The sequence below is a fragment of the Azospirillum sp. genome (assembly GCF_050789165.1).
On the sequence record NZ_JBOZRT010000033.1, the window covers coordinates 54,668 to 111,803 of the forward strand.

At 70.7% G+C, this 57,136-nt stretch carries 48 protein-coding genes and 1 other RNA gene (2 of these 49 cut by a window edge); 38 read left to right on the plus strand and 11 right to left on the minus strand.

What is annotated here, in order from left to right:
• The 28 genes from ACRWK7_RS06920 to ACRWK7_RS07055 all read left to right on the plus strand — a co-directional run.
• A protein-coding gene (locus tag ACRWK7_RS06920; protein WP_431855467.1) for a TerB family tellurite resistance protein crosses the window boundary here: on the plus strand, positions 1–144 show its final stretch. Its footprint begins 603 nt before the window's first position; only the last 144 of its 747 coding nucleotides appear in the window; its start codon lies off the left edge, out of view; it ends in the stop codon at positions 142–144.
• A 102-nt stretch (positions 145–246) separates the two neighbouring features.
• On the plus strand, positions 247–1,494 hold the full coding sequence (locus ACRWK7_RS06925; RefSeq protein WP_431855468.1) for a hypothetical protein: 1,248 nt from the start codon (positions 247–249) through the stop codon (positions 1,492–1,494).
• Positions 1,495–1,609: 115 nt separating this feature from the next.
• A complete protein-coding gene (locus tag ACRWK7_RS06930) occupies positions 1,610–3,439 on the plus strand; it encodes an ATP-binding cassette domain-containing protein (RefSeq protein WP_431855469.1) in 1,830 nt (609 codons plus the stop codon).
• A gap of 169 nt (positions 3,440–3,608) precedes the next feature.
• Positions 3,609–4,490, plus strand: coding sequence for a DMT family transporter (locus ACRWK7_RS06935; RefSeq protein ID WP_431855470.1), 882 nt, complete (start codon positions 3,609–3,611; stop codon positions 4,488–4,490).
• Positions 4,491–4,501: 11 nt separating this feature from the next.
• Positions 4,502–5,185: an N-acetylmuramoyl-L-alanine amidase gene (locus tag ACRWK7_RS06940; RefSeq protein ID WP_431855471.1), complete on the plus strand. Its 684-nt coding sequence runs from the start codon at positions 4,502–4,504 to the stop codon at positions 5,183–5,185.
• A gap of 64 nt (positions 5,186–5,249) precedes the next feature.
• Complete coding sequence (locus ACRWK7_RS06945; protein ID WP_431855472.1) at positions 5,250–5,855, plus strand: Uma2 family endonuclease; 606 nt, start codon at positions 5,250–5,252, stop codon at positions 5,853–5,855.
• 11 nt (positions 5,856–5,866) lie between these two features.
• Positions 5,867–6,281, plus strand: an RNA gene (gene rnpB, locus ACRWK7_RS06950) — RNase P RNA component class A.
• A 470-nt stretch (positions 6,282–6,751) separates the two neighbouring features.
• On the plus strand, positions 6,752–7,249 hold the full coding sequence (locus ACRWK7_RS06955) for a division/cell wall cluster transcriptional repressor MraZ (protein WP_431855473.1): 498 nt from the start codon (positions 6,752–6,754) through the stop codon (positions 7,247–7,249).
• A complete protein-coding gene (gene rsmH, locus ACRWK7_RS06960) occupies positions 7,246–8,223 on the plus strand; it encodes a 16S rRNA (cytosine(1402)-N(4))-methyltransferase RsmH (protein ID WP_431855474.1) in 978 nt (325 codons plus the stop codon). The genes ACRWK7_RS06955 and rsmH overlap by 4 nt, the downstream gene beginning before the upstream one ends.
• A complete protein-coding gene (ftsL, locus tag ACRWK7_RS06965) occupies positions 8,220–8,864 on the plus strand; it encodes a cell division protein FtsL (RefSeq protein WP_431855475.1) in 645 nt (214 codons plus the stop codon). The genes rsmH and ftsL overlap by 4 nt, the downstream gene beginning before the upstream one ends.
• Positions 8,861–10,627: a peptidoglycan D,D-transpeptidase FtsI family protein gene (locus tag ACRWK7_RS06970; protein ID WP_431855476.1), complete on the plus strand. Its 1,767-nt coding sequence runs from the start codon at positions 8,861–8,863 to the stop codon at positions 10,625–10,627. Before ftsL ends, ACRWK7_RS06970 begins: the two co-directional genes overlap by 4 nt.
• A complete protein-coding gene (locus ACRWK7_RS06975; RefSeq protein WP_431855477.1) occupies positions 10,599–12,050 on the plus strand; it encodes a UDP-N-acetylmuramoyl-L-alanyl-D-glutamate--2,6-diaminopimelate ligase in 1,452 nt (483 codons plus the stop codon). The genes ACRWK7_RS06970 and ACRWK7_RS06975 overlap by 29 nt, the downstream gene beginning before the upstream one ends.
• Positions 12,047–13,507, plus strand: a complete 1,461-nt coding sequence (locus ACRWK7_RS06980; protein WP_431855478.1) for a UDP-N-acetylmuramoylalanyl-D-glutamyl-2,6-diaminopimelate--D-alanyl-D-alanine ligase — start codon at positions 12,047–12,049, stop codon at positions 13,505–13,507. Before ACRWK7_RS06975 ends, ACRWK7_RS06980 begins: the two co-directional genes overlap by 4 nt.
• 7 nt (positions 13,508–13,514) lie before the next feature.
• Positions 13,515–14,600: a phospho-N-acetylmuramoyl-pentapeptide-transferase gene (gene mraY, locus ACRWK7_RS06985; protein WP_431855479.1), complete on the plus strand. Its 1,086-nt coding sequence runs from the start codon at positions 13,515–13,517 to the stop codon at positions 14,598–14,600.
• Positions 14,601–14,607: 7 nt separating this feature from the next.
• Positions 14,608–15,996, plus strand: a complete 1,389-nt coding sequence (gene murD / locus ACRWK7_RS06990) for a UDP-N-acetylmuramoyl-L-alanine--D-glutamate ligase (RefSeq protein WP_431855480.1) — start codon at positions 14,608–14,610, stop codon at positions 15,994–15,996.
• Positions 15,993–17,114 carry an FtsW/RodA/SpoVE family cell cycle protein gene (locus ACRWK7_RS06995; protein ID WP_431855481.1) on the plus strand — a complete coding sequence of 374 codons (1,122 nt, stop codon included), beginning with the start codon at positions 15,993–15,995 and terminating at the stop codon, positions 17,112–17,114. The genes murD and ACRWK7_RS06995 overlap by 4 nt, the downstream gene beginning before the upstream one ends.
• Positions 17,115–17,117: 3 nt before the next feature.
• On the plus strand, positions 17,118–18,260 hold the full coding sequence (gene murG, locus ACRWK7_RS07000; RefSeq protein WP_431855482.1) for an undecaprenyldiphospho-muramoylpentapeptide beta-N-acetylglucosaminyltransferase: 1,143 nt from the start codon (positions 17,118–17,120) through the stop codon (positions 18,258–18,260).
• Positions 18,257–18,508, plus strand: a complete 252-nt coding sequence (locus ACRWK7_RS07005; RefSeq protein WP_431855483.1) for a hypothetical protein — start codon at positions 18,257–18,259, stop codon at positions 18,506–18,508. Before murG ends, ACRWK7_RS07005 begins: the two co-directional genes overlap by 4 nt.
• A gap of 21 nt (positions 18,509–18,529) precedes the next feature.
• The gene (gene murC / locus ACRWK7_RS07010; protein ID WP_431855484.1) at positions 18,530–19,954 is read left to right on the plus strand and encodes a UDP-N-acetylmuramate--L-alanine ligase; all 1,425 of its coding nucleotides are present in this window, start codon (positions 18,530–18,532) and stop codon (positions 19,952–19,954) included.
• Positions 19,951–20,877 carry a UDP-N-acetylmuramate dehydrogenase gene (murB, locus tag ACRWK7_RS07015; protein WP_431855485.1) on the plus strand — a complete coding sequence of 309 codons (927 nt, stop codon included), beginning with the start codon at positions 19,951–19,953 and terminating at the stop codon, positions 20,875–20,877. The genes murC and murB overlap by 4 nt, the downstream gene beginning before the upstream one ends.
• Before the next feature lie 2 nt (positions 20,878–20,879).
• Positions 20,880–21,821: a D-alanine--D-alanine ligase gene (locus tag ACRWK7_RS07020; protein ID WP_431855563.1), complete on the plus strand. Its 942-nt coding sequence runs from the start codon at positions 20,880–20,882 to the stop codon at positions 21,819–21,821.
• Entirely contained in the window at positions 21,806–22,729 is a 924-nt protein-coding gene (locus tag ACRWK7_RS07025) for a cell division protein FtsQ/DivIB (protein WP_431855486.1), read from the plus strand. The genes ACRWK7_RS07020 and ACRWK7_RS07025 overlap by 16 nt, the downstream gene beginning before the upstream one ends.
• 28 nt (positions 22,730–22,757) lie before the next feature.
• Positions 22,758–24,026 (plus strand): cell division protein FtsA, encoded by a 1,269-nt coding sequence (ftsA, locus tag ACRWK7_RS07030; protein WP_431855564.1) that lies wholly within the window; start codon positions 22,758–22,760, stop codon positions 24,024–24,026.
• An 86-nt stretch (positions 24,027–24,112) separates the two neighbouring features.
• Positions 24,113–25,879 (plus strand): cell division protein FtsZ, encoded by a 1,767-nt coding sequence (gene ftsZ / locus ACRWK7_RS07035; RefSeq protein ID WP_431855487.1) that lies wholly within the window; start codon positions 24,113–24,115, stop codon positions 25,877–25,879.
• 343 nt (positions 25,880–26,222) lie between these two features.
• Positions 26,223–27,137: a UDP-3-O-acyl-N-acetylglucosamine deacetylase gene (gene lpxC, locus ACRWK7_RS07040; protein WP_431855488.1), complete on the plus strand. Its 915-nt coding sequence runs from the start codon at positions 26,223–26,225 to the stop codon at positions 27,135–27,137.
• A 407-nt stretch (positions 27,138–27,544) separates the two neighbouring features.
• Positions 27,545–28,360, plus strand: coding sequence for an outer membrane protein assembly factor BamD (locus ACRWK7_RS07045; RefSeq protein WP_431855489.1), 816 nt, complete (start codon positions 27,545–27,547; stop codon positions 28,358–28,360).
• On the plus strand, positions 28,327–30,036 hold the full coding sequence (gene recN / locus ACRWK7_RS07050; protein ID WP_431855490.1) for a DNA repair protein RecN: 1,710 nt from the start codon (positions 28,327–28,329) through the stop codon (positions 30,034–30,036). Before ACRWK7_RS07045 ends, recN begins: the two co-directional genes overlap by 34 nt.
• A 142-nt stretch (positions 30,037–30,178) precedes the next feature.
• Complete coding sequence (locus ACRWK7_RS07055; RefSeq protein WP_431855491.1) at positions 30,179–30,811, plus strand: LysE family translocator; 633 nt, start codon at positions 30,179–30,181, stop codon at positions 30,809–30,811.
• Positions 30,812–30,818: 7 nt separating this feature from the next.
• Here the strand turns inward: ACRWK7_RS07055 and ACRWK7_RS07060 are convergent, their stop codons facing one another.
• Both ACRWK7_RS07060 and ACRWK7_RS07065 read right to left on the minus strand, forming a co-directional pair.
• Positions 30,819–31,373, minus strand: a complete 555-nt coding sequence (locus ACRWK7_RS07060) for a YitT family protein (RefSeq protein WP_431855492.1) — start codon at positions 31,371–31,373, stop codon at positions 30,819–30,821.
• Between the two features lie 165 nt (positions 31,374–31,538).
• On the minus strand, positions 31,539–32,045 hold the full coding sequence (locus tag ACRWK7_RS07065; protein WP_431855493.1) for a hypothetical protein: 507 nt from the start codon (positions 32,043–32,045) through the stop codon (positions 31,539–31,541).
• Positions 32,046–32,151: 106 nt separating this feature from the next.
• Between ACRWK7_RS07065 and ligA the strand changes: the two genes are divergently transcribed.
• On the plus strand, positions 32,152–34,536 hold the full coding sequence (ligA, locus tag ACRWK7_RS07070) for an NAD-dependent DNA ligase LigA (protein ID WP_431855494.1): 2,385 nt from the start codon (positions 32,152–32,154) through the stop codon (positions 34,534–34,536).
• Here the strand turns inward: ligA and ACRWK7_RS07075 are convergent.
• Positions 34,499–35,005 carry an SRPBCC family protein gene (locus ACRWK7_RS07075; RefSeq protein WP_431855495.1) on the minus strand — a complete coding sequence of 169 codons (507 nt, stop codon included), beginning with the start codon at positions 35,003–35,005 and terminating at the stop codon, positions 34,499–34,501. The genes ligA and ACRWK7_RS07075 overlap by 38 nt on opposite strands.
• Positions 35,006–35,197: 192 nt before the next feature.
• On the opposite strand from ACRWK7_RS07075, the gene ACRWK7_RS07080 reads away from it, so the two are divergent.
• Together ACRWK7_RS07080 and ACRWK7_RS07085 are read left to right on the plus strand one after the other, a co-directional pair.
• Entirely contained in the window at positions 35,198–36,649 is a 1,452-nt protein-coding gene (locus tag ACRWK7_RS07080) for a 4Fe-4S binding protein (RefSeq protein ID WP_431855496.1), read from the plus strand.
• 43 nt (positions 36,650–36,692) lie between these two features.
• A complete protein-coding gene (locus ACRWK7_RS07085) occupies positions 36,693–37,250 on the plus strand; it encodes an iron transporter (protein ID WP_431855497.1) in 558 nt (185 codons plus the stop codon).
• Between the two features lie 198 nt (positions 37,251–37,448).
• Here the strand turns inward: ACRWK7_RS07085 and ACRWK7_RS07090 are convergent, their stop codons facing one another.
• Together ACRWK7_RS07090 and ACRWK7_RS07095 are read right to left on the minus strand one after the other, a co-directional pair.
• A complete protein-coding gene (locus ACRWK7_RS07090) occupies positions 37,449–38,660 on the minus strand; it encodes a hypothetical protein (protein WP_431855498.1) in 1,212 nt (403 codons plus the stop codon).
• Positions 38,661–38,732: 72 nt separating this feature from the next.
• A complete protein-coding gene (locus ACRWK7_RS07095; RefSeq protein WP_431855499.1) occupies positions 38,733–41,042 on the minus strand; it encodes an ATP-dependent helicase in 2,310 nt (769 codons plus the stop codon).
• Positions 41,043–41,518: 476 nt separating this feature from the next.
• Between ACRWK7_RS07095 and ACRWK7_RS07100 the strand changes: the two genes are divergently transcribed.
• The 3 genes from ACRWK7_RS07100 (at position 41,519) to ACRWK7_RS07110 (ending at position 43,609) form a co-directional block, all read left to right on the plus strand.
• Positions 41,519–42,205, plus strand: a complete 687-nt coding sequence (locus ACRWK7_RS07100) for a LuxR C-terminal-related transcriptional regulator (protein ID WP_431855565.1) — start codon at positions 41,519–41,521, stop codon at positions 42,203–42,205.
• A 254-nt stretch (positions 42,206–42,459) separates the two neighbouring features.
• On the plus strand, positions 42,460–43,104 hold the full coding sequence (locus ACRWK7_RS07105) for a LuxR C-terminal-related transcriptional regulator (RefSeq protein ID WP_431855500.1): 645 nt from the start codon (positions 42,460–42,462) through the stop codon (positions 43,102–43,104).
• A 64-nt stretch (positions 43,105–43,168) separates the two neighbouring features.
• Entirely contained in the window at positions 43,169–43,609 is a 441-nt protein-coding gene (locus ACRWK7_RS07110) for a YccF domain-containing protein (RefSeq protein WP_431855501.1), read from the plus strand.
• Positions 43,610–43,832: 223 nt separating this feature from the next.
• Here ACRWK7_RS07110 and ACRWK7_RS07115 read toward each other — a convergent pair whose 3' ends face one another.
• The gene (locus tag ACRWK7_RS07115) at positions 43,833–44,270 is read right to left on the minus strand and encodes a CBS domain-containing protein (protein ID WP_431855502.1); all 438 of its coding nucleotides are present in this window, start codon (positions 44,268–44,270) and stop codon (positions 43,833–43,835) included.
• A gap of 420 nt (positions 44,271–44,690) precedes the next feature.
• Here ACRWK7_RS07115 and ACRWK7_RS07120 point away from each other — a divergent pair, with 420 nt between their 5' ends.
• Positions 44,691–45,047 (plus strand): hypothetical protein, encoded by a 357-nt coding sequence (locus ACRWK7_RS07120; RefSeq protein ID WP_431855503.1) that lies wholly within the window; start codon positions 44,691–44,693, stop codon positions 45,045–45,047.
• 64 nt (positions 45,048–45,111) lie between these two features.
• Here the strand turns inward: ACRWK7_RS07120 and ACRWK7_RS07125 are convergent, their stop codons facing one another.
• The 4 genes from ACRWK7_RS07125 to ACRWK7_RS07140 all read right to left on the minus strand — a co-directional run bounded on the left by ACRWK7_RS07125 (position 45,112) and on the right by ACRWK7_RS07140 (position 52,058).
• Complete coding sequence (locus tag ACRWK7_RS07125; protein WP_431855504.1) at positions 45,112–46,305, minus strand: acetate/propionate family kinase; 1,194 nt, start codon at positions 46,303–46,305, stop codon at positions 45,112–45,114.
• Positions 46,306–46,319: 14 nt separating this feature from the next.
• Positions 46,320–47,717, minus strand: a complete 1,398-nt coding sequence (locus tag ACRWK7_RS07130; protein WP_431855566.1) for a bifunctional enoyl-CoA hydratase/phosphate acetyltransferase — start codon at positions 47,715–47,717, stop codon at positions 46,320–46,322.
• Positions 47,718–48,287: 570 nt separating this feature from the next.
• Positions 48,288–50,468 (minus strand): sensor histidine kinase, encoded by a 2,181-nt coding sequence (locus tag ACRWK7_RS07135; RefSeq protein ID WP_431855505.1) that lies wholly within the window; start codon positions 50,466–50,468, stop codon positions 48,288–48,290.
• Between the two features lie 243 nt (positions 50,469–50,711).
• A complete protein-coding gene (locus tag ACRWK7_RS07140; RefSeq protein WP_431855506.1) occupies positions 50,712–52,058 on the minus strand; it encodes an ATP-binding response regulator in 1,347 nt (448 codons plus the stop codon).
• A 230-nt stretch (positions 52,059–52,288) separates the two neighbouring features.
• Between ACRWK7_RS07140 and ACRWK7_RS07145 the strand changes: the two genes are divergently transcribed.
• The 3 genes from ACRWK7_RS07145 to ACRWK7_RS07155 all read left to right on the plus strand — a co-directional run bounded on the left by ACRWK7_RS07145 (position 52,289) and on the right by ACRWK7_RS07155 (position 56,303).
• Positions 52,289–53,854 carry a sensor histidine kinase gene (locus ACRWK7_RS07145; protein ID WP_431855507.1) on the plus strand — a complete coding sequence of 522 codons (1,566 nt, stop codon included), beginning with the start codon at positions 52,289–52,291 and terminating at the stop codon, positions 53,852–53,854.
• Positions 53,855–53,976: 122 nt separating this feature from the next.
• Positions 53,977–54,441: an MmcB family DNA repair protein gene (locus ACRWK7_RS07150; protein WP_431855508.1), complete on the plus strand. Its 465-nt coding sequence runs from the start codon at positions 53,977–53,979 to the stop codon at positions 54,439–54,441.
• Positions 54,442–54,512: 71 nt separating this feature from the next.
• A complete protein-coding gene (locus ACRWK7_RS07155; RefSeq protein ID WP_431855509.1) occupies positions 54,513–56,303 on the plus strand; it encodes a response regulator in 1,791 nt (596 codons plus the stop codon).
• Here ACRWK7_RS07155 and ACRWK7_RS07160 read toward each other — a convergent pair.
• On the minus strand, positions 56,300–57,136 hold the 3' portion of the coding sequence (locus tag ACRWK7_RS07160) for a serine hydrolase (RefSeq protein ID WP_431855510.1). It continues 516 nt past the right edge of the window; 837 of the gene's 1,353 nt are visible here — the last part of the coding sequence; its start codon lies beyond the right edge, outside the window — the gene reads right to left on this strand; it ends in the stop codon at positions 56,300–56,302. The two genes, ACRWK7_RS07155 and ACRWK7_RS07160, sit on opposite strands and share 4 nt — an antisense overlap.

A 57,136-nucleotide genomic window follows, 5' to 3' on the forward strand; every position in this document is an offset into this window, starting at 1 on the left:
TACCGCCGCCTCGTGCAGGAACATCACCCCGACCGCCTGATCGCCCAGGGCCTGCCCGGGGAGTTCGTCGATCGCGCCACCGAGAAGATGGCGGCAATCAACGCCGCATATTCGCGTATTCAGAAGGAACGGCAGCCGGCGTAACATCGCACCGTTGCATGGGCGGGACTGCATAGACGGCTTGTCTGCGCAAAATTGATCTGTTCTCCTCATCGGGGTATTTCCCTACGCTGAGGACGACCGCCGATGTTCCGCAGGCTGCTGCCCGCACTTCTCTGCCTGATCACGATCGCAGCGCCGGCCGGGCTGGCGACGGCGCAGACCACCGCCCCGCCGCTGGCCGTCCTCAACTTGGCCGACGGCGTGATCGCGGCGCGGGACATGGTGACCTTCCGCCTCGGCCCGGCGCCCGGCACAGCGGCGGCGGGCACCTGCACCGACTGGCTGACGGCGCTGCGGAACCAGTCCTGGCAACTGTACGTGGAGGACAAGCCGGCCGCCGGCAGCGTCGGCGAGGTGCGGCTGGACTGCGAAAGCCCGACGGTCGTCCGGGCCTCCGTCCGGCTGCTCTACGAGGGCCTGCCCGCCGAGGTGCTGAAGCGGGTCGACAGGCCGGTGAGCAACATCGGCGAGGCGTTCGGCGGACAAAGCATGTCGGTGAACGTCGGCCCGCCGGAGGCCGCGATCGGCCCGGCGCAGCCCCTCTGGGTGCGCAACACGGCGACGTGGCAGCGCGCGGCGGCGGTGGCGACGCTGCTGCTCGGCCCCCTCGCCTTCTTCCTGCTGGTCTTCCGCACCAACATCGCGCGCGATCCGATGCCGCCGCAGTACGTCGGCGGCAACGTCCCCTGCCCGGGCGACTGCCGGCCGTCCTACAGCCTGTCGCGCACGCAGTTCCTGTGGTGGCTGTTCATCGTCACCATGTGCTTCCTGGTGATCGTCATCTTCACCGGCCGGACCGACACCATCAGCAGCGACACCCTGGTCCTGCTGGGCATCGTCAGCGGCACCTCGCTGCTCGCCGTGACCCAGGACCAGCGCAAGGCGAAGGACGAGAACGCGAAGCGCGCCGAACTCGCCGCCGACTACCAGAAGATGGCCGATGCCCCGGCCGCCGCCGTCGCGGCGACGCCGACCCCGGCGGAGACGCCGGGCGCGCCGGCGGGGGACGCCGCGCCGGCCAACCCCGAGCCCGTCAAGGCGATGAAGCTCGACGAGCTGGCGCACGACGTCCACAACGCGTCGCGCGACTTCTTCACCGACGTGCTGACCGACGCCAACGGGCTGAGCGTACACCGCCTGCAGATGCTGGTCTGGACGGCGGTGCTGGGCGCGGTGTTCCTGGTGAAGACCCTGCGCACCATGGGCATGCCCGAGCTGGACGACAACCTGCTGATCCTGATGGGCATCAGCAGCGGCACCTATTTCGGCTTCAAGATCAACGAGACGCAGGTGCCCCCGGCGCAGACCGGGACGAAGCCGGCGACCGGCTGACGATCGCCCCGTAATATTGGGGGTGCGTTTCTGGGGGGTCGCCGGACGCGGGCGGGAGGGGTATACACATCCCTCCCCGCCCGTTCCGCCTCCTATATTATGTGACCCGCTCATCATGGCCCCTCCCGCTCCCATCGTCGCGCTCCAGGGCGTGTCCGTCACCTTCGGCGGGCGCCCGCTGTTCGAAGGCATCGACCTCGCCGTCGGGCGCGGCGACAAGGCGTGCCTCGTCGGCCGCAACGGTTCCGGCAAATCGACGCTGATGAAGGTGCTGGCCGGCATGGTCCACGCCGACGCCGGCACCGTGTTCGTGCAGCCGGGCTCCCGCGTCGCCTACCTGCCGCAGGAGCCGGACTTCGCCGGCTTCGCCACCGTGCACGACTACGTGGCCGCCGGCCTGCCGGCGCCGGAGCAGGACGAGGCGCACCGCGTCGACGCCGTCCTCGACCACGTGCAGCTGGCCGGACACCTCGACCCCACCACGCTGTCGGGCGGCGAGGCGCGCCGGGCGGCGCTGGGCCGTACGCTGGTCGGCGAGCCGGACGTGATGCTGCTGGACGAGCCGACCAACCACCTCGACCTGCCCACCATCGAGTGGCTGGAGGAGGAGTTGCAGGCGTTCCGCGGCGGGCTGCTGCTGATCAGCCACGACCGCGCCTTCCTCTCCCACCTGTCGAAGCGCACGCTGTGGCTCGACCGCGGCGGCATCCGCATCTCGGAAAAGGGCTTCGCGCAGTTCGAGGAGTGGCAGGCCGAGGTGTTCGAGGCCGACGAGGCCGCCGCCCACAAGCTCGACCGCAAGATCGTGAGCGAGATGAAGTGGCTGCGCGAGGGCATCTCGGCCCGCCGCACCCGCAACATGGGCCGCGTGCGCGCGCTGATGCAGCTGCGCACCGACCGCGCCGAGCGCATCAAGGGCGGCCAGCAGGCCAAGCTCGCCATCGCCGAGGCCGAGCGCGGCGGCCGCATGGTCATCGAGGCGGAGCACGTCGCCAAGGCCTTCGACAGCTCCGAGGGGCGCAAGGTGGTGGTGAAGGACTTCTCCACCCGCATCCTGCGCGGCGACCGGGTCGGCGTGATCGGCCCGAACGGCGCCGGCAAGTCGACGCTGCTGAAGATCCTGACCGGGCAGCTGGAGCCGGACAGCGGCACGGTGAAGCTGGGCACCAACCTGGAGACCGCCTATTTCGACCAGCGCCGCGAAGGGCTGGACCCGGAGGAGACGATCCGCCACGTGCTCTGCCCGTTCGGCGGCGACAAGGTGATGGTGAACGGCCAGCCGCGGCACGTCGCCGGCTACATGAAGGACTTCCTGTTCGACACGCGCCAGCTCGACAGCCCGGTCAAGAGCCTGTCCGGCGGCGAGCGCAACCGGCTGCTGCTGGCCCGGCTGTTCGCCCGGCCGTCCAACATGATGATCCTCGACGAGCCGACCAACGACCTCGACATGGACACGCTGGACCTGCTGGAGGACGTGCTGGGCGACTACCAGGGCACCCTGCTGCTGGTCAGCCACGACCGCGACTTCCTCGACCGGCTGGTCACCAGCACCATCGCGCTGGAGGGCGACGGCTCGGTGGTGGAATACGCCGGCGGCTACTCCGACTATCTGGTGCAGCGCCAGCCGGCCGCGAAGGCGGCCCCCGCGGCGGCCAAGCCCAAGCCCGCCGAGACGGCGCCGGCCGCGCCGAAGCCGCGCGGCAAGCTGAGCTACAAGGACCAGCGCGAGCTGGACGAGCTGCCCGGCCGCATGGACAAGCTGGGGACGGAGATCGCGAAGCTGGAAGCGGCGATGGCCGACCCCGACCTGTTCACCCGCGACCCGGCGAAGTTCCAGAAGACCTCGGACGCGCTGCACGCCAGGCAGACCGAGCTGGCGGCGGCCGAGGAGCGCTGGCTGGAGCTGGAGGCGCTGCGCGAGGAATTGGAAGGCGGCCGGGGATGACGGGCCTCACCGCGCCGCGCACGTTCCTCCCATCGACCATTTCTCCAGGCCGTCATCCCCGCGAAGGCCGGGATCCATACGTTCCACGACCGCACGCTTTGGGAATTATGGATCCCCGCCTTCGCGGGGATGACGGTCATAAAGGTATTGGAAGCGGGAGAGTCGCCTGATGAGCCCGCTCGACCTCGGCGTGGCGATGCTGGTGGTGGCGCTGTGGGGCATCAACTTCGGCGTCGCCAAGGTCGCGCTGCTGGAGTTCCCGCCGCTGTTCCTGATGGCCTTGCGCTTCTTCATCGTGGCGGCGCTGCTGCTGCCCTTCGTGCGGATGCCCCGCGGCAAGCTGCTGGGCGTGCTGGCGCTGTCGACCATCCTCGGCACCATCCACTTTCCGATGATGTTCAACGGCATCAAGGGCATCGACGCGGCCACCGCCTCGGTGGTGGCGCAGTTGCAGGTGCCGTTCGCCTCGCTGCTGGCGGCGGTGGTCTTCAAGGACCGGCTGGGCTGGAAGCGGGCGGTCGGCATGCTGGTGGCGTTCGCCGGCGTGCTGCTGATCGCTGGCGAGCCGCGGCTGGGCGACAGCCTGGGAGCGCTCGGCCTCGTGGTCGGCGGCAGCTTCGCCTTCGCCGCCGCCAACGTGCAGATCAAGCGGCTGGGCGACATCGACGGCTTCGCGCTGAACGCCTGGATGGGGCTGTTCGCGGCGCCGCAGCTGCTGGTGCTCTCGGCGCTGTTCGAGCACGGCCAGTGGGAGGCGGTGCGGAACGCCAGCTGGGCCGGCTGGGGCTCGCTTCTTTATATAGCGGTGCTGGCGACCATCGTGGCGTACGGGCTGTGGTACCGGCTGATGCGGCGCTACGACGTCAACCAGGCGGTGCCGTTCATGCTGCTGATCCCGCTGTTCGGCGTGCTGTCCGGCGTCGTGCTGCTGGGCGAGCCGGTGACCTGGACCCTGGCGGTCGGCGGCCTGATGACGGTGGCGGGGGTGGGCATCATCGTGCTGCGCCGGCCGCGCGTGGTGGTGAACGACAAGGTGACGAACCTGACCTAGGAGGGGTTGCCGTGCGCCTGATCGACCTCCCCTCCCCCAACCACGGGCCGCGGCCGGACGGGGCGCGCGCCGAGCTGCTCATCCTCCATTACACCGGCATGCCGACGGCGGCCCACGCGCTGTCCCGCCTGTGCGACCCGGCCGCCCAGGTCAGCGCCCACTACACCGTGGACGAGGACGGCACCGTCTACGCCCACGTCCCCGAGGACCGCCGCGCCTGGCACGCCGGGGTGAGTTCGTGGCGGGGGCTGGGCGACGTCAACGGCCGCTCCATCGGCATCGAGATCGTCAACCCCGGCCACGAGTTCGGCTACCGCCCCTTTCCGCCCGTGCAGATGGACGCGGTGGAGGAGTTGTGCGTGGCCGTGATGGGACGCCATGGGATCCGCGCCGAGGACGCGCTCGGCCACAGCGACATCGCCCCGGCGCGCAAGGAGGATCCCGGCGAGCTGTTCGACTGGCCCCGGCTGGCGCGGGCCGGCGTCGGGCTCTGGCCCATGCCGTCCCAGGCGGACGAGGGGCCGTTCACCGGCGACGAGGTGGCGGAACTGCTGGGACGCTATGGGTACGACGCCGCCGCGCCGCGCGCGCTGCTGTCGTTCCAGCGCCACTTCCTGCCGGAGCGGATGACCGGCGTGGCGGATGACGAGACGGTGCGGCGGTTGCGGGCGCTGGTGCGGGTGACGGGGCGGTAGGCGGTATCGCCGCGCGCCGGCTTCTCCATTATATTAAAGGCATCGGCTGGCGTCGGAGGCCCCCATGTCCGAGTTCGCCTACAAGCGCATGACCGTGGACGAGTTCCTCGTCTGGGACGACGGGACCGACACGCGTTACGAGCTGATCGACGGCGTGCCCGTCGCCATGGCGCCGACCTACGGCGGCCACCAGATCATCGCAGCCAATTTCGGCCGCCACCTCGCGAACACGCTCGACGCGCGCCCGCCCTGCCACGTCCGGTCCGAGGCCGGCATCCTCAAGCCGAACAGCATCCGCACCTACTTCCAGGGCGACCTCGCGGTGACCTGCTCGCCACACGAGGCGGGGCAGTACGCCATCCCCAATCCGGTCGTCATCGTCGAGATCCTCTCCCCCTCCACCGAGGCGGACGACCGCAAGGTCAAGCTGCCGGTCTACCGCTCCATCCCCTCGGTGCAGGAGATCGTGCTGGTCCATTCCGAACGGCTGTACGCCGAGGTCCACCGGCGCCTGGACGACACGCGCTGGCAGGTCGACCTGCTGACCGAGCCGGAGGACGTGCTGCGCCTCGACAGCGTCGGTTATGCACAGCCCCTCGCCCTGCTCTACGCCAACGTCGATCTGGGAAAATCCCCCACCACCGTTGCATCCGGCGAGTCGTCCCTATAAATAGGCCCCTGCCAGACGGCTGGATGGTCGCCTTCGGCTTCGCGCCGGGGGAGGAAAGTCCGGGCTCCACGGAAACACGGTGCCGGTTAACGGCCGGCGGGGGCAACCCCAGGGAAAGTGCCACAGAAAGCAAACCGCCCACAGCAACCTTGGTTTTCCAGGGGGGCCTTGGGTAAGGGTGAAAGGGTGCGGTAAGAGCGCACCGCGCCCCCGGCAACGGGGGTGGCAGGGTAAACCCCACCGGGAGCAAGACCGAATAGGGACGGCCGGGCCCGGCATCCTTGGGATGCTGTGGGCCAAGCGTGTTTCCGCGCTGCCGTCCGGGTTGGTCGCGCGAGGCGTCCGGTAACGGGCGTCCCAGATGAATGACCATCCACCGGGGTTCATCCCCGGGGACAAAACCCGGCTTACAGGCCGTCTGGCATTTTATCCCCACATCTTTCCACAGGCGGTGGATATCTTGGGGCGCATTCCCATGCTATCCCATGCCCGCCCCGTGCCGCCTACCCACTGCAGGTAGGCCATTCGGGGGATACGATTCGTACGTGCGCAATGTTATTTCATGATCCAACAACGCTTCGTTCCAGGAACATTCGTGGAACCTTCTGTGGATAAGTTATCCACAGCCCGATAAACTGCTGGAATGTTGCGAGAATTCTCAAATGCCGATTACCTATTTGCTGAGAAGCAACACATCCGGCGAAATGTCTTGACACCCCAGACCGATTACTAGAGGGCCCGTTGACGCCCATACCGTCCCATGCTATCCCATAGACACCCAGAGAAGAGGGTATCCCTACCCAGTGTAGGTACATCTTTGGGTCCAACGGGGGCTTTCGGGTCGTAGGGCGCGGCGGTGTTGCCGCGGCGGGTTTTCGGGGGAGACCAAGGGGCCTATGGCCGTATTCCTGTCCACATACGTCAACAAGGTCGACAGGAAGGGGCGCGTCTCGATTCCGGCGCAGTTCCGCCAGTCCCTTGCCAAGACGTCTGCGCCGGGAACGGTCTATCTCTGGCCGTCGCTGAACCATCAGTGCCTGGAAGGCGCCGACCAGGACTATCTCGACATCCTCTCCGACAGCCTCGAGTCCCCCGACCTCGACTCCGACGAGCGCGAGATGATCGAGACGTTCATCTTCGGCAAGCTGATCCCCGTCTCCATGGACAACGAGGGCCGCATCTCCCTGCCGCCCTCGCTGGCCGAGTTCGCCGGCATCACCGAGGAAGCCTCCTTCATCGGCCGCCGCAAGACCTTCCAGGTGTGGGAGCCGAAGGCCCTGCAGGCACACGAGAACGCGCTGCGCGACCAGGTCGTGCGCAAGGACATCTCGCTCAGCCAGATCGTCGCCAAGGCATCCCGCGGCGCCGCCGCGCGAGGAGGGGAGGGCGCATGACCCCGGCCTACCCCCTGCACACCCCGGTCCTGCTGGCCGAGGTGGTCGAAGCCCTGATGCCTGTCGACGGCGGCGTCTACGTGGACGGCACCTTCGGCGCCGGCGGTTACAGCCGCGCCATCCTGGCTGCGGCCGATTGCCGCGTCTGGGGCATCGATCGCGATCCCGACGCCGTGGAGCGGGGCAGGGCGCTCGCCCTCGCCCACCCCGGCCGGATCGAGGTGGTCGAAGGCCGCTTCGGCGCCATGGACTCCCTGCTGGGCGAGCGCGGAGTCGAGTCGGTGGACGGCGTGGCGCTCGATCTCGGCGTCTCCTCCCCGCAGCTCGACCAAGCGGAGCGCGGCTTCTCCTTCCGCTTCGACGGCCCGCTCGACATGCGCATGGGACGGGATGGGCCGAGCGCCGCCGACGTGGTGAATGCCGCGTCGGAGGAGGAGCTGGCCGACATCGTCTTCCACTACGGCGAGGAGCGCATGGCGCGCCGCGTCGCCCGCGCCATCGTCGCCGCCCGCAAGGAGGCGCCGATCACCCGCACGGCGCAGCTGGCCGACATCGTGCGCCGCGTGGTGCCGAAGTCGGGCCGCGACGGCATCGACCCGGCGACCCGCACCTTCCAGGGCCTGCGCATCCACGTGAACGACGAGCTGGGCGAGATCCGCCGCGGCCTCGCCGCCGCCGAGCGCATCCTGAAGCCGGGCGGGCGGCTCGCCGTCGTCTCCTTCCATTCGCTGGAGGATCGCGAGGTCAAGGCGTTCCTGAAGGAGCGCTCCTCCCCTCCCCCGGCCCCGTCGCGCCACGCCCCCGCAGTGGCCGGCGACCAGCGCCAACCCTCGTTCCGCCTGATCCACCGGAAGCCCGTGGCGCCCGGCGAGGCGGAGCTGAAGAACAACCCCCGCGCGCGCTCCTCCCGGCTGCGCGCGGCTGAACGCACCGCGGCGCCGGCCTTCCCGGCGCCCGCCAAGGAGGCGGCATGAAGGGCAAATCCGCTCTGGTCTGGCTCGGGCTGGCCGGCGTCGCCGGCGCCGTCCTCTTCCAGACCAGCTACACGGTGCAGAACCGCGAGGAGCAGCTCGCGACCCTGAACCGCAAGATCGTCGCCGAACAGGAGGCCATCCAGATCCTGAAGGCGGAGTGGAGCTACATGAACGACCCGTCGCGGCTGGAGACGCTGGCGCGCACGCACCTGTCGCTGCGCCCGACCGACGCCCGGCAGTTCGTGGCGTCCGCCGAGATCATACCGATGCGCCCGGCCCCTGCCCCGCTGCCGGAGATCCCGCCGATGGCCGGCCTGTCGCCGCTGCAGACGCAGAGCGGCATCGTCCGGGCGTCGGCGCCCGCCGCCGCGCCGGCCCCGGCGGCGATCCAGGCGGTGGTAAAGTCCGCCCCGGCGCCGGCCAAGGTCCCTGCCCCGCCCGCCCATCAGCCTCCCGCCCCCGCGGAGCCGGCCGCCGCCAAGGTGGCGCCGAAGGTGCAGCCGGCCGTCGCCAAGCCGCAGCAGCCGGCGCCGCAGACCCTGACGCCGCCGAAGAACCTTGTCCCGGCCAAGCAGCCGCCGGCGCCGCCGAAGACCGATTCGCTGGGCGTGATGATCGCCCGCCTCGGAGGCAACCGATGACCGACACGCGGCTCGGCTACGATCCCATCGGGGCGGTCTACGCCTCCGCGCCGACGGTGAGCAAGCCGCGCAGCTCGCTCTCCGTCGCGCTGGAGCAGACGCGCAACCGCCTGATGGTGACCGCGGCCGTGGTCACGCTCGCCTTCACCGCCATCGGCGCCAAGCTGGTGGACGCCACGCTGCTGCGCGGCGGCGCCGAACCGCGGCAGATCCAGGCCGCCGAGGCGCACGCCCCGCCGGTCGGCCGCGCCGACATCGTCGACCGCAACGGCAACCTGCTGGCGACCTCGCTGGCCACCGCGTCGCTGCACGCCGATCCCAAGGTGGTCATCGACGCCAAGGAGGCCGCGCGCAAGCTGGTCTCCGTGCTGCCGGAGCTCGACTACAAGGAAGTCTACGAGAAGCTCTCCAGCGAGAAGCGCTTCGTCTGGATCAAGCGCAACCTGACGCCGCGCCAGCAGGCGCAGGTGCACCGCCTGGGCCTGCCCGGCCTGTATTTCGAGCGCGAGGAGCGCCGCTTCTACCCGGCGACGCAGCTGGCGTCGCACGTCGTCGGCTACACCGGCATCGACAACAACGGCCTGGCCGGGCTGGAGCGCGGCTTCGACAGCCGGCTGCGCAACGACCCGAGGCCGTTGCAGCTCTCGCTCGACCTGCGCCTGCAGCACATCCTGAAGAAGGAAGTGTCGGCCGCGGTGGAGGAGTTCCGCGCGGTGGGCGCGGCCGGCATGGTCTACGACGTCAAGACCGGCGAAGTGCTGGCGATGGTGTCGCTGCCCGACTTCGACCCGCACGACCCCACGGGCCTCGACCAGGACACGCTGTTCAACCGGGCGACGCTCGGCGTGTTCGAGATGGGCTCCACCTTCAAGATCTTTAACACCGCCATGTCGCTGGAATCGGGCAAGGTGCGCCCGACCGACCTGTTCGACGCCGCCAAGCCGATCTCCATCGGCCGCTTCACCATCAGCGACTACCACAACATGCACCGCGCGCTGACGGTGGCGGAGATCTTCCAGCACTCGTCCAACATCGGCTCGGTCCGCATGGCGCTGACCGCGGGCATCCCGACGCAGCGCGCCTTCATGCAGAGGATGGGCTTCATGCGCCCGACCTCGCTGGAGCTGCCGGAGAACGGCTGGCCCCTCGTGCCGAACCCCTGGCGCGAGATCAACGCCATGACCATCTCGTTCGGTCACGGCATCTCGGTCAGCCCGATGCACACCGTGGCGGCGGCCGCGTCGGTGATCAACGGCGGCATCATGCACCCGCCGACCCTGCTGAAGCGCGACCCCAACGCCGAGGTGCCGGGCGAGCGCGTGGTCTCGCCGCAGACCTCCGACGTCATGCGCCGGCTGTTCCGCCTGGTGGTGACGGAGGGTACGGCCAAGGGCGCGGCCGCGCCCGGCTACGTCGTGGGCGGCAAGACCGGCACCGCCGACAAGCAGAAGGGGCGCCACTACGTCAAGAACGCGCGCATGTCGTCGTTCCTCGGCGCCTTCCCGATGCACGACCCGCGCTACATCGTCTACGTGCTGATCGACGAGCCGAAGGCGACCGCCAAGACCTACGGTTTCGCCACGGGCGGCTGGGTGGCGGCGCCGACGGCGGGGCGCATCGTCCGGCAGATCGGCCCGCTGCTCGGCGTCCAGCCGGTGGACGAGAACTCGCCGGACATCCGTGCGGCGGTGGACATCAACATCAACGGCACCATTCCAGCCCGGGGGAGCACCGTTGCTTCTGTCCCGACTCCTACCCGCTGACCATCATCAGGTCCGCGACATCGACGTGACCGGGCTGACCGCCGACTCCCGTGCGGTCCAGCCCGGTTTTGTGTTTGCGGCCCTGCCTGGAACCAAGGCGGACGGCCGCGCCTTCATCGAGGGCGCGCTGGCCAAGGGGGCCGTCGCCGTGCTGGCGCCACCCGGCACCACCCTGCCCGCCGGCTCGGCCGCCGTGCTGATCGAGGACGAGCAGCCGCGCCTGGCCTTCGCCCGCATGGCCGCCGCGTTCCACGGCCGCCAGCCGGAGACGGTGGTGGCGGTGACCGGCACCAACGGCAAGACCTCCACCGTGCAGTTCGCCCGCCAGCTGTGGACCGCGCTCGGCCACAGGGCGGCGGCGCTGGGCACGCTGGGCATCACCGGCCCCGGCGTGGACAAGTACGGCGCCATGACCACCCCCGATCCGGTGCTGCTGCACAAGACGCTCGCCGAGGTGGCGGAGGCCGGCGTCGACCACCTCGCCATGGAGGCGTCGAGCCACGGGCTGGACCAGTTCCGCCTCGACGGCGTGCGGGTCAGCGCTGCGGGATTCACGAACCTCACCCGCGACCACCTGGACTATCACGGGTCCATGGAGGCCTACGCGGAGGCCAAGGCGCAGCTGTTCGGACGCGTTTTGTCACCGGGCGGCGGCGCCGTGCTGAACGCGGACTCCCCGGAATTTTCCGCCCTCGCCGAGATTTGTACCCAACGCGGTCACCGCCTGTTCGGGTATGGGTTTGCCGGCCGCGAACTGACGGTCCGCAGCGTGGAGCCGATGCCGCACGGGCAGCGCCTGCACCTGACGGTCCTCGGGCGCGAGCACACGGTGGAACTGCCGCTGGTCGGCCGGTTCCAGGCGTGGAACGCGCTGTGCGCGCTGGGTCTCGTGCTCGCCACGGGCTCGGACGCGGACAAGGCGATCGAGGCCCTGGCGGCGCTGGACGGCGTCAAGGGGCGCATGCAGCACGTGGCGACGCACCCGAACGGGGCGCCGGTGTTCGTGGACTTCGCCCACACGCCGGACGCGCTGGAGACGGTGCTGACGGCGCTCCGCCCGCACGCGGCCGGGAAACTGGTCGTGGTGTTCGGCTGCGGCGGCGACCGCGACCGCGGCAAGCGTCCGGTGATGGCCGAGCTGGCCGGCCGTCTGGCCGACCGGGTCATCGTCACCGACGACAACCCGCGCACCGAGGATCCGGCGTCCGTCCGGGCCGAGGTGCTCGCAGGCTACAGGGAAGCCGAGGAGATCGGCGACCGTCACGCGGCGATCCGCGCGGCCGTCCGGGGGCTGGCCCCCGACGACGTGCTGGTCATCGCCGGCAAGGGACACGAGCAGGGACAGATTGTCGGCACCGAGGTGCGGCCGTTCGACGATGCGGCCGAGGCCCGGGCCGCCGTAGCGGAGATCACCGGAGCATGAGCGAAGACGCCCTGAAGCCGGTCCTGTGGACCGCCGAGGACGCCGCCGCCGCCACTGGCGGCCAGGCGAGCACCCCCTGGCGCGCCACCGGCGTGTCGATCGACAGCCGCAAGGTGGAGCCCGGCGACCTCTTCGTCGCCATCCAGGGGCCGAACTTCGACGGGCACGACTTCGTGGCGCAGGCGCTGGCCAACGGCGCCGCCGCGGCCATGGTCAGCCGCGTGCCGGCGGGCGTCGCCGCCGACGCCCCGCTGCTCGCCGTCGAGGACACGCTGGCCGGCCTGACCGACCTGGGCCGCGTCGCCCGCATGCGCACCAAGGCCCGCGTGATCGGCGTCACCGGCTCGGTCGGCAAGACCGGCACCAAGGAGGCGCTGCGCCACTGCCTGTCGGCGCAGGGCCGCACCTTCGCCACCGAGGGCTCGCTGAACAACCACTGGGGCGTGCCGCTGTCGCTGGCGCGCATGCCCGAGGACAGCCAGTTCGCCGTCTTCGAGCTGGGCATGAACCACGCCGGCGAGCTGGGGCCGCTGTCGCGCCTCGTGCAGCCGGAGGTCGCCGTCATCACCACGGTCGAGGCGGTGCACCTGGAGTTCTTCGCGACGGTCGAATCCATCGCCGACGCCAAGGCCGAGATCTTCGAGGGCATGACGCCGCAGGGCGTCGCCGTTCTGAACCGCGACAACCCGCACTTCGGCCGGCTGCTGGCCGCCGCCCGCACCCAGGGGCTGAGCCGCATCTGGGGCTTCGGCGGCCACGAGGACGCCGAAGCCCGGCTGCTCGAGTGCTCGCTGCACGCCACCTGCTCGACCGTCACCGCGTCGTTCAAGGGGGAGCGCATCCAGTACTGCCTGTCGCTGCCCGGCAAGCACTGGGTGATGAACAGCCTCGCCGTGCTGCTGGCGGTGCGCGCGGCCGGCGGCGACCTCGCCACGGCGGCGCGTTCGCTGTCCACCCTGCAGCCGGTCAAGGGCCGCGGCACGCGCAAGCGCGTCCAGCTGGCGCACGGCGCCTTCACGCTGATCGACGAGAGCTACAACGCCAGCCCGGTGTCGGTCGCCGCCAGCATCGAGGTGCTGGGCAAGGTCGATCCGGGGGCCGGCGGGCGCCGCATCGCCGTGCTGGGCGACATGCGCGAGTTGGGCACCCGCGCCGACCAGCTGCACGCCACCCTGTCGACGCCGCTCAAGGCTGCGCACATCGACACCGTCTACTGCTGCGGCCCGCACATGAAGGCGCTGTGGGACCGCCTGCCCGCCGCCATGCGCGGCAGGTACGCCGAGGACAGCAAGGCGCTGGCGCCGCTGCTGGCGGCCGACGTGCGCGGCGGCGACGTGGTTCTGGTCAAGGGCTCCGCCGGGAGCCGCATGGCGCTGGTGGTCGAGGCGCTCTCCGCGCTCGACCAGAACACTCCTTCTTCTCGGCCGCAGGCCGCCATCAACGGTCAGCGGGGCTGAGTTCCGGATGCTGTATAATCTCCTCTTCCCGCTGTCGGACGTCTTCACGCCGTTCAACCTGTTCCGGTACCTGACCTTCCGCACCGGCGGCGCGGTGATCACCGCGCTCATCATCAGCTTCGTCTTCTTCCCGCGCCTGATCGCCTGGCTGAAGCACAAGCAGGGCGAGGGCCAGCCGATCCGCACCGACGGGCCGGAGACGCACTTCAAGAAGAAGGGCACGCCCACCATGGGCGGCCTGATGATCATGATCGCCACGACGGTCAGCACGATCCTGTGGATGGACGTCGCCAACGCCTACACCTGGATCGTGCTGTTCGTGACGGTCGGCTACGGCCTGATCGGCTTCGGCGACGACTACCAGAAGCTGACCAAGCGCAACACCAAGGGCCTGTCCAGCCGCTTCCGCCTGGGCTGGGAGATCGGCATCGGCCTGGTGGCGACGACCCTGGTCATGCTGCTGGAGCCGCCGGCGCTGGCGGGCGGCGTCGCGGTGCCGTTCTTCAAGGACGTGCTGATCCAGCTCAGCTGGTTCTTCATCCCGTTCGGCGCCTTCATCATGGTCGGCGCCTCCAACGCGGTGAACCTGACCGACGGCCTGGACGGGCTGGCCATCGTGCCGTCCATCATCGCGGCGGGCTGCTTCGGCCTGATCGCCTACCTCACCGGCAACGCGATCTTCTCCAACTACCTGCAGATCCACCACGTGCCGGGCGCCGGCGAGCTGGCGGTGTTCTGCGGCGCGCTGATCGGCGCCGGCATCGGCTTCCTGTGGTTCAACGCGCCGCCGGCCATGGTGTTCATGGGCGACACCGGCTCGCTCTCCCTGGGCGGCGCGCTGGGCGCCATCGCGGTGGTGACCAAGCACGAGATCGTGCTGGCCATCATCGGTGGCCTGTTCGTGCTGGAGACGGTGTCGGTGATCGTCCAGGTCGCCTCCTTCAAGCTGACGGGCAAGCGCGTCTTCCGCATGGCGCCGCTGCACCATCACTTCGAGAAGAAGGGCTGGGCCGAGCCGACGGTCGTCATCCGCTTCTGGATCATCGCCGGCGTGCTGGCGCTGGTCGGCCTGTCCACCCTGAAGCTGCGGTGAGGCCGGCATGATCAACCTCTTCTACATGGACGGTCTGCCCGTGGCGGTCATGGGCCTCGGCAAGTCCGGCATGGCCACCGCCGACGCGCTCGCCAGGGCCGGCGCCGAGGTCTGGGTGTGGGACGACAGCCAGGCCAAGCGCGACGAGGCGGAGGCCGCCGGTTACCGCGTGGTCGACCTCACCACCGCCGACCTGTCGGAGCTGACGACCATCGTCTGGTCACCGGGCATCCCGCACACCTTCCCCAAGCCGCACCCGGTGGCCGAGCGCGCGCGCGCTGCCAACCTGGAAATCGTCTGCGATATCGAGCTGCTGGCCCGCTCCGAGCGCGATGCGGCCTACGTCGGCATCACCGGCACCAACGGCAAGTCGACCACCACCTCGCTGATCAGCCACGTGATGCAGGAAGCCCGACGCCGCGTCGCGGTGGGCGGCAACCTGGGCACGCCGGTGCTGACGCTCGACCCGCTGGGCGTGGGCGGCACCTACGTGCTGGAGATGTCGAGCTACCAGCTCGAGCTGACCTTCTCGATCACCTTCGACGTCGCGGTTCTGCTGAACGTCACGCCGGACCACCTGGACCGCCACGGCGGCATGGACGGCTACGTCGCCGCCAAGAAACTGATCTTCCACCGCCAGACCAAGCCGCGCACCGCCGTCATCGGCGTGGACGACGCGATCTGCCGCAAGATCTGTGAGGACCTGAAAGCCGTCGGCGACCAGCGCGTCTGGCCGATCTCCGCCGAAGGCCGCGTGCCGGGCGGCGTCTACGCCGACGCCGGCTGGCTGATCGACGACACCGAAGGCACGGCCGAGCGCGTCGCCGACCTGACCAGCTTCCCGACGCTGCTGGGCAAGCACAACTGGCAGAACGCCGCCGCCGCCTTCGCCGCCTGCAAGGCCGCGGGCGTGCCGGCGCCGGCCATCGTCGCCGCCATGACGACCTTCCCCGGCCTGGCGCACCGCCAGCAGCTGGTGCGCACCATCGACAACGTGCGCTTCGTCAACGACAGCAAGGCGACCAACGCCGACGCGGCCGAGAAGGCGCTGGCGACCTTCGACCCGATCTACTGGATCCTCGGCGGGCAGGCCAAGAGCACCGGGCTCGCCGGCCTCGACGGCTACATGGGCCGCGTCCGCCACGCCTTCCTGATCGGCGAGGCAACCGAGCCGTTCGCCGCGTGGCTGGCCGAGCGCAACGTTCCGCACACCCGCTGCGGCACGCTGGACGTGGCGGTCGGCAAGGCCGCCGAGCTGGCGCTGGCCGAGAAGAAGGCGAACGCCTGCGTGCTGCTGTCGCCGGCCTGCGCGTCGTGGGACCAGTTCACCAGCTTCGAGGCGCGCGGCGACGCGTTCGTCAGGCACGTCAACGAGCTTTCCGGGGGTGCGGCATGATCACGTTCGACCGTACCGACCAGTCCGTCTTCGGCCGCTGGTGGTGGACCATCGACCGGGTGCAGCTCGGCGCGCTGGCCGTGCTGATGGCGCTGGGCACCGTGCTGATCACCGCCGCCAGCCCCCCGGTGGCCGAGCGCATCGGCATCCAGGACACCTTCTACTTCGTCGAGCGCCACCTGATGATGCTGGCGCCGGCCGTGGCGATCATGGTCGCCATCTCGCTGCTGTCGCCCAAGGGCGTGAAGCGCGCGGCCCTGTTCATGTACATCGCGGCGCTGGCGCTGGTGTTCGCGACGCTGGTGGTCGGCGTGGAGATCAAGGGCGCCCGGCGCTGGATCCACGTGCCCGGTCTGTCGATCCAGCCCTCGGAGTTCGTCAAGCCGGCCTTCGCGGTGGTCGCCGCGTGGCTGTTCTCGCTGTCGCGCACCAACCCGGGCTTTCCCGGCGCCCTGGTGTCGATCGCGCTGTACGGCGTGACGGTGGCGGGCCTGATCCTGCAACCGGACATGGGGATGACCTTCGTGGTCTCCGCCGTGTGGTTCACCCAGTTCTTCCTGGCCGGCCTGAACATCCTGCTGGTGATGATCCTGGCCGGCGTCGGCGTCGCCGGCCTGATCGGCGCGTACTTCACGCTGCCGCACTTCGCCAGCCGCATCGACCGCTTCCTCGACCCGGCGGCGGGCGACAACTACCAGGTCAGCCGCTCCATGGAGGCGTTCGCCAACGGCGGCCTGCTCGGCACCGGGCCGGGCCAGGGGACGGTGAAGTTCTCGCTGCCGGACAGCCACGCCGACTTCATCTTCGCCGTCGCCGGCGAGGAGATGGGGCTGATCTTCTGCCTGTTCATCGTCTTCCTGTTCGCCTTCATCGTGCTGCGCGGCTTCGCCCGGGTGTTCAACGAGACCAATTACTTCGCGCTGCTCGCCGCGGCCGGCCTGCTGATCCAGTTCGGCCTGCAGGCGGCGATCAACATGGGCTCGTCGCTGCACCTGATGCCGACCAAGGGCATGACGCTGCCCTTCATCAGCTACGGCGGCTCGTCGCTGATCGCGCTGGGCTTCGGCATGGGCATGGTGCTGGCGCTGACCCGCAAGCGCTTCGGGCCGGGGGACTGACCGATGGCGAAAGCGAACAAGCCCATTCTCCTGGCGGCCGGCGGCACCGGCGGGCACATCTTCCCGGCGGAAGCGCTGGCCCGCGAGCTGCTGACGCGCGGCCACACCGTGACACTGGTCACCGACAAGCGCGGCCACGCCTTCGGCGACAGCCTGCCCGAGGTGCCGGTGCACCGCATCCGCGCCGGCTCGCCGTCCGGCGGCCTGCTGGGCAAGCTGAAGGGCGGCGTCCAGCTGCTGCTGGGCGTGTTCGACGCGCGCGCCCTGCTGAAGCGGCTGGACCCCGTCGCCGTGGTCGGCTTCGGCGGCTACCCCTCGGTCCCCACGGTCTACGCCGCCGGCCGCGCCGGCGTGCCGGTGCTGCTGCACGAGCAGAACGCCGTGCTCGGCCGCGCCAACCGCCTGCTGTTCTCCGCCGCCCGCCGCGTCGCCGTCGCCTACCCCGCGGTGTCCGGCGTCGCCGACCCGGCCAAGCTGGTGCAGACCGGAAACCCGGTGCGCCCCGCCGTCGCCGCCAAGCGCCACGCCCTCTACGACGTGCCCAGCGCCGACGGCCCGGTGCGCATCCTGGTCATGGGCGGCAGCCAGGGCGCCCGCGTCTTCAGCGAGGTGATCCCCGCCGCGCTGGCCCTGCTGCCCGCCGAACTCCGCGCCCGCGTCCACCTGTCGCAGCAGTGCCGTCCGGAGGACCTGGAGGGTGCGCGCGCCGCCCTGACGCCGCTGGCCCTCGGCTCGGTCGAGCTGGAGAGCTTCTTCCGCGACGTGCCGGAGCGACTGGCCTCGGCCCACCTCGCCATCACCCGCGCCGGCGCCTCCACCGTCGCCGAGCTGACCTGCATCGGCCGGCCGGCGGTGCTGGTCCCCTACCCCTTCGCCACCGACGACCACCAGACCGCCAACGCCCTGGCCGTCGCCGCGGCCGGCGCCGCTTGGCACGTGCCGCAGCCGCAGTTCACCGCCGAGACGCTGGCCCAGCGCCTGACCGCGCTGCTGTCCACCCCGGCCGAACTGGCGCGCGCCGCGCAGGCCAGCGCCGCCTGGGGCACGGACGAGGCCGCGTCGAAGCTCGCCGACGCCGTGCTGGCCCTGGCCGGCCGTTCGGGCAACAACGGAAACCACGCCAACGCCACGGAGGCAGCGGAATGATCAAAGCGCGCACCCCCACGCGACGGAACCCCCGCCCGCTGCAGGAGTGGCCGGCCGAGCTGACCCGCTCCGAACGGAGCTGGGGCCTGCGGCCGGACTGCCCGCTGCTGCCGCGCGAGGTCGCCGCGCACGGCTTCCTGCGCGACCGGCTGCACGTTGTCACAGGCGCGGTGCCGCTGCCGGCCGCCCTGTCCGACGACGCTGTGGACGCGACGCTGCGGCTGATGCTACGTCGCGGCCACGTTTGACCGAACACGGGTAACCGGACCATGCGCGCTCTCCCCCTCTCCATCGGCACGATCCACTTCGTCGGCATCGGCGGCATCGGCATGAGCGGCATCGCCGAGGTGCTGAAGAACCTGGGCTATGCCGTGCAGGGCTCGGACATCGCGGAAAGCGCCAACGTCAAGCGCCTGCGCGACCTCGGCATCCCCGTCGCCATCGGCCACCGCGGGGAGAACCTGGGCGCCGCGGCGGTCGTCGTCGTCTCCTCGGCCGTCAAGAAGGACAACCCGGAGGTCGTCGCCGCCCGCAACGCGCTGATCCCGGTGGTGCGCCGCGCCGAAATGCTGGGCGAGCTGATGCGCCTGAAGTGGGCGATCGCCATCGGCGGCACGCACGGCAAGACCACGACCACCTCCATGGTCGGCCACATGCTGGAGCACGCCGGGCTGGACCCCACCGTCATCAACGGCGGCATCATCAACGCCTACGGGACCAACACCCGCCTCGGCTCCGGCGACTGGATGGTGGTGGAGGCCGACGAGTCCGACGGCACCTTCACCAAGCTGCCGGCCTGCATCGCCGTCGTCACCAACATGGACCCGGAGCACCTGGACCACTACGGCACGTTCGAGCACGAGCGCGCCGCCTTCGACACCTTCGTCCAGAACATCCCATTCTACGGCTTCGCCGCGCTGTGCATCGACCACCCCGAGGTGCAGGCGATGATCCCGCGCGTGTCCGACCGCCGCATCATCACCTACGGCTTCTCGCCGCAGGCCGACGTGCGCGCCGACAACGTGCGGCTCGGTGCCGAGGGCGCGGTGTTCGACGTCATCATCACCGACCGCACCACCGGCCAGTCGGCAACGCTGTCCGGCGTGCGGCTGCCGATGTACGGGCCGCACAACGTGCAGAACGCGCTGGCCGCCTTCGCCGTCGGGCACGAGATGGGCATCCCCAACGAGGCGATGCGCGGCAGCTTCGCGTCCTTCCAGGGGGTCAAGCGCCGCTTCACCCGCACCGGCGTCGCCAACGGCGTGACGGTCATCGACGACTACGGCCACCACCCGGTGGAGATCGCCGCCGTGCTGCGCGCCGCGCGCACCGCCGGCAAGGGCCGCACCATCGCCGTCGTGCAGCCGCACCGCTACTCGCGCCTCGCCAGCCTGTTCGAGGAGTTCTGCACCTGCTTCAACGACGCCGACGCGGTGATCGTCGCCGACGTCTACGCCGCGGGTGAGCAGCCGGTGCCGAACGTCAACCGCGACTCCCTGGTGGAGGGCCTGCGCATGCACGGCCACCGCCACGTCATCCCGCTGCACGGCCCCGAGGAACTGCCGCAGATGGTGCGCGACATGGCGCGCCCCGGCGACTTCGTGGTGTGCCTGGGCGCCGGCAACATCACGCAGTGGGCGAACGCCCTGCCGGGCGAACTCGACAAGCTCTTTGGCTCCGGGAGGACTGGATGACGGCCGCGCTCGCCATGACCAACTTCCACCTCATCGACCTGATGCCGAAGTGCCGCGGCCGGCTGTCCGCCGACGCGCCGCTGGCCGGCGTCACGTGGTTCCGCGTCGGCGGCAACGCCGAGGTGATGTTCCGCCCGGCCGACACCGAGGACCTCGCCGAGTTCCTGGCGGCGTTGCCGGACGAGGTGCCGGTGACGGTGGTCGGCGTGGCGTCGAACCTGCTGATCCGCGACGGCGGCGTGCCGGGCGTGGTGATCCGCCTGGGCCGCGGCTTCGCCGGCATCGAGACGGCGGGCACCCGCGTCACGGCCGGCGGCGCGGCGCTCGACCTGCACGTGGCGACCGTGGCGCGCGACGCCGGCATCGCGGGGCTGGAGTTCCTGTCGGGCATCCCCGGCACCATCGGTGGTGCGCTCCGCATGAACGGCGGCGCCTACGGCCGCGAGACCCGGGACGTGCTGGTCGCCGCGCAGGCGGTGGACCGTCAGGGCAACCTGCACACCATTTCCAACGAGGCCATGGGCTTCACCTACCGCCACTGCGCGGTGCCCGAGGACTTCATCTTCACCGGCGCGGTGCTGGAGGGCGGCGAGGACGACCCGCTCGCCATCGCGCGCCGCATGGCCGAGATCAACGACAAGCGCGGCGACACCCAGCCGGTCCGGTCGCGCACCGGCGGCTCGACCTTCAAGAACCCGGCGGGCGAGAAGAAGGCGTGGCAGCTGATCGATGAGGCCGGCTGCCGCGGCCTGCGCGTCGGCGACGCCCAGGTGTCGGAGAAGCACTGCAACTTCCTGCTCAACCTCGGCTCGGCCACCGCCGCCGAGCTGGAAAACCTCGGCGAGGAGGTGCGCCGCCGCGTGCGCGAGACCTCCGGCGTCGAGCTGGAGTGGGAAATCAAGCGGATCGGTGTGGCGAAATGAGCATGCGCAAGAAGCACGTCGCGGTCCTGATGGGCGGCTGGTCGGCCGAGCGCGAGGTGTCGCTCGTCTCCGGCGCCGGCGTCGCCAAGGCGCTGGAGGAGGAAGGCTACTCCGTCACCGCGGTGGACGTGCAGCGCGACCTGACGGGGCTGGTCGCGGCGCTCGGCGACCCGCGGCCGGACGTGGTGTTCAACGCGCTGCACGGGCGCGGCGGCGAGGACGGCACCATCCAGGGCGTGCTGGAGTTCCTCGGGCTGCCCTACACGCATTCGGGCGTGCGCGCCTCGGCCATCGCCATGGACAAGGTGATGACCAAGCGCGTGCTGGACTCGGTCGGCGTGCGCTCGCCCCGGGGGCTCGTGCTGACCAGGGGCGAGCTGACCGGCGGCTCCCACCCGATGCCCGCCCCCTACATCGTCAAGCCGGTGGACGAAGGCTCGACCGTCGGCGTCACGCTGGTGCGCGAGGGGCAGAACAGCCCGGTCGGCGACGCCTGGACCTTCGGCGAGCGCGCGATGGTCGAGGAGTTCATCCCCGGCCGCGAGCTGACCGTCGCCGTCATGGGCGCAGGTGGTAAAGACACCAGGGCCCTGACCGTCACGGAGATCGTCTTCGAGGCGCAGCTCTACGACTACACGGCCAAGTACAGCGCCGGCCACGCCGTGCACACGCTGCCGGCCGCGATCCCGGACGCCGTCGCCGCGGAGGCCAAGCGCGTCGCCGTGCTGGCGCACGAGACGCTGGGCTGCCGCGGCGTGACGCGCAGCGACTTCCGCTGGGACGATTCGAAGCCCGGCACCGAGGGCCTGTACTTCCTGGAGATCAACAACCAGCCCGGCATGACGCCGCTGTCGCTGGTTCCCGAACAGGCGGCGCACGTGGGCATTTCCTACGGCGCGCTGGTCAGCTGGCTGGTGGAGAACGCAGCATGTCAGCACGGCTGAGCGCCCCGCCCCGCAACCCGAAGAACGAGACGCCGGCACCGCCGCGCGCCATGGCGCACGCCGCCCAGCGCGGCAACCGCCGCCGCGCCTTCCCGCGCTGGGCCAAGCCGGCGCTGAAGGCAACGCTGCTGCTGGTACCGGTGCTGGCCCTGGCCGGGTTCGCGGCGTGGCACCTGCGCGCCGGCACGCTGGGCATGGCCATCGCCGAGGCGCGCAGCGCCTTCATCACCGCCAGCGCCGACGCCGGGCTGTCGGTCAACGACGTGGCGGTGCACGGCCGAACCGCGACCGACCCGGACATCATCCTGCGGACGCTGGGCGTCGAGCGCGGCGCGCCGATCCTCGACCTCGACCTCACCGAGGCCAAGGCGCGGCTGGAGCAGCTGCCCTGGGTGGCGTCGGCGGCCATCGAGCGGCACCTGCCCGACACGCTGTACGTCCGCCTGTCCGAGCGCGAACCCATGGCGATCTGGCAGAACGACCGCCGGTTCACCGTCATCGACCGCGAGGGCCGCCCGCTGGCCGACGCCGCCGAACTGGCCCGCCGCGGCAACCGCGACGTCGAGCGGCTGCCGCAGGTCGTCGGCGCCAACGCGCCCGGCCAGGTGCAGAAGCTGCTGGCGGCGCTGGACCGCGTGCCCGCCGTCGCCAAGCGCCTGAAGGCCGCGACCTGGGTGGGCGATCGGCGCTGGAACCTCACGCTCGACAACGGCGTCGTGGTCAAGCTTCCCGAGGGCGGGATGCTGACGGCGCTGCGCCAGCTCGCCGACATGGACGCCACGGGCAAGGTGCTGGACCGCGACATCGTCGTCGTCGATCTGCGCCAGCCCGACCGCATGGTGCTGCAGACCAGCGTCATCCTGCCGGGCATGGAAGACGAGAAGAAGAAGCCGGGAAAGAAGACCTGATGACCGAAGAGGCCAAGGGGTGCTGAAGATGGGCTTCAATGGCGGGAAGAAGCCGAAGCGGCCGACGCGCGGTGGCGTCGTCGCCGCGCTCGACGTCGGCTCGACCAAGGTGTGCTGCTTCATCGCGCGGCACGAGGAGCAGGGCTCGGTCAAGGTGGTCGGCGTCGGCCACCAGCTCGCCGCCGGCGTGCGCGCCGGCGCCATCATCGACATGGAAGCGGCCGAGACCTCCATCGGCGCCGCCGTCCACGCCGCCGAGCAGATGGCCGGCGAGACGATCCGCGACGTGGTGGTCAACGTCTCGGGCGGCTACCCGGTCTCGCACACCTTCAACGCCGAGGTCTCGGTGCCCGGCCAGGAGGTGACGGACAGCGACGTCCGCCGCGCCCTGGCGCACGCCCGCGCGCTGCAGGTCGGCGCGGAGTCCACGCTGATCCACGCGCTGCCGGTGGGCTTCTCGCTGGACGGCAACCGCGGCATCCGCGATCCCCGGGGGATGTACGGCGACCGTCTGGCCGTGCACGTCCACGTCATCACCGCCGCCGCCGGCGCGGTGCGCAACCTGCAGACCTGCGTGGCGCGCTGCCACCTGGACATCGAGAGCATGGTGGTCAGCCCGTACGCCTCGGCGCTGGCCACCCTGGTCGAGGACGAGATGGAGCTGGGCGTCGCCTGCATCGACATGGGCGGCGGCACCACGACGATCTCGGTCTTCTTCGAGGGCCAGATGGTGTGGACCGACTGCATCCCGGTGGGCGGCAGCCACGTCACCAACGACATCGCCCGCGGCCTGACCACGCCCGTCGTCCACGCCGAGCGCATGAAGACGCTGTACGGCAGCGCCATGGCCAGCGCCGCCGACGAGCGCGAGATGATCGACGTCCCCCAGGTCGGCGAGGAGGAGCGCGCGTCGGGCAACCACGTGCCCAAGTCGCTGCTGGTCCGCATCATCCAGCCGCGGTTGGAGGAGATTTTCGAGCTGGTCCGCTCCCGCCTGGAGCAGTCAGGCTTCGCCAAGCTGGCCGGGCGCCGCGTGGTGCTCACCGGCGGCGCCAGCCAGCTGCCGGGCACGCGCGAGCTGGCCCAGCTCATCCTCGACAAGCAGGTCCGGCTCGGCCGGCCGACGCGCATCGGCGGTTTGGCCGACGCCAACGGCGGCCCGGCCTTCTCGACCGCCGCCGGCCTGCTGATCCATGCCGTCCGCCACCCCACCGAACTGCCGGTCACCGTCCACGAGGCGGTGTCCGGCGGCGGCATCTGGGGCCGGGTCGGGATGTGGCTGCGGGAAAACCTGTAGCCATCAAGAGTGCCTAAAACCGCCGGAACCAACCGGCATTCGCGAGCTAACCGAACGAAACCAAGGAAGGCTGAGGAGAGGCTTACATGATCAACGTCAGCATCCCCCCCATCGAGACCGAGCTGAAGCCGCGCATCACCGTGTTCGGCGTCGGCGGCGCCGGCGGCAACGCCGTCAACAACATGATCAAGTCGAACCTCGAAGGCGTCGACTTCGTGGTCGGCAACACCGACGCGCAGGCGCTGAAGGGCTCGCTCTGCGAGAAGCGCCTCCAGCTCGGCACCGCCACCACCCGCGGCCTGGGCGCCGGCTCCAAGCCCGACGTCGGCCGCGCCGCCGCCGAGGAGCAGGTCAACGACATCGTGTCGTACCTCGACGGCTCCAACATGGTGTTCATCACCGCCGGCATGGGCGGCGGCACCGGCACCGGTGCGGCCCCGGTCATCGCGCGCGCGGCCCGCGAGCGCGGCATCCTGACCATCGGCGTGGTGACCAAGCCGTTCCACTTCGAAGGCGCGCACCGCATGCGCCTGGCGGAGAGCGGCATCGCCGAGCTGCAGCAGTACGTCGACACGCTGATCATCATCCCGAACCAGAACCTCTTCCGCATCGCCAACGAGAAGACCACGTTCGCCGACGCCTTCAAGATGGCCGACGACGTGCTGCACTCCGGCGTGCGCGGCGTGACCGACCTGATGGTCATGCCCGGCCTGATCAACCTGGACTTCGCCGACATCCGCTCGGTGATGACCGAGATGGGCAAGGCGATGATGGGCACCGGCGAGGCCACCGGCGACCGCCGCGCCATCGAGGCCGCCGAGGCCGCCATCTCCAACCCGCTGCTCGACGACGTGTCGATGAAGGGGGCGCGCGGCGTCCTCATCAACATCACCGGCGGCTACGACATGACCCTGTTCGAGGTGGACGAGGCGGCCAACCGTATCCGCGACGAGGTCGACGCGGACGCCAACATCATCTTCGGCTCGACCTTCGACAGCTCGATGGAAGGCCTGATGCGGGTGTCGGTGGTCGCCACCGGCATCGACGCCGCCGCCATGGCCCACCCGCGCACCGCCGCGCACCCGGTGAACCTGTCGGTGGTCTCCGACCGCACCCGGAAGCCGGGCGCCCCGGGCCTCGGCGGCACCGCTCCGGCCGTCGCCGGGCTCGCCAGCGCCGCGCCGATGCCGGCCGTCCCGACCGCCGCCACCGCCCTGAAGGCGCAGCCGATCGCCACCGCGGCGACCGCCTACGCCATGGAGGCCCCGGTCGCCCAGCCGGCCGCCCCGCAGCCGGTCCAGCACCAGCAGGAAGCCGCTCCGGCCCCGGTCGCCGCCCCGGTCGCCTACGAGGCGCCGGCCGCCCAGCCGCACGAGGCCGCTCCGGTCGCGCACGCCCCGGCCCAGGCCACCGCGCCCGCCGGCTCGCTGCACGCCGAGCGCCGCGAAGGCGCCTTCATCCCGCCGAAGGCCGTCGATCCCGGCCCGCGCCCGCTGACCGCCGGCCCGGCCGCCGCCCCGGTGGCGCAGCCGGTCGCCGACACCCCGGACGCCCAGGCGAAGAAGCGCATGTCGCTGTTCGGCCTCGTCACCGGCCTCGGCCGCAGCGCGCGCCGCGACGAGCCGGCTCCGCAGCCCGTGCCGCAGCAGCAGCCGGCCCCGATGATGGCGCCGCAGCAGCCCCAGCCGATGCAACAGCCCATGCAGCAGCCGATGCAGCACCACCAGCCGGTGCAGCAGCAGGCGCCGCAGCAGCCGAGCCTCGGCATCCAGGCCGCTCCGCAGCCGAAGCTGCACGCGGCCGAGGAAGACGTGCTGGACATCCCGGCCTTCCTGCGCCGTCAGGCCAACTGATCGAAGCACGCGAGCACCCCGCCGGCGGCGGCCTCTCCCCAAGGCCGGCGGGCAGCATCCGAGAACCTTCCTTGACTTGCCTCCGGGGCGCATCCCGCCCCGGAGGTTTCTTTGGCGTGTCCGGGCTACGCCCTGTCCGATCCGCCTAAGCGATTGCAACAAACCGTAATAAAGAGTGATTTGTCCTGTCCGAGTCCCGGTGCTAGGTAGCATGCGTGGTGTTTTGCCAAGTCGATCAACCGTCCGCTGCGAACCGATGGCTGATCAACATTGTTGGTGAACCCCGCAAACGCGATCAGATCAGGACGTTGCCGTGACTCATATCGGTGGTAATACGGACGGGATGTTTCAGCACACGCTGAAGTCTGTCATTCGCCTCACCGGCATCGGACTGCACTCCGGCGCGAAGGCGACCCTGACCATCTCCCCCGCGGCGCCGGACGCCGGCATCACCTTCATCCGCACCGACAAGCGCGGCTTCGCCGCCCGCATCCCCGCGATCTACGCCAACGTCGTGGACACCCGCCTGTGCACCGTGCTCGGCAACGCCGAAGGCACCACGGTCGGCACGGTGGAGCATGTCCTGGCGGCGCTGGCCGGCTGCGGCATCGACAACGCCGTCCTCGCCATCGACGGCCCGGAAGTGCCGATCATGGACGGCAGCTCCGCCCCCTTCGTCGCCGCCATCGAGCGCACGGGCCGCGTCGAGCAGGACGCGCCGCGCCGCGTGATCCGCGTGCTGAAGCCGGTCACCGTCGGCAACGGCCTGGTGACCGCCAGCCTGATGCCGTCCGAGCGTCCGGAGTTCAGCTTCGAGATCGACTTCGACAGCGCGGTGATCGGCCAGCAGACCGCCCACTTCGCGCTGTCCGCCGGCGCCTTCGGCGAGGAGATCGGCGACGCCCGCACCTTCTGCTTCCTGCACGACGTCGAGGCCATGCAGAAGGCCGGCCTCGCCCGCGGCGGCTCGCTCGACAACGCGGTGGTCGTGGACAAGGAGCAGGACCGCGTGCTCAACGCCGACGGCCTGCGCAGCCCGGACGAGTTCGTCCGCCACAAGATCCTCGACGCGGTGGGCGACCTGTATCTGGCCGGCGGCCCGATCCTCGGCCGCTACCACGGCAGCCGCGCCGGCCACGCGCTGAACAACCAGCTGCTGCGCGCGCTGTTCGTCGACCGCTCGACGTGGTGCTGGGACACGCCGGCGGCGCTGCTGCCGTCGGGCTGGTGCGAGTACCAGCCGCGCGCCGTCGCCTGACGCGCCATCCGTTTTTCCCTGGGTCGGCCTGGACCGCCCTCCCCTTCCCGGGGAGGGCGTTTTCTTTCGCGCGGACCTCCCTGCCCTTCCGGAGTCGACGCGCGCCGCGCCGCGCACCCCCCTCCCCCGCCGCCGCCGCGCCGCGCGGGGTTGCGCAAAGCCCCCTCCCCCACCGGGGTTGCGGAACCGCGGCGCACGCACCACATGGGGCGTTCCAGGCTCAGCGAATGTCACAGAAATATATTTATTTCAAATATTTATGTGATTTTCCTGAGGCATCACTCGAGACTTCGCACCATCTTTTCCGCCCGCCCCGCGAAAGCCGCCCCGCCCCGCCTGATCCGACTTGCCGCGCCCGCGTTGGGGCGTGCTATATAAGGGCACCATTTCAGGGTCCCAAGACGACGATGTCCCCTCGCCTTCTCCGCGCGCCGCTGGCCGCCCTCCTCCTCGCCTCCGCCGTCGCCGGCTGCTCCTCCAAGGAGGAGTTGGCCTACGTCGAGCGTCCGCCCGAGCAGATCTTCGACGAGGCGGAAGCCAAGATGAAGAGCGAGGACTACAAGACCGCCGCCAAGCTGTTCGACGAGGTCGAGCGCCAGCACCCCTATTCGCAGTGGGCGACCAAGGCGCAGCTGCGCGCCGCCTACGCGCACTATGAGAACCTGAAGTACGACGACGCCATCCTGGCGCTGGACCGCTTCATCCAGCTGCACCCCGGCAGCCCGGAGGTGTCGTACGCCTATTACATGCGCGCGCTGAGCTATTACGAGCAGATCACCGACGTGCGCCGCGACCAGCGGATGACGCGGCTGGCGCTCGACGCGCTGTCGGACGTGGTGCGCCGCTTCCCCGACACGCCGTACGCCCGCGACGCCAAGATCAAGATCGACCTGACCAACGACCACCTCGCCGGCAAGGAGATGGAGGTCGGGCGCTTCTACATGCGCCAGGCGCAGTACACCGCGGCGATCAACCGCTTCCGCATGGTGGTCGAGCAGTACCAGACCACCTCGCACACGGCGGAGGCGCTGCACCGCCTCGTCGAGTGCTATCTGGCGCTCGGCGTCAACGACGAGGCGACGACGGCCGCCGCCGTCCTCGGCCACAACTTCCCGGGCAGCGAATGGTATCAGGACAGCTACGCCATGCTGGTCGACCACAACCTGAAGCCGGAGCGGAACGCCAAATCGTGGCTCAGCAAAGCCTGGAGCTCCCTGTTCTAGGGCGGTCCACCCTCGCCGCGCTGACGATCCGGGACGTCGTCCTGATCGAACGGCTGGCGTTGTCCTTCCGGACCGGCCTGTGCGTTCTGACCGGCGAGACGGGTGCGGGCAAGTCGATCCTGCTGGACGCCCTCGGCCTCGCTCTGGGTGCGCGCGCCGAATCCGGACTGGTCCGGCACGGCGCCGACCAAGCCTCGGTCACCGCCGAGTTCGAGCTGTCCGGCGACCACCCGGCCTTCGCCATCCTGCGCGAGCAGGGGCTGGACGCGGATGAGCGCCTGGTCGTCCGCCGCACGGTTAGCGCCGACGGCCGCTCGCGCGCCTGGGTCAACGACCAGGCGGTCGGCGTCGGCCTGCTGAAGCGCCTGGGCGAGGAGCTGGTCGAGGTGCACGGCCAGTTCGATACCCACGGCCTGCTCAACCCGACCACCCACCGCAGCGTGCTCGACGCCTACGCCCAGCTGGACGGCAAGGCGGCGCACGTCGCCGCCCTGCACCGCGCGTGGCGGCAGGTCGAGGACGCGCGCGCCAACGCCGCCGCCGAGATCGCCCGCGCCCGCGCGGAAGAGGAATACCTGCGCCACGCCGTGGCGGAGCTGGACAGCCTCGCCCCCAAGCCCGGCGAGGAGGAGCAGCTGGCCGAGACTCGCGCCGTGCTGATGCACCGCGAGAAGGTGGTCGAGGCGATGAATTCCGCCTACGCCGAGCTGTCCGGCGACCGCGGCGTCGAGCGCTCGCTGGCCTCGGCGCTGCGCATCCTGACGCGCATCGCCGAGAAGGCCGGCGGCAAGCTGGACCCGGCGATCGCCGCGCTCGACCGCGCCGCCGCCGAAGCCGGCGAGGCCGTCGCCGCGCTGCAGGCCGCGTCCGCCGACGTGGACATGGACCCGGCGGCGCTGGAGAAGCTGGAGGAGCGGCTGTTCGCGCTGCGCGCCGCGTCGCGCAAGCACGGCGTGGCGGTGGACGCGCTGGCCGCGCTGCGCGACGAGCTGTCCGGCCGCCTGTCGATGATCGAGGACCAGGGCGACCTGCTCGCCCGCCTCGCCCGCGACGCCGAGACGGCGCGCGAGGCCTACCGCAAGGCCGCCGAGGACCTCAGCAAGGCGCGCCAGAAGGCCGCCGGGCAGCTGGACAAGGCGGTGGCGGGTGAGTTGCCGCCGCTGAAGCTCGACAAGGCCAAGTTCCGCACGCTGGTCGAGCCGCTGGGCGAAGCCGAGTGGGGGCCGGCCGGCATGGACCGCGTCGCCTTCCAGGTCGCCACCAACCCGGGGTCCCCGCCGGGGGCGCTGAACAAGATCGCCTCGGGCGGCGAGCTGGCGCGCTTCATGCTGGCGTTGAAGGTGGTGCTGGCGCAGACCTCCACGGTCGGCACGCTGGTGTTCGACGAGGTGGACACCGGCATCGGCGGCGCCGTCGCCGCCGCGGTCGGCCAGCGGCTGGAGCGGCTCGGCCATGGCCTGCAGGTGCTGGTGGTGACGCACAGCCCGCAGGTGGCGGCGCGCGGCTCGACCCACCTGAAGGTGCAGAAGGCGGTCAAGGGCCAGAGCGTGACCACCGGCGTCGCCGAACTGGACGGCGACGAGCGGCGCGAGGAGATCGCCCGCATGCTGTCCGGCGCCACCGTCACCGCCGAGGCGCGGGCGGCGGCCGACAGCCTGATCGCGGGACGCGGATAAGATCGCTTCTTGAAGCCCCTCTCCCTCGATGGGAGAGGGGCTTTTGCAGATGCGTCAAGCGCCTGATGCCTGCCCTGCGCGTGCGGCATTTGCCCGCAGGCGCGCGGCGTGGTTCCCTGGCCGTCCCCTTTCGGAGGCGCGCATGAGCTGGCAGACCCTTGGCCTGTTCCTGGTCACCTTCTTCTTCATCTCGGCGACGCCCGGCCCGAACATGCTGCTGGCCATGAGCCTCGGCCTGCGCTTCGGCGTGCGCCGGGCGGCGTGGGGCGGGCTGGGCATGGTGGCCGGGCTGACCACCCTGGCCGGGCTGTCGGTGCTCGGCCTCGGCGCACTGCTGGCGGCGTCGGAAGCGGCGTTCCTCACGCTGAAGTGGGCGGGCGTGGCCTATCTGACGTGGCTGGGCTGGCAGACCTGGCGGGCGCCGGTGGAACCGGTGCGGGCCGGCGAGGCTCCGGTGGAGGATGGAAGCGGCTCGGCGGGGCGCCTGTTCGCGCGCGGCGTGCTGGTCGCCTTCAGCAACCCGAAGGCGCTGGTCTTCATGGCCGCGCTGTTCCCGCAGTTCATCGAGCCCGCGCAGCCGCTGCTGCCGCAGTTCACCGCGCTGGTGTCGCTGATGGCGGTGATCGAGTTCGGCTGGATCCTCACCTACGCGGCCGGCGGCCACACCATCGCCGCGCGCCTGTCGAGCACCCGCGCCGTGCGCAGCCTGAACCGGGTGAGCGGCGGCCTGATGATCGGCGCCGGCGGCCTGCTGGCGCTGGCCAAGCGGATCTGAGCGCGCGTCAGCGGGCGACGTACCAGTCGGTGCGGTGGTTGAAGGCGACGAAGGCGTTCAGCACCGCCGCACCGAGGATCGAGGCCAGCACCGCGTTGCTGTCGATCACGAACGCCGCCATGGAGAAGATCACCACGTCGAAGGCCGCCTGCAGCCAGCCGGCGCGGAACCCGGTCTTCTCCTGGATGTAGTAGGCGAGGATGCCGACTCCGCCGCCGCTGGAGCCGTGGCGGAACAGGCCGATGACGCCGATCCCGATGCAGAATCCGGCCAGCACCGCCGCGACGTGCGGCTGCAGGACGCTGTAGCCGACCACGCCGGGGAAGAGGTTCGACAGCACCGAGATGCTGGTCACCGCGACCAGCGAGCGGACGGTGAACCGCCAGCCGATCCGCGTGATCGCCAGCCCGTAGAACGGCAGGTTGACCAGGAAGAACACCAGGCCGAAGTTGAGTCCGGTGGCGTAGGAAATCACGAAGGCAAGCCCCGCCGCCTGCCCGGTAATCAGCCCGGCCGCGCGCAGCATCGAAATGCCGAACGAGGTCATGATGATGCCGAACAATTGGCCTTGCGCATTGTCGAAGGCGCTGTGCGCGGCCCGACTGTTCGCGATCACTGCCTGCGCAACGCTTTCCCCGGCCATTCGTCCCTGCTCCCCCGGCGTCCATGTCTTGAAGATGACGCCGCCGGCGGAACCGTCAAGGCGGATTTTTGCAGTGCACAAAAATCAGGTCGCCACCTTCCACAGCCCCCAGCCGCCCAGCCGCAGGCCGACCTGGTACTTGGTGAAGGGGATGGTGATCGCCACGTCGCGCGGGCGGAAGAACAGCAGGCGGATCGGGTCGGCGAACTCCAGCCGGGCGCCCTTGGGCTCCTCGTCGAACTCGTTGCTCATGACCTGCCAGATCTCCAGGCCGTCGCCGTAGTTGCTGACCTTGTATTGGCCGCAGCGCCACTCGTCGCCCTCGCCGACGCTGCCCTGCACCACCTTGCGGTCGCCTTCCATCTCCACCGAGCCGACGCCGGCTGCCTCGCCGCCCACCGACGGCCCCTGCGTCTCCGCCCGGAAGCCGAGGCTGAGCCAGGAGGTGCGGGTCAGCGGAATCAGGCGGCGCACCAGCCGCGCGTCCTCGGCCGAGAAGCGCTCGGGGTCGTCGTAGAGGATGCGGTCCAGCGCGGCGGCGACCGTCAGGCGGTCGTCGATGGTCAGGGGCTTGACGGGGCTGCGGGGCATCGCGGATCCGTGCTTCGTCATAGGCGATCGCTTCAGTCTTGCGCCAACAAGCACCCTTCCGCCAGTCTCCCGTTTCACGCCCCCTCCCGAACCGCCGAGCCGCACCATGACCGACCTCTTCGCCACGCCCGCCAGCCTGCGCGCCATCCCCGTGGAGGCGCTGACCCTGGAGCAGGCGCAGGCCGAACTGGAGGCGCTGGCCAAGGACATCGCCCACCACGACCGGCTCTACCACCAGCAGGACGCGCCGGAGATTTCCGACGCCGACTACGACGCGCTGGTCCGCCGCAACGGCGCCATCGAGGCGCGCTTCCCGGAACTGCAGCGCGCCGATTCGCCCTCGCTGCGCGTCGGCGCGGCGCCGGCCGCCGGTTTCAGGAAGGTGCGGCACGCCGTGCCGATGCTGTCGCTGGGCAACGCCTTCGCGCCGGAGGACGCCGCCGAGTTCGTGGCGCGCATCCGCCGCTTCCTCGGTTGGGGCGAGGACACGCCCATCGCCTTCGTCGCCGAGCCGAAGATCGACGGCCTGTCCTGTTCGCTGCGTTATGAGAATGGCCGTCTGGTGCTGGCCGCCACCCGCGGCGACGGCGCGGAGGGCGAGGACGTCACGGCCAACGTCATGACCATCAAGGACGTGCCGAAGACCCTGCCCGCCCCCTGCCCCGCCGTGCTGGAGGTGCGCGGCGAGGTCTACATGAACCGCGACGCGTTCCTGGCCATGAACCGGGCCTACGCCGAGAAGGGAGAGGACCTGTTCGCCAACCCGCGCAACGCCGCCGCCGGCTCGCTGCGCCAGAAGGACCCGAAGGTCACCGCGTCGCGCCCGCTGTGCTTCTTCGGCTACGCGCTGGGCGAGGTGTCGGAGCCGATCGCCGACACCCAGTGGGGCATCCGCGAGCGGCTGAAGGCCTGGGGCTTCGCGCTCAACCGCCCCGCCGAACACGTGGACGGCGTGGACGCGCTGCTGCGCTATTACGAGCAGGTCGGCCAGCGCCGCTCGTCGCTGCCCTTCGACATCGACGGCGTGGTCTACAAGGTGGACCGGCTGGATTTGCAGGAGCGCCTGGGCTTCGTCTCCCGCGCGCCGCGCTGGGCCATCGCGCACAAGTTCCCGGCGGAGCAGGCGCAGACGCGCCTCAAGGGCATCACCATCCAGGTCGGCCGCACCGGCGCGCTGACCCCGGTGGCGGAACTGGAGGACATCACGGTGGGCGGCGTGGTGGTCAGCCGCGCCACCCTGCACAACGAGGACGAGATCGCCCGCAAGGACGTCCGCGTCGGCGACCTCGTCGTCGTGCAGCGCGCCGGCGACGTGATCCCGCAGGTGGTCGGCGTCGTCGAGGCGCAGCGGCCCGAAGGCGCCGCCCCCTTCGTCTTCCCCGACCATTGCCCGGAGTGCGGCAGCCTCGCCGTGCGCGAGGAGGGCGAGGTGGTGCGGCGCTGCACCGGCGGCCTGATCTGCCCGGCGCAGGCCAAGGAGCGGCTGCGCCACTTCGTCAGCCGCAACGCCTTCGACATCGAGGGGCTGGGCGAGAAGATCATCGAGGAGTTCTGGGACGACGGCCTCGTCCGCTCGCCGGTGGACATCTTCACGCTGGAGCCGCGGGTCGAACGCGGGGAGTTCACCCTCGTCGGCCGGCCGGGCTGGAAGGAGAAGTCGGTCGAGAACCTGTTCAAGGCGATCAACGACCGCCGCAACGGCATCGACCTGCACCGGCTGATCTTCGGCCTGGGCATCCGGCATGTGGGCGAGGTGACGGCGCGCTCGCTGGCCACGCATTACGGCTCGCTGGACGCGTGGCTGGCCGGCATGGACGCCGCCACCGCCGCCATGCCGGGGGCGGCGTGGCGCGAGCTGACGGCGCTGAAGGGCGTCGGTCCGTCCACCATGTCGGCGCTGCTGGCGTGGTTCAAGGACCCGGAGAACGTCGCCAAGGTGGACTTCTACGCCAACCAGCCGGCGCTGCGGCTGGAGACGGTGATCGGCATGCTGGGCATCAAGGAGGTGAAGGCCAACGCCGCCAAGGCGCTGGCCGCGCACTACGAGACGTTGGAGCGCTGGAAGGAGGCGATGGCCGCGGCCGCCGCGGCCCAGCCCGGCGAGGCGTGGAACGCGCTGGTCCGCGTCCCCGACGTCGGCGAGGTGGCGGCCGAGGAGATCGCCGGCTTCTTCCTGGAAGACCGCAACAAGGAGATCATCCGGGGCCTGCGCGGCACCGGGGTGAAGGTGCTCGACGCCGAGAAGCCGAAGGCGGCGAGCACCCCGGTGGCCGGCAAGACGGTGGTGTTCACCGGCACGCTGGAGACCATGGCCCGCGACGCGGCCGAGGCGCGGGCGCGCGAGCTGGGCGCCAAGGTGACCGGCTCAGTGTCGAAGAAGACCGACTACGTGGTCGTCGGCGCCGACGCCGGCAGCAAGGCCACCAAGGCGCGCGACCTCGGCGTGACGGTCCTCAGCGAACAGGAATGGCTGGACCTGATCGGGGGGTAGCCGGCACCTGCCGGTCCAGTGTCGCCCTCAGCGAAGAGGTCCAGTCCGGGATCAGCGCCATCAGCAAGGCCTGCCAGCTGGCCGCGTGCTCCGGCGCCGCGTCCACGGTCACCGACCATTCGATGAAGGTCCGCGCCCCGTCGATGACCGGAAGCAGGCGGATCGTGCCCTCGTAGTGAGAGGGGGGCAGCGTCTCGTCCACAACGCCGGCCGGAAAGGGGAACGGCTCCAGCCCGGCGTATGTCAACGTCCGCCGGTCGTCCGAATGGGCGCTGAGGCGTTGCCGGATCCACGCCCCCTTGTAGCAGAAGCGCCGGACCGCACCGACCTCGTCGCCCGACCGACCATCTTCGATCACGCTTTCGCTGACGCCGTCGATGTAGACAGGGTAATTGTTGAAATCGCGGATGAGAGACCACGTCGTCCCGACGTCGTGGTCGAGAACAGTGCTGTAATAGGCCGTGCCCATCGTTACCTCCTGATGTTGGGAGGCCCAACCGTGTCAGAGGCCGCCCGGGCGCGACACCCGGTTCTTGCGACGTTTTCCGGCGACGAGAACCCGAAGCGTCCATGGGGTGCGACGCACTGTCGCATTGCGATCCAGTCTCAAATGCGAGCCTGATACGCGAACGATTTGCAATTGCACCGCAGCGGGCGGCTCATGGACACGCATCGGCTTCCGGACACGATCGACGGCTGCGCCGCCCAGCGCGCCGTTCCGTTCCGCCGTGGCGGGCGCCTGACCGCGCTGGGCGCGGCGCTGGAGCGGCTGTTCGTATGGCTGCGGCCCTGGCTGCCGGTGGCGCACGGGGTGATGTTCGTCGGCTTCCTCGCCATCCTGTTCGTGCCGCTGCTGCTCGACGACCCGGGCGCCGAGGACGGGCCGTTCGACCACTTCACGGTGATGGCGCACACGCTGCTGTGGGGCCTGTGGTTCCCGCTGGCGTTCCTGTCGGTGGTGCTGACCGGACGCAGCTGGTGCGGTCTGCTCTGCCCGATGGGCGCCGGGTCGGAATGGGCGGGCAAGGTCGGGCTGAAACGGCCGGTGCCGGCGTGGCTGCGCTGGCCGGGCACGCCGGTCGCCAGCTTCATCCTGGTCACCGTGTGGGGCCAGACGGTGGGCGTGCGCGACCATCCCGAGGCCGCCGCCATCCTGTTCGGCTCGGTCTTCGCGGCGGCGCTGGTCATCGGCTTCCTGTTCGGGCGCGGCAAGCGCGCGTGGTGCCGGCACGCCTGCCCGATCGGTCTGCTGCTCGGCGTCTATTCGCGCCTGGGCGCCGTCGAGTTCGCGCCGAAGCGGCCGGAGCCGGGCGGCGACCGCTGGACCGAGAAGACCGTCTGCCCGACGCTGATCGACCTGAAGCGCAAGACCGAATCCCGCCACTGCATCGAGTGCTTCCGCTGCGTCGGCCCGTCCTCGCAGGGCGGGCTGTACCTGAAGCTGCGCGTGCCCGGCACCGAGATCGAGACGGTGTCGGCGCACAACCCCAGCCTGTCCGAGGTGCTGTTCCTGTTCATGGGCACCGGTGTGGCACTGGGCGGCTTCCTGTGGCTGGTGCTGCCGTCGTACCAGCACCTGCGCATGGCGGTCGGCGACTGGGGCATCGACCAGGGCTGGTACTGGCTGGGCGAGCCGGGGCCGCGCTGGCTGATGGCGGTCTATCCGGAGCGCCGCGAGGTGTTCCGCTGGCTCGATTTCATCCTGATCGTCGGCTACATGCTGAGCTGGCTGGCGGCGCTGACGGCGACGCTGTCGGCCACCACCGCGGCCTCCGCCTGGCTGTCGGCGCGGCTGGCGCCGGGCGCTGAATGGAAGGCCCGCTTCGTCCAGCTCGGCTATCAGTACGCCCCGGTCGCCATGGTGTCGCTGCTGCTCGGCCTCGGCGGCGGGCTGTTCGACACGCTGGCGCTGCTCGGCCTCGGGCCGGCGGCGGTGCTCGGCGCCAAGGGCCTGTGCTTCGCGCTCGGCGCGCTGTGGAGCCTGCGGCTCGGCGACCGCCTTCTGGCGGCGCAGGGCGTGCCGGCGACGACGCGCTGGATTCCCCTCCTACCCGGCGCCCTCGGCAGCTTCGCCATCGGCGCCGCCTGGTACCCGGCGCTGTTCGGCGCCTGATCGTTTCCCCAACCCTCCCTCACGACCTTTCGGAGAGCACGCTATGACTCTGTCCGCACGCCCCCTTGCCGCCGCCGTCCTGGCGCTCGGCCTCGCCGCCGCGCCGGCCTTCGCCGGCGAGCAGCCCATCGGCCAGCCCCTCGAGAAGAATGGCCTGAACGTCATCGGCGTGTACCTGCAGCCGGTGGTCATGCAGCCGGCCATGGCCGACCAGGACGCCAAGAAGACCGACATCCACCTGGAAGCCGACATCAAGGCGCTGAAGGACAACCCGAACGGCTTCCGTGAGGATTCCTGGATCCCCTACCTGACGGTGGACTACACCATCGCCAAGCGCGGCAGCGACTGGAAGGCCAGCGGCACGCTGCACGCGATGGTCGCCAACGACGGCCCGCACTACGGCGCCAACGTGGCGCTGAGCGGCCCCGGCCAGTACGACGTGACCTTCCGCATCGCGCCGCCGGGCACCGACGCGCACGGCCACACGCAGGTCTTCCTGCGCCACACCGACAAGGAGACCGGCGTGCAGGCCTGGTGGAAGCCGTTCGAGTTCAAGGGCGACTTCAAGTTCGTCGGCACCGGCAAGAAGGGCGGGTACTGAGGACGATCGCCCGTCGCTGACGGACGCCACGGGCACAACGTTCACATGGATTGCACGGATTGAGGCACGGATTACACGGATTTTCTTATGCGTGCGGCACGCCTGCTCCTCCGCAAGGCGTTGCCGGGCGCGATGAGAAAAGATCCGTGAAATCCGTGCTCAAATCTGTGCAATCCGTGTTCCGGGTTGTCACCGACCTCACCCCTCCCCCGGCCGCAAGGTGCCGGCCAGGCGGTCGGCGATGTCGTGCATGCCCTGCTGGCGCAGGATCGCCTGACGGTGGCGCAGCAGGCGCTTGGCCAGCGCCTTCTCGGTCTCCGCGCCGCCCAGCAGCGTGCCGTCCGCCCCCTTCAGCCGCAGCGCGAGGGTCTCCACCAGCGCCGCCTCGGCCTTGGCGTCCTTGCGGTCGAGCGGCTGGTCGCTGTTGAGGGCGGAGCGCACGCGCTCCAGCAGCACGATGCGGCAGCTCGGCGCCCGGCCGGTGACGGTCAGCGCCCCGATGCAGGCGAGCAGCGGGTGCACCGGCACGTCCTTCTCGCCCGGCCGGCGGCCGTACAGCGTGTCGGCCAGCGCGCACAGGCCGGCGGCCAGCGTCGGTTGCGCGCCCAGCAGCTCCTTCACCACGTCGGCCGCGCCCAGCCCGTCGGCGACCACGCCCTCCAGCAGCGCCGAGAGGTGCGGATCGTCGGTGCGGGCCATCATCTTGACCAGCAGTTCCATCTTGCCGGCCAGCGAGTTGGCGTTGGTCAGGTACTGGCTGAGCATGGCCAGGAATACGAAGTCGTGCTCCTCCGCCCCCACCGCCTGCCCGATGCGGCGGCTGGTGGCCGCGAGGTCGGACTCGTCGAAGGCCGGCAGGCGCTTGCGCTCGGCGTTGAAATCGCGGGCACGGACCAGCGCGCGGTCGACCAGCGCGCGCAGCTCCTTCACCCGCGCAGCAACCGCGACCTTGCGGGTGTCGCCGTGGTGGCGGGCAACCGCATGGATGGCCGCGCCCATCAGCGTGCCCTGCTCGTCCAGCTTGCGGGCGTAGGTCCAGCCGTGCAGCAGCTCGGTCGGCGTCACCTGAAACTTGTCGAGGAACTGGCGCAGCAGCCGGCCGATGACGACGCGGCTCTCGAACCCGTACAGATCGGCCAGTTCGGTGCAGTAGGGGGCGCCCTCGGCGGTGCCGGCGATGGTCAGCGGCTTGGACTTCTGCTCCGGCACCTTGCGGTGGAAGATGGCGGTCTGGATCGCCAGCCCGGCGAGGCTGCGCGACTTGAAGACCTTCACCTCCTGCACGCCGGCCACGGTCATCTGCACGCGGGCGCAGGACAGCGCCGCCTGCTCCTCGGTGAAGGTGGCCTCCATCCGCCAGCGGTCGTCGACGCGGACCTGCACCTCGAAGAGGGCGTTGCCTTTGAACACGGGTTCACAAACCTCCGAAATCCTCACCGATCCTGGGCCGGAAGGGGCGTGGGGATCAATGGGATTCGGTCCTCACCCCGCCTTGTCCGCGGGCACCACGAAGGCGTCCATCACCTTCTTGGTGCCGGCCTCGTCGAAGGCGATCTCCAGCTTGTCCTGCTCGACCGCCACCACGGTGCCGTAGCCGAACTTCTGGTGGAACACCCGCTCCCCCTCGCCGTAGGGCGAGGACGGCCGGGCGCGCGCCTCGACGTGGTAGGCGGTGCCCTCCAGCGTCACGCCGCGCGGCGCCGGCGGCTGGCGCTGCGAGCCCTTGAAGCTGAAGCCGCCCGGCCCGGCATCCCGGAACCCGCCGCCGAACCCGGCCGCGCTTGCCCCGGCATAGAGGCCGCTGGCCGCCTCCGCCTCGACGTTCTCCGGCGGCAGCTCGTCCACGAAGCGCGAGGGGATGGCGCTGACCCAGTTGCCGTACAGGCGGCGGTTGGCGGCGTGCGTGACGTAGGCCCGCTTGCGCGCCCGCGTCAGGCCGACGTAGGCGAGGCGGCGCTCCTCCTCCAGGCCGGCGATGCCGGTCTCGTCCAGCGCGCGCTGGTTGGGGAACACGCCCTCCTCCCAGCCGGGCAGGAAGACGACGTCGAACTCCAGGCCCTTGGCGCCGTGCAGGGTCATCAGCGTGATCTGCTCGGCCCCGGCGGCCTCGGCGTTCTCCATGACCAGGGCGACGTGTTCGAGGAAGCCGCCGAGGTTCTCGAACTCCGCCATGGCGGTGATCAGTTCCTTGAGGTTCTCCAGCCGGCCCGGCGCCTCGGGCGACTTGTCCTCCTGCCACATGCGGGTGTAGCCGGACTCGTCCAGCACCATGCGCGCCAGATCGGTGTGCGGCATGGTCAGCGCGAGGCCGCGCCAGCGGAAGAAGTCCTGCAGCAGCGTGCGCACCGTGCCGCGCACCTTGGGCTTCAGCTCGTCGGTCTCGGTCAGCGCCCAGCCGGCCTCGGTCAGCGGGATCCCCTGCCCGCGCGCCGCGGTGTAGAGGCATTGCAGCGCCGCCGGGCCGATGCCGCGCTTCGGCACGTTGACGATGCGCTCGAAGGCAAGGTCGTCGTCGGGCGAGTTCACCACGCGCAGGTAGGCCAGCGCGTCGCGGATCTCCTGCCGCTCGTAGAAGCGCGGGCCGCCGATCACCTTGTAGGGCAGGCCCAGGGTGATGAAGCGCTCCTCGAACTCGCGGGTCTGGAAGCCGGCGCGCACCAGCACCGCCATGTGGCCCAGCGACACGCCGAGGCGCTGCAGCGATTCCACCTCCTCGCCGATCCAGCGGGCCTCCTCCTCGCCGTCCCAGACGCCGCGGACGCGCACGCGATCGCCGCCCTCGGCCTGGGTCCACAGCGTCTTGCCCAGGCGGCCCTTGTTGTGGGCGATCACGCCGGACGCGGCGGCCAGGATGTGGCCGGTGGAGCGGTAGTTCTGCTCCAGCTTGATGATCTTGGCACCCGGGAAGTCGGTCTCGAAGCGCAGGATGTTGCCGATCTCGGCGCCGCGCCACGCGTAGATCGACTGGTCCTCGTCGCCGACGCAGCAGATGTTCTTGTGCGCCTGGGAGAGGATGCGCAGCCACAGGTACTGCGCCACGTTGGTGTCCTGGTACTCGTCCACCAGGATGTAGCGGAACTTGCGGTGATACTCGGCCAGGACGTCGGCGTGGGTCTGGAAAATGATCAGCGTGTGCAGCAGCAGGTCGCCGAAGTCGCAGGCGTTCAGCGTGCGCAGGCGGTCCTGGTACTGGCGGTACAGCGCCACCAGCCGGCCGCCGGCCACGTCGCCGCCGTCGGCCTCGGTCAGCCTGTCGGGCGTCAGGCCGCGGTCCTTCCAGCGCTCGATCGCGCCGAGCACCTGACGGGCCGGCCACTTCTTGGAATCGACGTTCTCCGCCTCCAGCAACTGCTTGATCAGGCGGATCTGGTCGTCGGTGTCGAGGATGGTGAAGTTGGACTTCAGCCCGACCAGCTCGGCGTGGCGGCGCAGGATGCGCGCGGCCAGCGCGTGGAAGGTGCCGAGCCACCAGCCCTCCGGCTCCATGCCGACCAGGGAGGCCACGCGCTCGCGCATCTCGCGCGCCGCCTTGTTGGTGAAGGTCACGGCGAGGATCTGGAACGGCATCGCCCGCCGCGTCATCAGCAGGTGGGCGAGGCGCGTGGTCAGCACCCGCGTCTTGCCGGTGCCGGCGCCGGCGAGCACCAGGACGGGGCCGTCCAGCGCCTCCACCGCCTCGCGCTGGACCGGGTTCAGGCCGTCCAGGTAGGCGAAACGCGGGGCCGGCGCGATGGGGGCGCCGCCGTGGGAGCCGAGCTGGCTCAGGGGATCGTCGTCGAAGGCATCGGTCATGGCGCCATCCTATAGCACGCCCGCGCACGCCCGACGAAGCCCCCCGGGCGAGGCGGGCCGCTCGGCCCTCGGTCATACGCCCCTGGGCGCCTGGCCGGCTGGCTCCATGTTCCTGCATACAGGATTGACGGCGAGGCGCGCAAGACACGTTGCAGACGAGGCAGGCATTGATCGCCGCAACGCCGGTAAAAGCCGCCGAACGACAGCGCATCGGAGCGTCCGTTTACTCCGCCTCCCCAAGGGCAGAGCGCTAGGACCCACGGTTTGTCTTAACCCGTCATAGGGCATATGCCGATTTCATGCCGCGATTGGTACTTTCGAGAAATTTTCTGTCCTGCGAATCTGGGGTATCGTCTCGACGAAACGTGGCACACCCCGGCGCCGAAAGGCGGTCGCGGTCTTCCCCCGAAGCGGCATGTCCCGATGAGTCGGGACATGCCACCGACGTGAACACAGCCAAGGACGGGCAGACGACGATGGATCCCGTGAACGTTTACCTGATCGATGCGAACAAGCTCTTCCGCGAGGGCATGAAGCGGCTGTTCGAAGATTCCCCGTTCAAGGTCATCGGCGAGGCCGGCAGCCTGCGCGAAGGCGTGCCCGCTGTCGAGACGGCGGCGTCCCGTCCGGAACTGATCCTGATCGACCTCGCCAACGGCACGGAGGACGAGGTGGAGGCGATGCGGCTGCTGCGCACCCAGCATCCGCAGATCCGCGTCGTCATCCTGACCAGCGACCTGTGCACCCGCCGCCTGTCCGGCGCGCTGGGCGCCGGGGCGGACGGCTACCTGATGAAGGACATCGCCTGCGAGGCGCTGATGCAGTCGCTGCGCCTGGTGATGATGGGCGAGAAGGTGTTCCCGACCCACTTGGCCGAACTGCTGGTGTCCGGCCGGGCCGACGACATGGGCGCCGAAGTGCCGGCGCGCCGCAAGGGCCTGTCGCAGCGCGAGGTGCAGATCCTGCGCTGCCTGCTGAACGGCAATTCCAACAAGATGATCGCCAACCATCTGAACATCACCGAGGCGACCGTGAAGGTCCACCTCAAGAGCCTGCTGCGCAAGATCAACGCATCCAACCGCACGCAGGCCGCCATCTGGGCACTCAACAACGGCATCGGCGAGCAGACGGCGGACGCGACGGTCGGCGCCGGCATGGCCTGAGGCCGGAGTCTTCCCCTTCTTTCCGGATCCCCCACTTGGGCCGGCCGCAGCCCCGCGGCCGGCCGCTCCTTGTTCACCTATCCTTTTGTCCTTGGCCTTTCGGCCCCATCCTTTTGTCTATGTGCCCCGTCGTAGCACCAAAAGCGCACTTTACCCGCACTCCCCCCAAGCATTAATTGACAAGAGCTTTCGATCAAGCGCCTGCCACTAAGGTGCAACAATCCTCCGCCCAGGAACCGGCAAAGGGCCACTCTATGAACGTGCTGATCGCCGACGATCACCTCCTGTTCCGGGACGGACTGCGGCGGCTCTTGTCGCAGTTCAAGGAGGAAATGACCTTCTTCGAGGCCAGTACTTTTGACGAGGTGCGGGCGCTGACCGACGGCGGCACGGAGTTCGACCTGATCCTGCTCGACTTAGGCATGCCCGGCTGGACCGGGTTCAACGAGCTGGGGGGCATCCACGCGCGACTGCCGCGGGCGCTGCTGGTGGTGGTCTCGGGGTCGGAGCGGCGGGCCGACCTGATGTCGGCGCTGGAGAATGGCGCCGCCGGCTACATTCCCAAGTCATCCAGCGCCAAGGTGCTGCTGGGCGCCCTGCAGCTGGTGCTGGCCGGCGGCATCTACGTGCCGGCGGAGGCGATCCGCGGCGATCTGGTGACCAACCCCGACGTGCTGGCCGACGACACGCTGACCAACGTCGGCCCCGGCGGCGGCGAACAGCTGACCCCGCGCCAGCGCGAGGTGCTGGAACGGCTGCGCGAGGGCAAGTCGAACAAGCAGATCGCCCACGAGCTGGGCCTGACCGAGGGCACGGTGAAGGTGCACGTCACGGCGATCCTCCGCCTGCTCGGCGTGCGCAACCGCACCCAGGCGGCGCTGACCGCGCAGGGCATGTAGCGTCCTCCCGCGCTCTTGAGTGCGCCGGGCTCAACCCCACATAGGGGCGGAAGGAGATCCGCCCATGCCCGTCGTCAGCCTCGTCCTCAACATTCTCTGGGTCGTCTTCGGCGGCCTGTGGATGGCCGCCGCCTGGCTGCTGGCGGCGGTGATCATGGTCATCACCATCATCGGCATCCCCTGGGCGCGCGCGGCGCTGACCATGGCGTGGTACGCGCTGCTGCCCTTCGGCCAGACGGCGGTGCGCCGCGACGCCTACGGGCGCGAGGATCTTGGCACCGGGCCGCTCGGCACGCTGGGCAACATCCTCTGGTTCGTGTTCGCCGGCTGGTGGCTGGCGCTCGGCCACCTGATCACCGCGGTCGGCCTGGCGCTGACCATCATCGGCATTCCCTTCGCCTGGGCGCACCTGAAGCTGGCCGGGCTGGCGCTGTGGCCCATCGGCACCGAGATCGTCACCACCGACGAGGCCGAGACGCGCCGCCGCGCCGTGCTGATGCGGTAAGGCTTGCTGCCCCCTCCCCATCCCTCCCCCGCTGATGCGGTGGAGGGGGCAGGGCGGCGGAGTTCCCTCTCCCGCGAAGCTCCCGCGCAAGCTTCGCTTGCGCTGACGCGACAGGCGGATCCTCCGGATCCGCCGAGAGCGGGGGAGGGTTAGGGAGGGGGCAAAAGACCCAACGGTAGAATGCACCTCGGGGCAGCGAGTGCGCAGGGGAGCCGCCAGGAAGTCACAGAACCTCGGTCAGGCTCTCCATGATCTCCTTCTCGCGGTCGAGAAGGGCCAGCTCGTCCCCGAGGAAGTCGCGCATCGAGATGACGCCGACCACCTTGCCGCCCTCGACGATCGGCAGGTGCCGGAGGCTGTTGCTGGACATCTGGCGCAGCGCGTCGCGCACGCTGGTCTCGAGTCCCACCGTGATCGGGCACGGCGTCATCACGTCAGACAGCCGGGTCGTCTCGGGGTCGAGCCCGCCGGCGACCACGCGTTCGGTCAGGTCGCGCTCGGTGAAGATGCCTTCCAGGTGGTCGTCGCCGGATTCGGTGACGACCACCGAGGCGACGTGCGCCGACTTCATCTGGGCCGCCGCATCCCGAACCGAAGCCTCCGCGGGCAGAGACACCACGCGGCGGTTGCTGACCAGGTCGCCGACATTGCGGTGCATCATGGCTGCTCTCCTCTGTTCTTGCGTGGTAGGGGATTGGCGAAAGTGCTCGACACAAAGGTCTGCGCAAAGGTCGGGCGCGCCGCACCCTTCGCACTTGCACAAAAAACTTATGGCGAACGCACAAAACCTTTGAAAAGGTGAAGTAGCCGGAGGGAGGGGATAACTCCAGCGAAGACTAAACCCTTTCAAGAACACGCACGAGTATTCGGCCGCGAACGGGACAACATGGGAGACATGCCTTACCGGCATGCGACATAACCGCCCACCACTGCCATCGCCGGGTGCATCTGGCACACAATTCCCATGACCTCGCGCGACACGGCGAGGGCCTTAACCTTTGCTCAACGAAATATGACTCAAACTGCGTCGAACTGTTTCGGTTAACGGCATTTTGCCGGGCTGTATAAGGCGCTCACCGTCATGTCGTGGCTGTCGAAATTGACCGGCAAGGACAAATCCCCGCAGGGCTCCGGCGCGAGCCCGAAGCAGCGCCCGTCCGGACCGCCGCACATCCTGATCGACCGCAACGAATACGAGCCGGCGGAATTCGCCATGGGCTCGTTCCGCATCCGCCCCTACGACGGCGACCTGATCGCCAAGCAGCAGTTCGACTTCCGCATTGCTTTCCAGTCGGGCGACGAGAGGATCGAGTTCGCCTGCCGCGGCATCGTGGTGAAGATGGACGGCACCGCCGGCCTCGTCGCCCGCTATTCCCAGCCGCAGCCGTTCTACGAGCGCAAGCTCATCGACTACCTGAAGGCCTGGAAGGGCCTGTAGGCGTTAGAAACGAAAAAGCCCTCCCCGGTCCCGGGGAGGGCTTTCGTCGTTTCGGGAGCGCGACTCAGCGCCGCTCCATGACCTCGACGGTGTGCTGGGCGATCATGCGCTCCTCGTCGGTGGGGATGACGAAGACCGGGATGCGGCTGTCCGGCGCGCTGATCGTCACCTCGTTGGCGTCGTTGGCGTCGGGGTCCAGGTGGACGCCGAGCCACGCCAGCTTCTTCGCCACCCGCGCCCGCACCGGGGCCGAGCGCTCGCCGATGCCGGCGGTGAAGACGATGGCGTCCAGCCCGCCCATGGAAGCGGCGAGCGCGCCGGTCTCCTTGGCGACGCTGTGGCAGAACAGCTCGACCGCCTCGGCGGCGTGCGGCTCGGCCGACTCCAGCAGCACCCGCATGTCGTTGGAGATGCCCGACACGCCGAGCAGGCCCGACTTGTTGTAGAGCAGCTTCTCCAGCTCGTCCGCGCCCATGCCCTTGGCGCGCATCAGGTAGATCAGCACGCCCGGGTCCAGCCGGCCGGTGCGCGTGCCCATGGGCAGGCCGTCCACCGCGGTGAAGCCCATGGTGCTGTCGATGCTCTTTCCGGCCTTGACGGCGCACATGCTGGCGCCGCTGCCCAGGTGGCAGACGACGACGTGCGCGTTCGCCAGCTCCGGCGCCACCTCGGGCAGGCGGCGGGCGATGTACTCGTAGGACAGGCCGTGAAAGCCGTAGCGGCGGATGCCCTCCTCGGTCATCGCCCGCGGCAGCGCGAACGTCTGCGACTGCCAGGGCTGGCCGCGGTGGAAGGCGGTGTCGAAGCACGCCACCTGCGGCAGCTCCGGGTGCGCCTCGGCCAGCGCGCGGATGGCGGCGAGGTTGTGCGGCTGGTGCAGCGGCGCCAGCGGGATCAGCGCGTCGAGCTCCGCCATCACCTCCGGCGTCAGCAGCACGGGGTGCGAATACTTCGACCCGCCGTGCACGACGCGGTGGCCGGCGGCGATCAGCTTCGCCCCCTCCAGACGCTCCTCCACCCAGTCGAGCAGGTAGGAGAGCAGCGCCGTGCGGTCGCTCTTCTCCCCCGCCCCCCAGGCCTTGTCGGCGAGGACGCGCCTGGACGTGTCCTTCGCCTCGAACTTCGGCTCGGTGCCGATGCCGGAGATTTGTCCGTTGATCGCCACCACCACGTCGCCGCCCGGCTTCTCGCGGAAGACCGAGAACTTCAGGCTCGACGAGCCGGCGTTGATGACCAGGATCGCGTTACCGGTGCTCATGTCCGACACCCCGCTCACTCGGCCGCCGCCACGGCGGCGCGGCGGCGCGCGGCGGCCACCAGCACGGCGACGGCGCAGGACGCCAGCCGGGTGCGCACGTTGTCGGCGCGGCTGGTCAGGATGATCGGAACCCGCGCGCCCAGCACGATGCCGGCGGCGTCGGCGTTGGCCAGGAACGACAGCTGCTTGGCCAGCATGTTGCCGGCCTCCAGGTCGGGCACCAGCAGGATGTCCGGCTGGCCGGCGACCTCGGACTTGATGCCCTTGGTGCGCGCCGCCTCCAGGCTGATGGCGTTGTCGAAGGCCAGCGGGCCGTCCAGGATGCCGCCCTTGATCTGGCCGCGGTCCGCCATCTTGCACAGCGCGGCGGCCTGCAGCGTCGTTTCGATCTTTGGGTTGATGGTCTCCACCGCCGAGAGGATGGCGACCTTCGGCGTTTCCACGCCCAGCACCTTGGCGAGGTCGATGGCGTTCTGGACGATGTCGACCTTGTCCTCCAGCGTCGGGTAGATGTTGATCGCCGCGTCGGTGATCAGCAGGGCGCGCGGGTAGGTCGGCACGTTCATCACGAAGACGTGGCTGAGACGGCGGCCGGTGCGCAGACCCTTCTCCTTGCGGACCACCTCGGCCATCAGCTCGTCGGTGTGCAGCGAGCCCTTCATCACCGCCTCGACCTCGCCGGAGCGGGCGAGCGCGACGCCGGTCTCGGCGGCGGCGTGGCTGTGCTCGACGTCCACGATGCGGCAGCGGCCCAGATCGACGCCGAAGGTGTCGGCGACCGAGCGGATCTTGCTCTCCGGACCGACCAGCACCGGGGCGATCAGCCCGGCCTCGGCGGCCTCGACAGCGCCCTTGAGCGAGCTTTCGTCGCACGGGTGCACGACGGCGGTCGGCACCGGCGGCAGCGCCTCGCACTTCTTCAGCATCTCGTCGTGCTTGTCGTGGCGGATGACCTGCACCTGCGGCAGTTCGTGCGCCTCGCGGCGGACCTTCATGGTCGGCGCGATGACCTCGGCGGTGCCGGTGACGACCTCCTTGCCGTCCTGGTTCAGGCAGACGCAGTCGAAGACCACGACCTGCTTGTCGTCGCGCTTCTCGCGCGCCGTGACGGTGGCGGTGATGACGTCGCCCACGCCGACCGGGCGGCGGAAGCGCAGGTCCTGCCCCAGGTAGATGGTGCCCGGGCCCGGCAGCAGCGTGCCGAGCACCGCCGAGATCAGCGAGCCCGACCACATGCCGTGGCCGATCACCTTGTGGAACAGGCTGTCGGCCGCGTACTCCTCGTCGAGGTGGGCCGGGTTGATGTCGCCGGACACGGTGGCGAACAGCTCGATGTCGGACATCGTCAGACGACGCGACAGGCTGGCCGACTGGCCGATCTCAATTTCTTCGAAGGTGACGTTCTCGATCATGGCGGCGGCCCCGTTCTTGGCGACGTCGATCACGGTGTCCATACTGGCGTGCTCCTAGGGAAGACGGCTTTTGTTTTTTGGTGCGTTGCGCGACCGGCCGTACATACCCCGGCACGATGAAACGGTCGTGACAGCCCGCCCCTTTTCCAGCGTTCGGCGCGCTGCATCGCACACCGCCCGGGACGCGGGCCGAGCTCCCGCATCACCCGCCGGTGAGGACCAGCAATCGGCGCCGGATCGCAGCCGATGGCGCCAAGCGCCGCTGATCTCGCGGCCGAGCGGAAGATATTTACTGTCGAACTATGCAGAAAGTCAAGTCACCCTCCCCAAGCGCGACCCCGGCGGTAAAGTATTTACTTTCCGTTAACTATTTTCATACTGGCGCAGATCAACCTCCCGAAGACCGCGCGATACGGTGGATTCTTTCACGTGCGACGCAAAAGTCGCCTTTCCGTTGCGCAGCATAACCCTGCTGCAACGCAGCAATACCACCATCGCACAGGCTTCACGCAACGGCTGGCGGCGGGGAATTGTGCACTGCGACAGAATGCTGCATGCGGGCGCGGGCGATCAGGCCCGCACGGACACCGGCCGCGGCTCCTCGCCGACGCGGCTGTCGGCGCCCAGCGGCATGGCGATGGCGAACACCGTCCCGCGCCCGACGCGCGAGCGGACGGTCACCCGGTGGTTGAGGATCTGCGACGTGCGCCGCACGATCGACAGACCGAGGCCGAGGCCGCCGGTGTTGTCGTTGCGGTTGGCGTCGCAGCGGTAGAAGTCCTCGAAGATGCGCTGCAGCTGGTCGTCGGGAATGCCCGGCCCGGTGTCCCACACCTCGATCGACAGCACCGCGCCGCGCCGCCGGCAGCCCAGCAGGATGCTCCCCGCCTCGGTGTAGCGCAGCGCGTTGACCAGCAGGTTGCGCACCATGCGCTCCAGCAGCACCGGGTCGCTGCGCACGATGGCCGTGCAGCCGACGGTGCGGAAGCCCAGCCCCTTGCCGGCGGCCTGGTCGGCCATCTCGGTCGCCAGCCGCTCGACGATGTCGCCCACGGCGACCTCGCCGATGCGCGGCTTGACGTTGCCGGCCTCCAGCGCCGAGGTGTCGAGCAGCGCGTTCAGCAGCGCGTTGCCGGCCGACAGCGCCTCGCCCAGCTTGCCCGCCACCTCCAGCTGCTTGGGGTCATGCAGGCGGGCCATCAGGATGTGGTGGAACAGGCTCATCGCCTGGAAGGGCTGGCGCAGGTCGTGGCTCGCCGCCGCCAGGAAGCGGGTCTTGGCCTGGTTGGCGCGCTCCGCCTCGGCGTGCGCGTCGGCCAGCGCCTCCTTGATCTGGGTGCTCTCGGTGACGTCGATCTCGGCGCAGATGATGCCGCAGACCGCCCCGGTCTCGTCGCGCAGGGGCTCCACCACCAGATCGGCGACCAGCGTGCGGCCGGCCACGGTCACCCGCACCTCCTGCCGGGTGCCGACGCCGGTCTCGATCACCGGCCGCTTCAGCGCGTCGAGCACGGCGGCGTCGTGGGAATCGAACAGGTCGGCGTGCGTCTTGCCGATGAAGCGGTCCGCCGGGATGGGCACCTGCGGGTTGTAGACCCAGACGAAGCGCAGGTCGCGGTCCTGGCTGAACAGCGACACCCGCGAATGGCGCAGCGCCAGGCGGAAGCGTTCCTCGCTGTCGCGCAGCATGCGGGCCATGGCGGCGCGCGCCCGCGCCTCGGTGTGCAGCAGCGCCTTGGCGCGCGCCTCGCGGCGCAGGTAGACGGTGAGCAGCCCGGTCAGCATCAGCCCGACCACCAGCAGGCCGTACGCCCCGATCTCGCCGGGCGCCAGCAGGACCGGCTGCGGCACCAGCACCACCTCCCAGCGCCGGCCGCCGACCTCCAGCCCCTCGACAAAACGGGACAGCCCGGCCAGCTCCGCCTCGCCCCGCAGGGGGGCGCCCGGGGCCGCCTGGCCCGCCAGCAGGCGCCGGCCGGCCGGAGCGTCGGTGTCCAGCAGATAGACCTCGCCGCGCACGGGACGGGCGCCGAACACCTCCTCCGCCAGGCGGTCGACGCGGAACTCCGCCATCAACAGCCCGCCGGCGGTGGCGCAGCCGACGCTGGGGTGGTTCGGCTCGCCGAACACACCGTAGACCGGCATGTAGAGCACGACGTTGCGCGCCGCGCCGTCACCCGCGGGCAGCGCGCCGGTGGCGGTGATGCGACCGGCTGCGCACGCCTCCTCCAGCACCGCCCGCCGCCCCTCCAGCGAGGCGAGGTCGAGTCCCGGCTCCGCCTCGCCGCCGACGCGCGGCTCCAGGTAGGAGACGATGAAGTGGTCGTCGCCGCCCGGCAGCCGGGCACCATTGCCCCTGCCGTGCGCCGCGAAATCCTGGTAGCCCTGGGCGCGCGCGTCGTGCTCCACCATGGCGACGTCGCGGGAAACGACGTGGCGCACCCAGCCGACGGCCACCAGCTCCGGGAACAGTGGCCGCATCGGCGCCACCGCGGCGGCGAAGTCGCTGCGCGTCATGGCGCCGCCGGCGAACAGGCCGCGCAGCGCGTGCAGCAGCAGCGCCTGACGGTCGAAGCGGTCCACCAGCGCCTGCTGGAGCTGCACGACCTGCCGCTCGACCAGCGCGCGGTCGGCGTCGCGCGAGGCCTCGCGCAGCAGGACGAAGACGACGACCGACAACACCACCCCGGCCGCTGCCAGGAGAAGGATCGCCGGGAAACCGTTCCGCCTCTGCACCGCTCCGAACACCATCGCACCCTGCCGCTGCCCCCGGGAACCGCACCGCCGAGGGAGTTAGAAGCATACGAAACGACGTCGATGCTGCAAGGCAAAATCCACGTCATCGGCCGAAAGACAAGACTTCTCCAGCCTTCGGTGGAGCGGGAATTCTGTTGAAATCCCGTCAACCAAAAGTGATGGAGCAACAATTACAAAGACGACATCGACGCCGGCGAGCAAGAGGCCGGCCACCATGTTCGCGATTACAATTCATTATCACGGACGCAACCGTTCGCGGCCGAGCAGGTTGGCGAGCGCCGTGCGCAGCGCCAGCGGCGCCACCGGCTTGTGCAGAAGCGGGTAGCCGGACAGCCGGGCCTCGCGCAGGCGTTTCGGGTCGGTGTCGCCGGTCAGGACCAGGCCGGGTACCGCGGTGTCCAGCGCCTTGGCGATCTGCCGGATGGCGACGATGCCGTTGGCCGCGCCCTTGAGGCGCAGGTCGGCGATGATCAGGTCGGGCGCCTGCGGGTCGGGGCCGAGCACCTCCATGGCGGCGTCGAAGGACTCCGCGCCGATCACCGCGCAGCCCCATTGGCCGAGCAGAACGCCCAGCGCCTCCAGGACCAGCCGGTCGTCCTCGATGACCAGCACGCGGGCGCGGCTGACGTCGGCCTCCGCCCCGGAGTCGGGCAGCGGCGGCGCGGCGGGCTCCTCCTCCTGGTCCGGCACCAGGCGCACGATGACGGAGAAGCGCGAGCAGCGCCCCGGCACGGAGTCGATTTCGATGCGGTGCCCGAGCCGTTGCGCCAGCCCGCCCGCCAGCGTCAGGCCGAGGCCGAGCACGCTGCCCGACTGCTCGTCGCCCGGCGGCCGCGCCAGCTCGGCGCGCAGCAGGGCGAGCTGGTCCGCCGGCACGCCGCGGCCGCTGTCCCACACCTCGATGCGCAGCTCGCCGCCGCGCCGCCGGCAGCCGAGCAGGACCCGCCCGCGCTCGGTGTGGCGCAGCGCGTTGGCGAGCAGCGCGTGCAGGATGCGCTCCAGCAGGGTCGCGTCGGTCTCCACCATGGCCGAGCAGGGCAGCACGGAAAAACGCAGCCGCCGCGCCTCGAAGCGCGGCGCGAAGTCGAGCGCCAGCCGCGTCAGCATGCCGTTCACGGCGTGCCGGCCGACCTCCGGCTCCAGCAGCCCGGCCTGCAGCCGCACCAGGTCGAAGTGGCCGTCGACCATGGTCTTCATGGATTGCACGGCGGCGGACATGGAGCGCAGCACGTCGCGCGCCGCCGGCTCGGCGACCCGGCCGTCCAGCGCACCGACCAGCAGCGACAGCGCCGCCAGCGGCTGGCGCAGGTCATGGCTGGCGGCGGCGAACAGCCGGCTGCCGCGGTCGGCGCTCAGCCCCGGCGCCGCGCCCAGCGTGCGCACCAGCCCGCCGTCCGCCAGCCGGGCGTCGCGCACCGGCACGCCCGCCAGCCGCTCGTCCAGCGTGGCCAAGGCCACCCCCTCGGCAAGCGCACCGGCAAGGGCCGGGAAAGCCTGGGCCGCCGTATTCCAGGCGACCAGCCGCAACGCCCGGTCGAAGACCAGGAGCGGCTCCTGAACCGCGTTTCCGCCGCCGTCCTCCACAGGATCCCCATCCTCAGCGCGTAACCCCTTCGACAAGCGTACAAAACCGCTTCCGATCCGCCAACCCTCGCCTTCGAACGAGCCTATGACCGATCCCGCACCTCCCTAAAGTTTTACTCAAACGCTCAACTCATAGCCTGCGGTGTTAAAGATTATTAGCCAAAAAGAAGGGAAATCCCGCGTGAAATTGTTTATGAATTCTTCATAAGCCGCCTCCGATGATTGCCATCATGATTGGTCATACCGATACCCCACGGCAGCGCCCTGACGGCGCCGGATCCGGCGGCTCCGCCGTTCCGGCGGCGGCCCTGCTGGCGGCGCTGCCCGATGGCGCGGGCGTGCTGGCGGCAGTGCGGGGCGCCGGCGGGATGGTGGAGGACTTCGAGTGGAGCGCCGCCAATCCGACGGCGGAGCGGCTGTTCGGCGGGCCGCTGGCCGGGCGCCGGCTGCGGCGCGACGGCGCCGACGGCGGCTGCCGCGCGCTCGGCGAGGTGCTGGCCGAGGCCCTGGCGTCCGGCGCGCCGGTGCAGCGCAAGCTGGGCACCGCGACGGCGCGCTGGCGCGTGGCGGCCACGCCGTTCGGCGACGGCGTGTGCGTCACGGTCGCCGACCTCGGCGGCGGCGACCCGGTTCGGGTGGCGCTGGAGCACAGCACCGAGGGCTTCGCCCTGTTCGACGCGCAGGGCCGGCTGGTCGAGTTCAACGGCCGGCTCAGAACCTTCTTCCCGGAGATCGCCGACGCCATCGTGCCCGGCGCCCGGTTCGAGGACCTGCTGCGCCGCTACCTCGCGCTCGATCCGTCCGCCCCGCCGGCCGGGCCGGAGCGCGAGGCGCTGGTGACGCGCCGGCTGGCCCGCCACCGCAAGTCCGAAGCCGAGTCCGCCTTCACGTTCCGCACCATCGGCGGCCGCTGGCTGCTGGCCAGCGAACGGCCGACGCCGGACGGCGGCATGGTCTCCCTCCACTCCGACATCGGGGCGCTGAAGGAGAAGGAGGAGGCGTTGCGCGCCAGCCAGATGGAGGCGCTGGCCGCCAAGCTGCAGGCCGAGCGCGCCAGCCGCGCCAAGACCGAGTTCCTGGCGCACATGAGCCACGAGCTGCGCACCCCGCTGAACGCCGTGATGGGCTTCACCGAGCTGATGCTGGGGGAAACGCTGGGGCCGCTGGGCAGCCCGCGCTACCGCGCCTACGCCCAGGACATCCACGACAGCGGCGGCCACCTGCTGGCCCTCATCAACGACATCCTCGACCTGTCGCGCATCGAGGCCGGCCAGCTGAGCCTGCGCGAGGAGATCACCGACCCCGGCGAGGCGGTGCAGCACGCCGCCGCCCTGGTGCGCAAGACCGCGCTGGAGCGCGGGATCGACCTCGCCGTCGATGTGGAGGCCGGCCTGCCGGTGCTGCACGCCGACGTGCGGGCACTGCGGCAGATGGTGCTGAACCTCGCCAGCAACGCGGTGAAATTCACGCCGGAGGGCGGGCACGTGGTGGTTTCGGCCCGCGGCACGCCGGACGGCGGCGTCGGCATCATGGTCGCCGACACCGGCATCGGCATCGACCCGCGGCAGCTGCCGCGCCTGCTGGAGCCGTTCGGCCGCGCCGACGGCTTCAAGGCGCACGAGGCGGAGGGCACCGGCCTCGGCCTGCCCATCGTCAAGCGGCTGGTGGAGCTGCACGGCGGCCGGCTGGAACTGACCAGCGAACCCGGCCACGGCACCACGGCCATCCTGCTGTTCCCGGCCGCCCGCAGCCTGCCCCGCACCCTCTGCCCGCCGCCGGCGCTGCGGATCGGCTAGGTTCGCAGCCCCCTCCCCGACCCTCCCCCCCTGCGCGGGAGAGGGGCAGTCGCACTTTACCCTTGATGCGCCCGCCCGCCCCGGCGCATGGTGGACCGTTCGTTCACGACACGTTCCCACCCATGACCGACACCCCTGATGCCCCCGCCCCCGGCGCCGCCGCGATCTGCCGCGGCGTGCGGCGCGCGCTGTGGCAGCGCGGCTTCTCCAGCCTGACCGAGTTCCGGCTGGCGAGCGGCCGGCGCGCCGACGTGCTGGCGGTGGACGAGGCCGGCCGCGTGGTGATCGTCGAGGTGAAGAGCTGCGTCGCCGATTTCCGCACCGACCAGAAGTGGCCGGAGTACCGGGACTGGTGCGACGCCTTCTTCTTCGCCGTGGACGAGGCGTTCCCCGCCGACCTGATTCCCGAGGACTGCGGGCTGATGGTGGCGGACTCCTTCGGCGCCGCGGTGCTGCGCGAGGCGCCGGAGAGCCGGCTCGCCCCGGCGCGGCGCAAGGCGCTGCTGCTGCGCACCGCGCTGGTCGCCTCGGCCCGGCTGCACCGCATCGAGGACCCGCAGTTCGCCCCGGACCAGATGGGCGGGTGAGGCTGATCGTCCGGTGGCGGGCACATCCAGCGCGCGCTATAACCGGTCGTCCCTGCACGCGAGGCGCCCGCATGCCACAGCCGCCCGACACGCCCTCCCCCACCGCGCGGCGCCGTGCGGCGCTGCTGGGTGGCGCGGCACTGGGCGGGCTGGCCGTGGCGGTGGTGGTGGCGGGCGCGGTGTGGATGGCCGCCCGCCCCGCCCTGATCCTGGTTGAGGACCGCGCGGCGCGCGACCACACGGCCGCCATGGCGGCGCTGCGGCTGGCCGAGGCCGTCGGACGGCTGGCCGTCGCGACGCCGCCGCTCGCCGACGCCCGCACCGGCACCGTCCGCCTCGCCGCCCGTGCCGAGTTGCACGGGCAGGCCCGCGACGTCTCCAGCCTCGCGACGGAGGTCGCGCAGAGCGGGCTGCACCGCGCCACCATCGAGGGGCTGCGCCGCCCGCTGTCCGGCCTGGGCGGCGAAATCGAGGAGCTCGACCGCGCCGTCGAGGCGCGCATCGCCACCGAGGCCGAACTGCACAACGCCCTGACCCAGGTGCCCGAGCGCCATGCCGCGCTCCGCGCCGCCCTGGCGCCGCTGGCCCGGGAGGCGCTGGCGGACGGGCCGCGCGCCGCCGCGCTGCTGAGCGCGCGCGACGGCATCGCCGAGCGCGCGCAGCGGCTGGCCGACCGGCTGCTCGCCGGCGGGGACGCGGACGCCTTCCGCGCCGACGCACGCGCGCTGGAAGGACAGCTCGACCAGCTGCCGATCGGTCCGGCCAGCGTCGCCCGCGCGGAGGCGGCGCGCCAGCTGATGGCGTTCGGCCTCGACCCCGGCAACGTCTTCGAGCTGCGGCAGGAGCTGGCCCGGCTCAACGGATTGATCGCCGAGCGCGCCCGCGTCGGACGCGCCAAGGCGGAGGAGGTGTCGCAGCTCGCCCGCCGCGCCGCCGACGGCATCGGCGACGCCGCCGGCACCGTCCGCGCCAACGCCGCCGCCCTGCTGCGCGCCGCCCCGGTGCTCGCCGCAACGTTGGCCGGCGTGGCGGTGCTGGTCGCCGGCGTGCGCCGGCGCGCCGAACCGTCCCCGGCGGAGTCCGGCGCGGCGCCGGCGGACGACGCGCCGGGCGGCCTGCGCGTGCTGCTGGCCGAGGACGAGCGCATGACCCAGGCGGTGGCCGCCGCCCTGCTGCGCCGCGCCGGCCACGCGGTGACGGTGGTGGACGACGGCCGCGCCGCGCTGGAGGCGGTGCGGGCACAGCCGTTCGACCTCGTGCTGCTCGACCTGCGCATGCCGGAGATGGATGGCATCGAGGCGCTGCGCCGCATCCGCGCCCTGCCCGACCGCGCGCAGGCGGCGGTGCGCGTCGTCGTGCTGACCGCCAGCGCCCTGCCCGAGGACGCCGACCGCTGCCGCGCCGCCGGCGCCGACGCCGTGCTGGCGAAGCCGCTGCGGCTGGACGCGCTCCTGCCCGTGCTGGACGGGCGCGCCGCACCGGACGCGGCGGAGGGCCCTCCGGTGTTCGACCCGACGGCGCTGGACCCGATGCTCGACGCCCTGCCGCCGCCGCGCGTGGCGGCGCTGATCGGCAGCACGCTGAAGGCGCTGGGCGACTACCGGGAAACTCTGCGCGCGGCGTGGGCCGCGGGCGACCGCTCCGCCGCCGGCGCCATGGCGCACAAGGTGGCCGGCGTGGCCGGCGTCTACGGTTGCCTGGCGCTGCGTCAGGCCGCGCAGGCGCTGGAGCGCGCCGTCGAGGCGGGCGACGGCGACCCGGCCGCCCTGATGGACGCGCTGGAGGCGGCCTACGGGCCGGCGCTGGCGGCGCTGGAGCGGGAACAGCGCCTGCTGCCCGCCGCGCCGCCGGTGGCGGATTAGGTCCGGTCGGCGGCCGTCGGCGCCAGGGCGACGCAGCGCTGGCCGGTCTTCAGCAACTCGGTGCAGACGGTACGGGCCGCCTTCTCGTCCAGGCCGCTCAGGCGGGCCCGGTACATCTTGCCCTTCTTGCTGGCGATCTCGACGACGCTCGGCTTGGCGGCGGAGAGCAGGCGCGGCAGCTTCCGCGACGCCTGGGTCAGCGCCTTCTGCCCGGCGGCCTTGGTGCCGAACGCCCCGACCTGCACGACCCAGCCCTCGGCGCTGCGGACCGGCGTCGCCGGCGCGACGGCGGCGGCGAGCTGGGCGATGGACGTCGGTTTCGGATCGACCTTCTTCGGGGTCGGCGCCGCCTTCTTCACGGCGCGCGGCGCGGGACGCGGTTCGTCCTCCTCGTCGTCCTCGACGGCCCGGGCGACCTGCGGCACTGGCACGGCCTGCGCCACCACCGGGGCGTCGGGGTCACCCCCCTTGCCGCGGCGCAGCTTGGCGAACGCCTCGTCGAGCAGCACCGCCATGCGGTTGTCGCGCGACACCGCCGACTTGCCGCCCATCACCACCGCGATCAGCCGGTGCCCGTCGCGCACCGCCGAGGCGGCGAGGTTGAAGCCGGACGCCACCGTGTAGCCGGTCTTGATGCCGTCCATGCCCTCGTAGCGCGACATCAGGCGGTTGTGGTTGTGCAGCGAGCGGCCGCCGTACAGGAAGTTGCGGCGGCTGAAGTACGGGTAGTACTTCGGATGATCCTTGAGCATCGCCTGGCTGAGCACCGCGAAGTCGCGCGCCGTGGTCACCTGCTCCGGGTTGGGCAGGCCGTTCGGGTTGCGGAAGACGGT

Excerpts from the sequence above, each read along its gene's own strand:
- ACRWK7_RS07150 (WP_431855508.1), top strand. The coding sequence starts at position 53,977 with ATGACCGACACCCCTGATGCCCCCGCCCCCGGCGCCGCCGCGATCTGC.
- ACRWK7_RS07020 (WP_431855563.1), top strand. The coding sequence starts at position 20,880 with ATGCGCAAGAAGCACGTCGCGGTCCTGATGGGCGGCTGGTCGGCCGAG.
- ACRWK7_RS06955 (WP_431855473.1), top strand. The coding sequence starts at position 6,752 with ATGGCCGTATTCCTGTCCACATACGTCAACAAGGTCGACAGGAAGGGG.
- murD (WP_431855480.1), top strand. The coding sequence starts at position 14,608 with ATGATCAACCTCTTCTACATGGACGGTCTGCCCGTGGCGGTCATGGGC.
- ACRWK7_RS07095 (WP_431855499.1), bottom strand. The coding sequence starts at position 41,042 with ATGACCGATGCCTTCGACGACGATCCCCTGAGCCAGCTCGGCTCCCAC.
- ACRWK7_RS07055 (WP_431855491.1), top strand. The coding sequence starts at position 30,179 with ATGAGCTGGCAGACCCTTGGCCTGTTCCTGGTCACCTTCTTCTTCATC.
- ACRWK7_RS06925 (WP_431855468.1), top strand. The coding sequence starts at position 247 with ATGTTCCGCAGGCTGCTGCCCGCACTTCTCTGCCTGATCACGATCGCA.
- ACRWK7_RS07045 (WP_431855489.1), top strand. The coding sequence starts at position 27,545 with ATGTCCCCTCGCCTTCTCCGCGCGCCGCTGGCCGCCCTCCTCCTCGCC.
- lpxC (WP_431855488.1), top strand. The coding sequence starts at position 26,223 with ATGTTTCAGCACACGCTGAAGTCTGTCATTCGCCTCACCGGCATCGGA.
- ACRWK7_RS07025 (WP_431855486.1), top strand. The coding sequence starts at position 21,806 with ATGTCAGCACGGCTGAGCGCCCCGCCCCGCAACCCGAAGAACGAGACG.
- ftsA (WP_431855564.1), top strand. The coding sequence starts at position 22,758 with ATGGGCTTCAATGGCGGGAAGAAGCCGAAGCGGCCGACGCGCGGTGGC.
- ACRWK7_RS07110 (WP_431855501.1), top strand. The coding sequence starts at position 43,169 with ATGCCCGTCGTCAGCCTCGTCCTCAACATTCTCTGGGTCGTCTTCGGC.
- ACRWK7_RS07135 (WP_431855505.1), bottom strand. The coding sequence starts at position 50,468 with ATGGTGTTCGGAGCGGTGCAGAGGCGGAACGGTTTCCCGGCGATCCTT.
- ACRWK7_RS07105 (WP_431855500.1), top strand. The coding sequence starts at position 42,460 with ATGAACGTGCTGATCGCCGACGATCACCTCCTGTTCCGGGACGGACTG.
- ACRWK7_RS06935 (WP_431855470.1), top strand. The coding sequence starts at position 3,609 with ATGAGCCCGCTCGACCTCGGCGTGGCGATGCTGGTGGTGGCGCTGTGG.
- ftsZ (WP_431855487.1), top strand. The coding sequence starts at position 24,113 with ATGATCAACGTCAGCATCCCCCCCATCGAGACCGAGCTGAAGCCGCGC.
- ACRWK7_RS06970 (WP_431855476.1), top strand. The coding sequence starts at position 8,861 with ATGACCGACACGCGGCTCGGCTACGATCCCATCGGGGCGGTCTACGCC.
- ACRWK7_RS07065 (WP_431855493.1), bottom strand. The coding sequence starts at position 32,045 with ATGCCCCGCAGCCCCGTCAAGCCCCTGACCATCGACGACCGCCTGACG.
- ACRWK7_RS07130 (WP_431855566.1), bottom strand. The coding sequence starts at position 47,717 with ATGATCGAGAACGTCACCTTCGAAGAAATTGAGATCGGCCAGTCGGCC.
- ACRWK7_RS07145 (WP_431855507.1), top strand. The coding sequence starts at position 52,289 with ATGATTGGTCATACCGATACCCCACGGCAGCGCCCTGACGGCGCCGGA.
- ACRWK7_RS07115 (WP_431855502.1), bottom strand. The coding sequence starts at position 44,270 with ATGATGCACCGCAATGTCGGCGACCTGGTCAGCAACCGCCGCGTGGTG.
- murC (WP_431855484.1), top strand. The coding sequence starts at position 18,530 with ATGCGCGCTCTCCCCCTCTCCATCGGCACGATCCACTTCGTCGGCATC.
- ACRWK7_RS07120 (WP_431855503.1), top strand. The coding sequence starts at position 44,691 with ATGTCGTGGCTGTCGAAATTGACCGGCAAGGACAAATCCCCGCAGGGC.
- ACRWK7_RS06930 (WP_431855469.1), top strand. The coding sequence starts at position 1,610 with ATGGCCCCTCCCGCTCCCATCGTCGCGCTCCAGGGCGTGTCCGTCACC.
- ACRWK7_RS06995 (WP_431855481.1), top strand. The coding sequence starts at position 15,993 with ATGATCACGTTCGACCGTACCGACCAGTCCGTCTTCGGCCGCTGGTGG.
- ACRWK7_RS06980 (WP_431855478.1), top strand. The coding sequence starts at position 12,047 with ATGAGCGAAGACGCCCTGAAGCCGGTCCTGTGGACCGCCGAGGACGCC.
- ACRWK7_RS07125 (WP_431855504.1), bottom strand. The coding sequence starts at position 46,305 with ATGAGCACCGGTAACGCGATCCTGGTCATCAACGCCGGCTCGTCGAGC.
- mraY (WP_431855479.1), top strand. The coding sequence starts at position 13,515 with ATGCTGTATAATCTCCTCTTCCCGCTGTCGGACGTCTTCACGCCGTTC.
- ACRWK7_RS07100 (WP_431855565.1), top strand. The coding sequence starts at position 41,519 with ATGGATCCCGTGAACGTTTACCTGATCGATGCGAACAAGCTCTTCCGC.
- ftsL (WP_431855475.1), top strand. The coding sequence starts at position 8,220 with ATGAAGGGCAAATCCGCTCTGGTCTGGCTCGGGCTGGCCGGCGTCGCC.
- ACRWK7_RS07085 (WP_431855497.1), top strand. The coding sequence starts at position 36,693 with ATGACTCTGTCCGCACGCCCCCTTGCCGCCGCCGTCCTGGCGCTCGGC.
- ACRWK7_RS06945 (WP_431855472.1), top strand. The coding sequence starts at position 5,250 with ATGTCCGAGTTCGCCTACAAGCGCATGACCGTGGACGAGTTCCTCGTC.
- murB (WP_431855485.1), top strand. The coding sequence starts at position 19,951 with ATGACGGCCGCGCTCGCCATGACCAACTTCCACCTCATCGACCTGATG.
- rsmH (WP_431855474.1), top strand. The coding sequence starts at position 7,246 with ATGACCCCGGCCTACCCCCTGCACACCCCGGTCCTGCTGGCCGAGGTG.
- ACRWK7_RS07155 (WP_431855509.1), top strand. The coding sequence starts at position 54,513 with ATGCCACAGCCGCCCGACACGCCCTCCCCCACCGCGCGGCGCCGTGCG.
- ACRWK7_RS07080 (WP_431855496.1), top strand. The coding sequence starts at position 35,198 with ATGGACACGCATCGGCTTCCGGACACGATCGACGGCTGCGCCGCCCAG.
- ACRWK7_RS07075 (WP_431855495.1), bottom strand. The coding sequence starts at position 35,005 with ATGGGCACGGCCTATTACAGCACTGTTCTCGACCACGACGTCGGGACG.
- murG (WP_431855482.1), top strand. The coding sequence starts at position 17,118 with ATGGCGAAAGCGAACAAGCCCATTCTCCTGGCGGCCGGCGGCACCGGC.
- ligA (WP_431855494.1), top strand. The coding sequence starts at position 32,152 with ATGACCGACCTCTTCGCCACGCCCGCCAGCCTGCGCGCCATCCCCGTG.
- ACRWK7_RS07005 (WP_431855483.1), top strand. The coding sequence starts at position 18,257 with ATGATCAAAGCGCGCACCCCCACGCGACGGAACCCCCGCCCGCTGCAG.